Origin of the sequence: Trichococcus flocculiformis, from assembly GCF_900113645.1 — a bacterium.
In the GTDB taxonomy this organism is placed as follows: Bacteria; Bacillota; Bacilli; order Lactobacillales; family Aerococcaceae; genus Trichococcus; species Trichococcus flocculiformis.
The window spans coordinates 1-47,030 of the sequence record NZ_FOQC01000016.1 but is presented as its reverse complement, the minus strand read 5'-3'; the positions used below and the strand labels follow the sequence as shown (position 1 = coordinate 47,030).

53 protein-coding genes, 1 pseudogene and 3 other annotated features are annotated in these 47,030 nt (G+C 45.0%); of the genes and pseudogenes, 49 read left to right on the top strand and 5 right to left on the bottom strand.

The window, feature by feature from the left end; genetic code table 11:
* Window positions 1–201: 201 nt before the first annotated feature.
* A pseudogene (locus tag BMZ71_RS07595) lies at window positions 202–480 on the top strand (transposase); the annotation flags it as partial.
* A 55-nt stretch (window positions 481–535) separates the two neighbouring features.
* Here the strand turns inward: BMZ71_RS07595 and BMZ71_RS07590 are convergent.
* Entirely contained in the window at window positions 536–1,759 is a 1,224-nt protein-coding gene (locus tag BMZ71_RS07590; protein WP_086988520.1) for a toxic anion resistance protein, read from the bottom strand.
* Between the two features lie 11 nt (window positions 1,760–1,770).
* Entirely contained in the window at window positions 1,771–2,490 is a 720-nt protein-coding gene (locus tag BMZ71_RS07585; RefSeq protein ID WP_086988521.1) for a 5-bromo-4-chloroindolyl phosphate hydrolysis family protein, read from the bottom strand.
* Window positions 2,491–2,700: 210 nt separating this feature from the next.
* On the opposite strand from BMZ71_RS07585, the gene BMZ71_RS07580 reads away from it, so the two are divergent.
* The 9 genes from BMZ71_RS07580 to BMZ71_RS07540 all read left to right on the top strand — a co-directional run bounded on the left by BMZ71_RS07580 (window position 2,701) and on the right by BMZ71_RS07540 (window position 10,639).
* A complete protein-coding gene (locus BMZ71_RS07580; RefSeq protein WP_086988522.1) occupies window positions 2,701–3,261 on the top strand; it encodes an NUDIX domain-containing protein in 561 nt (186 codons plus the stop codon).
* Window position 3,262: 1 nt separating this feature from the next.
* Window positions 3,263–3,640 carry a hypothetical protein gene (locus tag BMZ71_RS07575; RefSeq protein ID WP_086988523.1) on the top strand — a complete coding sequence of 126 codons (378 nt, stop codon included), beginning with the start codon at window positions 3,263–3,265 and terminating at the stop codon, window positions 3,638–3,640.
* 33 nt (window positions 3,641–3,673) lie between these two features.
* The gene (locus tag BMZ71_RS07570; protein WP_086988524.1) at window positions 3,674–4,366 is read left to right on the top strand and encodes a 5'-methylthioadenosine/adenosylhomocysteine nucleosidase; all 693 of its coding nucleotides are present in this window, start codon (window positions 3,674–3,676) and stop codon (window positions 4,364–4,366) included.
* 160 nt (window positions 4,367–4,526) lie between these two features.
* A complete protein-coding gene (locus BMZ71_RS07565; RefSeq protein ID WP_086988525.1) occupies window positions 4,527–6,041 on the top strand; it encodes a helicase HerA-like domain-containing protein in 1,515 nt (504 codons plus the stop codon).
* A gap of 226 nt (window positions 6,042–6,267) precedes the next feature.
* Window positions 6,268–7,239 (top strand): ABC transporter permease, encoded by a 972-nt coding sequence (locus tag BMZ71_RS07560; RefSeq protein ID WP_086988526.1) that lies wholly within the window; start codon window positions 6,268–6,270, stop codon window positions 7,237–7,239.
* Complete coding sequence (locus tag BMZ71_RS07555; protein WP_086988527.1) at window positions 7,236–8,198, top strand: iron chelate uptake ABC transporter family permease subunit; 963 nt, start codon at window positions 7,236–7,238, stop codon at window positions 8,196–8,198. The genes BMZ71_RS07560 and BMZ71_RS07555 overlap by 4 nt, the downstream gene beginning before the upstream one ends.
* The gene (locus tag BMZ71_RS07550; RefSeq protein WP_086988528.1) at window positions 8,195–8,956 is read left to right on the top strand and encodes an iron ABC transporter ATP-binding protein; all 762 of its coding nucleotides are present in this window, start codon (window positions 8,195–8,197) and stop codon (window positions 8,954–8,956) included. Before BMZ71_RS07555 ends, BMZ71_RS07550 begins: the two co-directional genes overlap by 4 nt.
* An 18-nt stretch (window positions 8,957–8,974) precedes the next feature.
* Window positions 8,975–9,943 (top strand): siderophore ABC transporter substrate-binding protein, encoded by a 969-nt coding sequence (locus BMZ71_RS07545; RefSeq protein WP_086988529.1) that lies wholly within the window; start codon window positions 8,975–8,977, stop codon window positions 9,941–9,943.
* A gap of 69 nt (window positions 9,944–10,012) precedes the next feature.
* Window positions 10,013–10,639, top strand: a complete 627-nt coding sequence (locus BMZ71_RS07540) for a DUF1054 family protein (RefSeq protein WP_177187538.1) — start codon at window positions 10,013–10,015, stop codon at window positions 10,637–10,639.
* A gap of 762 nt (window positions 10,640–11,401) precedes the next feature.
* Here the strand turns inward: BMZ71_RS07540 and BMZ71_RS07535 are convergent.
* Together BMZ71_RS07535 and BMZ71_RS07530 are read right to left on the bottom strand one after the other, a co-directional pair.
* Complete coding sequence (locus tag BMZ71_RS07535) at window positions 11,402–12,559, bottom strand: site-specific integrase (RefSeq protein ID WP_086988531.1); 1,158 nt, start codon at window positions 12,557–12,559, stop codon at window positions 11,402–11,404.
* Window positions 12,560–12,618: 59 nt separating this feature from the next.
* Entirely contained in the window at window positions 12,619–13,251 is a 633-nt protein-coding gene (locus BMZ71_RS07530) for a helix-turn-helix domain-containing protein (protein ID WP_086988532.1), read from the bottom strand.
* Window positions 13,252–13,382: 131 nt separating this feature from the next.
* On the opposite strand from BMZ71_RS07530, the gene BMZ71_RS07525 reads away from it, so the two are divergent.
* The 18 genes from BMZ71_RS07525 to BMZ71_RS07445 all read left to right on the top strand — a co-directional run bounded on the left by BMZ71_RS07525 (window position 13,383) and on the right by BMZ71_RS07445 (window position 23,694).
* Window positions 13,383–13,601, top strand: coding sequence for a helix-turn-helix transcriptional regulator (locus BMZ71_RS07525; protein ID WP_143071405.1), 219 nt, complete (start codon window positions 13,383–13,385; stop codon window positions 13,599–13,601).
* Between the two features lie 21 nt (window positions 13,602–13,622).
* Window positions 13,623–13,904: a helix-turn-helix domain-containing protein gene (locus BMZ71_RS07520; RefSeq protein ID WP_086988533.1), complete on the top strand. Its 282-nt coding sequence runs from the start codon at window positions 13,623–13,625 to the stop codon at window positions 13,902–13,904.
* 203 nt (window positions 13,905–14,107) lie between these two features.
* Window positions 14,108–14,248 (top strand): hypothetical protein, encoded by a 141-nt coding sequence (locus tag BMZ71_RS14845; protein WP_177187537.1) that lies wholly within the window; start codon window positions 14,108–14,110, stop codon window positions 14,246–14,248.
* 338 nt (window positions 14,249–14,586) lie between these two features.
* Entirely contained in the window at window positions 14,587–14,787 is a 201-nt protein-coding gene (locus BMZ71_RS07510) for a hypothetical protein (RefSeq protein ID WP_086988535.1), read from the top strand.
* Between the two features lie 108 nt (window positions 14,788–14,895).
* The gene (locus tag BMZ71_RS07505) at window positions 14,896–15,636 is read left to right on the top strand and encodes a conserved phage C-terminal domain-containing protein (RefSeq protein ID WP_245734402.1); all 741 of its coding nucleotides are present in this window, start codon (window positions 14,896–14,898) and stop codon (window positions 15,634–15,636) included.
* Window positions 15,637–15,653: 17 nt separating this feature from the next.
* Complete coding sequence (locus BMZ71_RS07500) at window positions 15,654–16,523, top strand: ATP-binding protein (protein ID WP_086988537.1); 870 nt, start codon at window positions 15,654–15,656, stop codon at window positions 16,521–16,523.
* Window positions 16,520–16,786: a hypothetical protein gene (locus tag BMZ71_RS07495; protein ID WP_086988538.1), complete on the top strand. Its 267-nt coding sequence runs from the start codon at window positions 16,520–16,522 to the stop codon at window positions 16,784–16,786. Before BMZ71_RS07500 ends, BMZ71_RS07495 begins: the two co-directional genes overlap by 4 nt.
* 25 nt (window positions 16,787–16,811) lie before the next feature.
* Window positions 16,812–17,942: a tyrosine-type recombinase/integrase gene (locus BMZ71_RS07490; RefSeq protein WP_086988539.1), complete on the top strand. Its 1,131-nt coding sequence runs from the start codon at window positions 16,812–16,814 to the stop codon at window positions 17,940–17,942.
* A gap of 86 nt (window positions 17,943–18,028) precedes the next feature.
* Window positions 18,029–18,268, top strand: coding sequence for a hypothetical protein (locus BMZ71_RS07485; RefSeq protein WP_143071404.1), 240 nt, complete (start codon window positions 18,029–18,031; stop codon window positions 18,266–18,268).
* Window positions 18,265–18,591: a hypothetical protein gene (locus BMZ71_RS07480; protein WP_086988541.1), complete on the top strand. Its 327-nt coding sequence runs from the start codon at window positions 18,265–18,267 to the stop codon at window positions 18,589–18,591. The genes BMZ71_RS07485 and BMZ71_RS07480 overlap by 4 nt, the downstream gene beginning before the upstream one ends.
* 199 nt (window positions 18,592–18,790) lie before the next feature.
* The gene (locus tag BMZ71_RS07475) at window positions 18,791–19,330 is read left to right on the top strand and encodes a hypothetical protein (protein ID WP_086988542.1); all 540 of its coding nucleotides are present in this window, start codon (window positions 18,791–18,793) and stop codon (window positions 19,328–19,330) included.
* 38 nt (window positions 19,331–19,368) lie between these two features.
* Window positions 19,369–19,827 (top strand): hypothetical protein, encoded by a 459-nt coding sequence (locus BMZ71_RS07470; protein ID WP_086988543.1) that lies wholly within the window; start codon window positions 19,369–19,371, stop codon window positions 19,825–19,827.
* A 20-nt stretch (window positions 19,828–19,847) separates the two neighbouring features.
* On the top strand, window positions 19,848–20,111 hold the full coding sequence (locus tag BMZ71_RS07465; RefSeq protein WP_086988544.1) for a hypothetical protein: 264 nt from the start codon (window positions 19,848–19,850) through the stop codon (window positions 20,109–20,111).
* Window positions 20,112–20,157: 46 nt separating this feature from the next.
* Entirely contained in the window at window positions 20,158–20,445 is a 288-nt protein-coding gene (locus BMZ71_RS07460; RefSeq protein WP_177187536.1) for a hypothetical protein, read from the top strand.
* Between the two features lie 125 nt (window positions 20,446–20,570).
* Window positions 20,571–21,575, top strand: coding sequence for a phage major capsid protein (locus tag BMZ71_RS07455; protein WP_086988546.1), 1,005 nt, complete (start codon window positions 20,571–20,573; stop codon window positions 21,573–21,575).
* Between the two features lie 14 nt (window positions 21,576–21,589).
* The gene (locus BMZ71_RS07450; protein WP_086988547.1) at window positions 21,590–22,219 is read left to right on the top strand and encodes a hypothetical protein; all 630 of its coding nucleotides are present in this window, start codon (window positions 21,590–21,592) and stop codon (window positions 22,217–22,219) included.
* A 266-nt stretch (window positions 22,220–22,485) separates the two neighbouring features.
* Window positions 22,486–22,659 (top strand): hypothetical protein, encoded by a 174-nt coding sequence (locus BMZ71_RS14840; protein WP_177187534.1) that lies wholly within the window; start codon window positions 22,486–22,488, stop codon window positions 22,657–22,659.
* Between the two features lie 480 nt (window positions 22,660–23,139).
* Window positions 23,140–23,694, top strand: coding sequence for a hypothetical protein (locus BMZ71_RS07445; RefSeq protein WP_086988548.1), 555 nt, complete (start codon window positions 23,140–23,142; stop codon window positions 23,692–23,694).
* A 953-nt stretch (window positions 23,695–24,647) separates the two neighbouring features.
* On the opposite strand, the gene rpsD is transcribed toward BMZ71_RS07445, so the two are convergent.
* Window positions 24,648–25,259 (bottom strand): 30S ribosomal protein S4, encoded by a 612-nt coding sequence (gene rpsD, locus BMZ71_RS07435; RefSeq protein ID WP_068560083.1) that lies wholly within the window; start codon window positions 25,257–25,259, stop codon window positions 24,648–24,650.
* 414 nt (window positions 25,260–25,673) lie between these two features.
* Between rpsD and BMZ71_RS07430 the strand changes: the two genes are divergently transcribed.
* The 21 genes from BMZ71_RS07430 to BMZ71_RS07330 all read left to right on the top strand — a co-directional run bounded on the left by BMZ71_RS07430 (window position 25,674) and on the right by BMZ71_RS07330 (window position 46,775).
* Window positions 25,674–27,392, top strand: coding sequence for a septation ring formation regulator EzrA (locus BMZ71_RS07430; protein WP_086988550.1), 1,719 nt, complete (start codon window positions 25,674–25,676; stop codon window positions 27,390–27,392).
* Window positions 27,393–27,566: 174 nt separating this feature from the next.
* Window positions 27,567–28,703 carry a cysteine desulfurase family protein gene (locus BMZ71_RS07425; RefSeq protein ID WP_086988551.1) on the top strand — a complete coding sequence of 379 codons (1,137 nt, stop codon included), beginning with the start codon at window positions 27,567–27,569 and terminating at the stop codon, window positions 28,701–28,703.
* Window positions 28,704–28,735: 32 nt separating this feature from the next.
* Window positions 28,736–29,950 carry a tRNA uracil 4-sulfurtransferase ThiI gene (gene thiI, locus BMZ71_RS07420; RefSeq protein WP_086988552.1) on the top strand — a complete coding sequence of 405 codons (1,215 nt, stop codon included), beginning with the start codon at window positions 28,736–28,738 and terminating at the stop codon, window positions 29,948–29,950.
* 84 nt (window positions 29,951–30,034) lie between these two features.
* Window positions 30,035–30,529, top strand: coding sequence for a thiol peroxidase (gene tpx / locus BMZ71_RS07415; protein WP_068560092.1), 495 nt, complete (start codon window positions 30,035–30,037; stop codon window positions 30,527–30,529).
* Between the two features lie 45 nt (window positions 30,530–30,574).
* Window positions 30,575–30,799, top strand: a binding site (T-box leader).
* A gap of 61 nt (window positions 30,800–30,860) precedes the next feature.
* On the top strand, window positions 30,861–33,509 hold the full coding sequence (locus BMZ71_RS07410; RefSeq protein WP_086988553.1) for a valine--tRNA ligase: 2,649 nt from the start codon (window positions 30,861–30,863) through the stop codon (window positions 33,507–33,509).
* A gap of 90 nt (window positions 33,510–33,599) precedes the next feature.
* The gene (locus BMZ71_RS07405) at window positions 33,600–34,919 is read left to right on the top strand and encodes a bifunctional folylpolyglutamate synthase/dihydrofolate synthase (RefSeq protein ID WP_068560097.1); all 1,320 of its coding nucleotides are present in this window, start codon (window positions 33,600–33,602) and stop codon (window positions 34,917–34,919) included.
* Window positions 34,912–35,571 (top strand): HAD family hydrolase, encoded by a 660-nt coding sequence (locus BMZ71_RS07400; protein ID WP_068560100.1) that lies wholly within the window; start codon window positions 34,912–34,914, stop codon window positions 35,569–35,571. The genes BMZ71_RS07405 and BMZ71_RS07400 overlap by 8 nt, the downstream gene beginning before the upstream one ends.
* Before the next feature lie 59 nt (window positions 35,572–35,630).
* Window positions 35,631–36,320, top strand: coding sequence for a RadC family protein (gene radC / locus BMZ71_RS07395; protein WP_068560104.1), 690 nt, complete (start codon window positions 35,631–35,633; stop codon window positions 36,318–36,320).
* 190 nt (window positions 36,321–36,510) lie between these two features.
* Window positions 36,511–36,711: a cold-shock protein gene (locus BMZ71_RS07390; RefSeq protein ID WP_068560106.1), complete on the top strand. Its 201-nt coding sequence runs from the start codon at window positions 36,511–36,513 to the stop codon at window positions 36,709–36,711.
* Between the two features lie 537 nt (window positions 36,712–37,248).
* Window positions 37,249–38,262, top strand: a complete 1,014-nt coding sequence (locus tag BMZ71_RS07385; RefSeq protein WP_086988599.1) for a rod shape-determining protein — start codon at window positions 37,249–37,251, stop codon at window positions 38,260–38,262.
* A 46-nt stretch (window positions 38,263–38,308) separates the two neighbouring features.
* Window positions 38,309–39,163, top strand: coding sequence for a rod shape-determining protein MreC (gene mreC / locus BMZ71_RS07380; protein ID WP_086988554.1), 855 nt, complete (start codon window positions 38,309–38,311; stop codon window positions 39,161–39,163).
* Window positions 39,163–39,687: a rod shape-determining protein MreD gene (gene mreD, locus BMZ71_RS07375; protein ID WP_068560111.1), complete on the top strand. Its 525-nt coding sequence runs from the start codon at window positions 39,163–39,165 to the stop codon at window positions 39,685–39,687. The genes mreC and mreD overlap by 1 nt, the downstream gene beginning before the upstream one ends.
* A 79-nt stretch (window positions 39,688–39,766) precedes the next feature.
* Window positions 39,767–40,016 (top strand) — a binding site (T-box leader).
* Between the two features lie 103 nt (window positions 40,017–40,119).
* Entirely contained in the window at window positions 40,120–40,917 is a 798-nt protein-coding gene (locus BMZ71_RS07370) for an amino acid ABC transporter substrate-binding protein (protein ID WP_177187533.1), read from the top strand.
* Between the two features lie 29 nt (window positions 40,918–40,946).
* Window positions 40,947–41,747, top strand: coding sequence for an amino acid ABC transporter substrate-binding protein (locus tag BMZ71_RS07365; protein WP_086988556.1), 801 nt, complete (start codon window positions 40,947–40,949; stop codon window positions 41,745–41,747).
* A gap of 32 nt (window positions 41,748–41,779) precedes the next feature.
* The gene (locus BMZ71_RS07360; RefSeq protein WP_086988557.1) at window positions 41,780–42,415 is read left to right on the top strand and encodes an amino acid ABC transporter permease; all 636 of its coding nucleotides are present in this window, start codon (window positions 41,780–41,782) and stop codon (window positions 42,413–42,415) included.
* 15 nt (window positions 42,416–42,430) lie between these two features.
* Window positions 42,431–43,117, top strand: coding sequence for an amino acid ABC transporter ATP-binding protein (locus BMZ71_RS07355; RefSeq protein ID WP_086988558.1), 687 nt, complete (start codon window positions 42,431–42,433; stop codon window positions 43,115–43,117).
* Between the two features lie 199 nt (window positions 43,118–43,316).
* Window positions 43,317–43,390, top strand: a sequence feature (ribosomal protein L21 leader region).
* 16 nt (window positions 43,391–43,406) lie between these two features.
* The gene (rplU, locus tag BMZ71_RS07350) at window positions 43,407–43,715 is read left to right on the top strand and encodes a 50S ribosomal protein L21 (RefSeq protein ID WP_086941781.1); all 309 of its coding nucleotides are present in this window, start codon (window positions 43,407–43,409) and stop codon (window positions 43,713–43,715) included.
* 14 nt (window positions 43,716–43,729) lie between these two features.
* A complete protein-coding gene (locus BMZ71_RS07345) occupies window positions 43,730–44,065 on the top strand; it encodes a ribosomal-processing cysteine protease Prp (RefSeq protein WP_086988559.1) in 336 nt (111 codons plus the stop codon).
* A 34-nt stretch (window positions 44,066–44,099) separates the two neighbouring features.
* Complete coding sequence (rpmA, locus tag BMZ71_RS07340; RefSeq protein WP_068560128.1) at window positions 44,100–44,384, top strand: 50S ribosomal protein L27; 285 nt, start codon at window positions 44,100–44,102, stop codon at window positions 44,382–44,384.
* Window positions 44,385–44,514: 130 nt separating this feature from the next.
* Complete coding sequence (locus BMZ71_RS07335) at window positions 44,515–45,528, top strand: class I SAM-dependent methyltransferase (RefSeq protein ID WP_143071402.1); 1,014 nt, start codon at window positions 44,515–44,517, stop codon at window positions 45,526–45,528.
* Between the two features lie 50 nt (window positions 45,529–45,578).
* A complete protein-coding gene (locus BMZ71_RS07330; protein WP_086988561.1) occupies window positions 45,579–46,775 on the top strand; it encodes an acetate/propionate family kinase in 1,197 nt (398 codons plus the stop codon).
* Window positions 46,776–47,030 lie beyond the last annotated feature (255 nt).

The window sequence follows — 47,030 nt, the reverse complement described above, 5'->3', positions numbered from 1 at the left end:
ATGAGTAACGGTTTATTTGGTATGACTATACAAAGTGCATCGACCGTATTTATCGCAAATATGAGAAAAATAATCAGAGAAATAGAGAAAAAAGGGGCCTAAAGGCTCCCTTTTTTGCGGAAATATAGCAAGCGAGAAATGGTGAAATGATTTTTGTTGATGCTTTTTACATTCTCTAAGCGACTTTTTCAGCAGCCTCGAAAAATCATGATGGTATTGGATAATGCCCGTATCCACCACGCCAAGCTGATCCAGCCTTTTCTTAAAGAAAACGCTGGGCGCCTGGCACTCATCTTCCTCCCTCCCTACAGCCCTCAGTTGAACCTAATGGAAGGCGTATGGAAGTGGCTCAAGGAATCGGTCATCAACAATGTTTTTTTTGACCACGTCCAGAAAATCAAACAGGCGGTCCGCGGTTTCTTAGCCGATGTGAACGGGCGTCCCCTTGAGGTGATTGACCGACTGTGCGTGCGGATGTAAAGTATTTAATTCAACCTATATAGAAAAGCATCGAGGAAATTCGATGCTTAAATTTTCAGTGGAGTTGTTGTTCCTGTTGGTGGATATTCAACAGTTTAACTTTCAAATCGTCCTCCATCATAGAGAGTTCTTTTTCAGCCTCTTTGCGTTTGATCCGACCTTCTTGCTGGATTTTCAGCGTCTCTTCCAAAGTTTCGATCAGATCCTGCTGTGTCTGTTTGAGCGTTTCGATATCGATCACACCCCGTTCATTTTCTTTGGCAGTTTCGATGGCTGATATTTTCAGCATTTCGGAATTCTTGCGCATCAGATCATTCGTGGTCTGCGATACTTGCCTTTGCGCCGTTACGGCATCCTTTTGGCGCAGCAGCGTAAGGGCGATGGCCACTTGGTTTTTCCATAACGGGATGGCAGTGTGGATCGAGGACTGGATTTTCTCAGCCAACGCTTGATTGGTGTTTTGGATCAAACGGATCTGTGGCGCTTGCTGGATCGTCATTTGTCTGGTCAAACGCAAGTCATGGGTACGTTTTTCAAGTCGGTCAAGGAACTGTTTCAGGTCGTTGACGATCTGCACATCCATTTGGCTTTGGGAAGCCTCAGCAGTCTGGATCGCTTTCGGGATTGCGTTTTTCTGAAGATCCTCCATTTTCACCTCACCGGCCGCGATATAGATATTCAAGGCTTCAAAATAATCCTTATTTTTTTGATATAGCTGCTCCAACGTGATGTTGTCATTGAGCAAGCTATTTTTTTCTTTATCCAGTTTGATCGCGATCTTATCGATTTGGGCACCGATCTTTTGGTATTTTGCGGTCATTTCGTAAGCGGATTGTTTTACCTTGCCGAAGATCTTGCGGAAGACATTGTTGTCTTCTGCCCGGAGGTCTTCCGGTTTGGCCTCATTCAAACGATACATCAGATCGTTCAAGGAGTCGCCGATTTCGCCGGTGTCCTGGTTCTGAACATGGTCCAGCATCGAATGGGAAAATTCACCCAATTGTTTTTGGGCTGCAGCGCCATAACTGATGATGGCTTGCATGTTGTTCTCATCGATTTGGCCGGCTAACGCCAACGCCTGTTTTTGCCGTTCTTCCGGTAAGCGATCGATCAGGCGATCCGGATTGATCACCTCGGCTGTGGCTTCGATTGCATCAGCAACAACTGCTGGTTGCGCAAATGGATCCGAAAAAGGATTGGCCAGCAAATCTTCCAATTCTTGATTGACATTTTTGCTGTCAGTTTGTTTATTTTGTCCGGTAGCATCAAATTGGTCCATCAGTATTCCCCCTATATTTCTTCGTCCAAAGCATTTGCATTGCTTTTTCCTTCATTATCCCTTTTCAAAACTTGCTTTGCAAGTTCCAACTCGATATCCATATCTTCGATATCGTTGGACATGAAGTGAACGTAATCTTCGCCGATAAGCCGGCTCATATCATCGATTGTTCTGGCGCAGTTGTCCAAGGCTGTATAGGTTTCTTTTGTCTTGGAAACGTGGCCATCGATTGCGATGTATTTTTCTGTCAGCTCTTTCAGGCTGGGAAGATGTGTATACAGGAATTTATCAACCTCATGAAGACGATTCGGTTGATTGACGATATTTTTGAAGAAATCCTTCAGTATGTCCATCGTATCGTTGCGTGCCGCGATAGCTTTTAATTTTGAGCGCTGCTGCAGGTTGAATTCGATTTCTTGAATTGTTGTTTTGGCTTGATCCATCGTGCTGCGGAAATAGGCAATCTGTTCCTTGGTCATCCCTTTGGATTGGTAGAAGGCTTCTTTGTCGGCGCTCACTTTTCCGAGTGTGCCTCGTTGTTTTTTTGCCTTAGGCGACCATTGCATCCTTCCGCCGTTTTGGACGTAATACAAGCAAACGCCCAAGCCGATGGTCATCGCGATCGACGTCCAGAAATCGAATCCGAAGATGAAAAAGAAAATCACTAATGCAATCAGGCAGACTACGCTGGAAAACGTATATTTCAGTATATCTTTGATGTTGCTCCACATAAATTTTTCCTCCTTTGATAACGTGCTGTTCACTTTGTCTGTGCTTATGCTATTATTCTAGCATAAAAGTCTATTGAGCACCTATCGGGCGAAAGGATGATTTTCGTATCCGCTGCCCATTTAGCCTGAATTTCTCGCGGCTCTTGTAAATGGCGGAAAAGATAGGTTATGATATTAGATGATGAGGAAAGTGGATTGGGAGGTACAGAAATGGAATTTGAAGAAAAAACATTGAAAAGCGAAAAAATATTCGACGGTGTCTTGTTGCATTTAGTTAGGGAAGAAGTGCTGCTGCCGAACGGAAAAACTTCAGTCAGAGAGATGATCAGACATCCGGGTGCGGTAGCGATGATACCATTTACTTCCGACGGGAAAATGGTCATGGTCAGACAGTTCCGGAAACCGTTGGATCGGACCGTTGTCGAAATACCGGCAGGCAAATTGGAGACTTCCGATGCGGAACCTTTGCTGGCAGCGATCCGTGAGCTGGAGGAAGAGACCGATTATCGCGCAGAAAAATGGTCTGAATTGACGGTTTTTTACCCGACACCGGCTTATTTGGATGAAAAAATCACAATCTATTTGGCGGAAGGCTTGACGAAAGTCGAAAATTCTTTGCCTATGGACGAAGATGAATTCATCGAAATATTGGAATTGACCTACGATGAAGCGAAAGCTTTGCAGGAATCCGGAGAAATCTGCGATTCGAAAACAATCTATGCCATGCTGTTTTGGGAAATGCGTCTTTTGCGGGAAAGAATAGAGGAATAGCATGCCAGAACCAAAGAAACCGCTGATCACCAGGGAACGCTATCGTCAGTATAAAAGGGACCAGACTAAACCGCTGGTGACCGACGAAAAGAAACACACTCCGGCAACGGAAAAAAACAACAAGCAATCAACTGCTTCTGCGGGCGAGAAAAGCAGTATTCCGGCTGAAAAGAAACGTTCGGAAAACGGCAATAAAGCCAAAACCGCCAAGCCAAAAGCGAAGCTGTTCCGGAAGGCCGACAAACCGGCAGCCTCAACAAAGGTGGAGCGTTTGTCGGACAAAGAAAGAGGCCGAAAGCTGGACGGCTATCTGAACAAAGCCATCCTGATCGTCATCTTGTTGATCATTTTGGTTTTTGCGATAGCCTTTGTCCTATAACATAACAATGCAGATACAAGGAAGGAAACACTCATGATCGGAATTATTGGAGCAATGGAAGAAGAAAACCGTATTTTGTTGGAAAATATGGCAGAAAAAACAGAGGAAACGCATTTCCACCTTGTTTTTACAAGAGGGAAAATCGAAAACCAGGAAGTGGTGCTGGTGCAATCCGGTATCGGTAAAGTCAATTCGGCTATAGCTACCGCTTTTATCATCGATCGCTACCGTCCCGACTTCGTCATCAATACCGGTTCCGCCGGTGGGTTGAACACAGCTTTGCATGTAGGCGATGTCGTCGTAGCGGATAAGGTTGCTTATCATGATGTGGACGCTACCGCCTTCGGTTATTCGGTTGGACAAGTACCACAGATGCCGCATTATTATACGGCTGATAAAAAAGTCGTTGAAAAGATTACGCGGGCAGCTGAAAAAGTCGGCTTGCACGCTGTCCAAGGAACGATTGTCTCAAGTGATTCCTTCATTGCGTCTGAAAGCGGCACAAACCGCATCAAGGAACATTTCCCTGATGCCTATGCGACCGAAATGGAGGGCGCATCGATAGCACAGACTTGCTACGTTCTGGGGACCCCCTTCGCCATCATTCGTGCCATTTCGGACGGCGCAAGCGATGGTGCAGCCCTGAGTTTCGACGAATTCATCGTTGAAGCCGGAAAGAAATCAGCGGAAATGGTCATCGAATTACTGAAAAATAACGGAGCATAGTCCGAAATTGAACCGCTCATCCGATAATGGCTGAGTGGTTTTTGCTTTCTGCAGAATTTTGGAGCGCTGTTACTTCAGAAAAGGAAGGGCTTACTGTTGTAAGGGTTTTTCAAAATACTGTACAATAAGGATGAAATGTCAGGCTAAGGAGGGATTTTGGATGCGCCAAGAACTGGTTATCGGACAAGGGGAAAAACCGGCCATCATCCATTTGGATAAGTTGAATCGACACGGCTTGATAGCCGGAGCGACCGGAACAGGGAAGACGGTGACTTTGAAAGTGATAGCGGAAAAATTGAGCAAAGCTGGTATTCCGGTATTCCTCGCGGACGTCAAAGGGGACCTGGCGAGCATTGCGGAACCGGGTGAGTTGAGCGAAAAGATACTAGAGCGAGCAGCGAAACTGCAACCGGAGGATTTTGAGCCGCGCGCATATCCTGTTGAACTCTTGGATATATTCGGAGCGAACGGTGTACCGGTGCGGACAACCATTTCCGATATGGGGCCGATTTTGTTGTCGCGTCTGCTGGGACTCAATGAAACACAAGAAGGTATCCTGAACATTGCGTTCAAAGTAGCCGATGAAAAACAACTCTTGCTCATCGACATCAAAGATTTGCGGGCGATGTTGAATTTTGTCGGAGACAACGCCACAGAATTGCGTCGTGAATACGGGAATATTTCCAAGCAATCGATCGGTGCGATCTTAAGAGGTCTATTAGTTATTGAGGAACAGGGAGGCGACCTTTTCTTCGGGGAGCCGATGTTCGATATCCAGGATTTATTGAAAACAGATGCAGCTGGGCGCGGCTATGTGAACATTCTCATGGCGAACCGCCTGTTCATGTCTCCTAAACTCTACTCGACTTTCCTGCTATGGTTTCTTTCGGAGCTGTATGAGCAATTGCCGGAAGTCGGTGACCTTGAAAAACCAAAGATTGTCTTCTTTTTTGATGAAGCGCATGTCCTTTTCCAGGATGTTCCGGATGTGTTGGAAGAAAAAATCGAACTCATAGTCCGGCTGATCCGTTCCAAGGGAGTCGGTGTTTATTTCGTGACGCAAAATCCCACCGACCTGCCGAATGCCATTTTGAGCCAATTGGGCAACAAAATTCAGCATGCTTTGCGAGCCTTTACGCCGAAGGAACAAAAGACCGTCAAAGCTGTTGCCGAAACTTTCCGCCAACAGGAAGGAGAGGAATTGGAAAAGAAATTGACGGAACTGAAAGTCGGTGAAGCGCTGGTCTCCTTTCTTGATCCGGAAGGAATTCCCGGCTATGTTCAGCAGGTCATGATTTATCCTCCGGAGAGCAAAATGGGCATCCTGGATCCGCTCGTAAAGGAAGAAAAAATCAACCGTTCCTTGCTGTATTATAAATACAGCGAGGCAATCGACAGGGAATCCTCCTACGAACAACTGCAACGATTGTCGGAAATCAAGGCGATTGAGTTGGAGGAAAATGAAGAGCTTGCCGCGAGAGACAGGGAAAAAGCCGAACAGTTGAAGCAACTCGAAATAGAGCACCAAAAACAAAAAGAACAAACCCGACAAAAACGAACGAGCAGTTCCCGCGATTCCACGATGGACAGATTCACAAAAAATTTGATGTCCCAAGTAGGCAGGGAAGTCGGGCGCGTCATTTCGCGTGGCATTTTGGGCATCTTGAAAAAATGAAGACAGACCGAAAAAGTAAAAGCCAGTCATTGATGACGCGCCCTTACTTTTTCGGTCTTTACAATTTTTCTGGATATTGGTGACGCTTTCCTTAAAATAACTTACTTTTTTTCATGAAAATCTCATATTTGGTATTGTGTTTTATTTCCTCATCCATTAGAATAACATCTATACCATTAATTGAGAATGATTCTCAATTAGAATCGTTCTCATTAAGGAGTTGTTTTTGGAAGATGGTGAAGAGATGTTGAAGAAATTACTGCTTACTCTCGCATTGGCGGGAGTAATCGTGCTTTCCCTGAGTGTGGGAACGGCTGCGTTTTCGGTTGAACAGTTTCTGGTCGGGAGTAACACGGATCGTCTGATCCTATTGTCGTCAAGGCTGCCGAGGACGGTTACGGTTCTCTTGGCAGGTGCGGGATTGTCTTTATCCGGGTTGATCATGCAATCCTTGACACAGAACCGTTTTGCTGCCCCTGATACAGTCGGAACGGTGGATGCAGCGAGAGTTGGGATGCTCTGCGGCATGATTCTCTTTCCGGGTTTATCGGTTGTGGGAAAGATGGCCCTCTCTTTCTTCTTTGCGGCAGCGGGAACCTTCCTTTTTTTGGTGGTGGTGAATCGCTTACCTTTCAAGAGCCAGATGACAATCCCTTTATTAGGGTTGATGTACGGAAATATTTTGGGAGGGGTCGCCAATTTTTTTGCCTTCCGCTTCAACGTCACGCAAAATCTTTCGGCCTGGATGCAAGGAGATTTCTCATTGGTCATCAAAGGACAATACGAGGGGATGTATCTCATTTTCCTGTTATTTTTGGCACTTTATTTTTTTGCCGACCATTTTACGATTGCGCGTTTTGGGAAAGACGCGGCCAAAAATCTTGGTTTGCCTTTTGAAGCGGTCCTGTTCATCGGGACACTATTCGTATCCTTGACGGTTGCTGTCATCTTGAGTACGGTCGGAAATCTGCCGTTTTTGGGAGTCATCATCCCGAATCTTGTATCATTGCGCTTCGGCGACAACATCCGCAATACCCACGGCAAGGTTGCGCTTTTTGGAGCGGTTTTCCTGTTGCTGTGCGATATCTTTTCGCGCGCGGTTATCCCTCCATACGAAATACCGGTAGAAACGGTACTGGGTGTTTTCGGCGGTGGCCTGTTCTTGTGGCTGTTGCTGAAAGGAGGGCGGACTGCATGAAAAACGTGTTGAAAAATCGCATCATTATGAAGCGGCTGGCGGTGATGGCAGTGGCTGTGGCTTTGGTTTATTTTTTTTGGAACCAGGGTATCGGTAATTTGTTCATTATGAAGTTGCGGAGCGCGAAACTTTTGACATTTGCGGTCATCAGTATCAGCACTGCTTTTGCGACAGTCAGCTTTCAGACGATTGTGCACAGTAACTTTTTGACCCCTAGCATTCTAGGGGTCGAATCCTTCTACCGCCTTCTGCAGACAGTGTTGATGTTCTTCAGCTTCTCGTTGCTGGGCAGCCAATTGAATGCGGAATGGCAGTTCGTTTTCCTGGTATTCTTGATGTTGGGCAGTTATTTCTTGCTGTACCGGCTTTCGTGGAACCGTAAAAATTACGATATGCAAATCATTTTGATGATCGGGCTTGTCATGGGGACTTTTTTCAACAGTATCAGTTCCTTCATGCAGGTGCTGATGGATCCGAATGAGTACGACAAACTGCAGACGAAGCTGTATGCCAGTTTTCAGAACATCAATGATTCTGTACTTGTTTTGGCTGTTCCGATCGCCATGTTTTCGATCATCAGTCTGTGGCGCAAGCGGAAGGTGTTGGAAGTTATGGGACTGGGTACACAAACGGCCAAAAATTTAGGGATCTCCGTCGAAAAGGAGACCAAGCTCACCTTCATGCATGTCATCCTGTTGATGACTGTCTCTGCAGCGCTCGTCGGGCCGATGATGTTTCTCGGTTTTGTGGCGGCGAATATCGCTTATCGTCTGTTCAGGACGTATTGCCTGAACTATCTGCTGCCTGGTGCGAGTCTACTCAGTTTTGTGATGGTCGTGGCCGGACAATTTCTGGCAGAAGAAGTTTTCAAGTTGCAGACGAATTTAAGCATTCTGGTCGAACTGTTCGTGGGAATCTATTTCTTTTGGTTATTATGGAAGGAAAGGAGTAAGTTATGAAAATCAGTCATGTTAGCAAAGCCTATGAGAATGAAAAAGTATTGGATGATATCTCTTTGGCTATCGAGAGAGGTAAAATAACGGCTTTCATCGGTCCAAACGGGGCAGGCAAAAGTACGCTCCTTTCAGTCATCAGCCGTCTGTTGACAAAGGACGAAGGCATATTGACGATACACGGGAAAGAAATTGAGGCCTGGCAATCCGATGAACTGGCGAGGGAGCTTTCGATCCTGAAACAACAGAATGCTTATCAAGTGCGTATGACGGTCCGTGAACTAGTCTCGTTCGGCAGGTTCCCCTATACGAAGGGCAGGCTGAATGAAGAAGATCATGCTATAATCGACAAGGTTTTGGGTTATCTGAACCTGGTGGAATTCTCCAACCGCTATTTGGATACGTTGTCTGGGGGGCAACTCCAGCGGGCGGCCATCGCGATGATCTTGGTGCAGGATACCGAGTATATCTTATTGGATGAACCGCTGAACAATCTCGATTTGAAGCAGAGCATTGTGACGATGCAGACCATCCGGAATTTGGCGGATGAATTGGGTAAAACCATTCTGGTCGTCATCCACGACGTCAATTTCGCCTCCGTTTTTTCGGACAACATCATCGCCATGAAAAATGGGAAAGTCTTCCGGAGCGGCACGGTCGAGGAAGTGATCCGGACTCAAGTTCTGCAGGAATTATATGAAGTGCCATTGGAAGTCATCACGACTGCAGATGGAAAAAAACATTGCACGTATCAAGCAATTTAACATAGAGGAGAATGGAAAATGAAAAAATGGCAAAAGACAATCATCAGTTTGGCTTCAATCTTTACCTTGGCGGCTTGCGGCGCCCGAGAAGGGGCTGCCGATGCGGCAGACTCAACAACAGTGACTTCGAATGCGGAAACTGAAACGACAGTGACCATCGAGGATGCGCGTGGCTCCGTAGAAGTACCGAAAGATCCTGAAAATGTAGCTGTTTTGGATTTTGGCCATTTGGACACATTGATCGCCTTGGGCAAGCAAGATGCAGTCACAGGAACTGCGACAGGCAACATGCCGGCTTATTTGGCGGATAAGGCAGATCAATTCGAGAATGTAGGGACACTTAAGGAACCGAATGTGGAAGCATTGGCGAATTTGGCGCCGGAGCTCATCATCATTTCCAACCGCTTGTTGGACTTCGCGGAACAGTTGGAGGAAATCGCCCCTGTAGTCGTGCTCAGCGTCGATTACACGGACTATTGGGGATCTGTGCAAAAAAACATCACAACTTTAGGAGTCATCTTTGACGAAGAGGAAGCCGCTGAAGAAGCCATTGTAACTTTGAATGAGGAGATTGAGTCCGTCAAAGCGAAGACAGCAGGAATCAGCGAGAAAACATTGACGTTACTCCTGAATGACGGCAGCATGTCCGCTTTCAGCACAGGCTCGCGTTTCGGCTTCATCTATGAGACACTGGGCTTCACTCCTGTCGATGCAGCGATTGAGGATTCCACACATGGGCAGTCCGTCGGGTACGAAGGGTTGTTGGAAATCAATCCGCAGATTTTGTTTGTCATCGACCGTACGGCAGCTCTTGGGACAGCCTCTGATGAAAATGCGGCGTTGTTGGAGAATGATTTCGTTTATCAAACGGATGCTTACAAAAACAATAAAATTATCAACCTGTCTTCCGACTTGTGGTATCTTTCAGGTGGTGGGATAGAATCAATCCATTTGATGATCGAAGAGATCGCAGTGGGCTACCAGTAAGCAAAAAATTGTCCAGCTTCTGATTTTTTCTCTATAATGATGGAAGCAAATCAGAAAGAGGTGCACAATTTGGCAGGTTATCATTTCGATAAGGCAGACTTCAACGTTTTTGATATTCAGGGACTCGATGAAAGGATGGCAGGCATCCGCGACCGGATCCAGCCCAAGTTCAGGCATTTTGCGGAAGCGGGTGCCCACCTCATCGTTTCGGAAGCGGGTCCCGAGTCGGTGCCTGTACATGTCGCCAAGCATCTGCGCCGCACAAAACATGCGCCCGAGAATACCTGGTGCGCCATCGGTGGGGATGCGAGGGGCTACAAGAAATATCCGCACTTCCAGATCGGTATTGCGAAGGAAGGGGTCAGCTTCTACCTTTGTCTGATCGACCAACCCGTCAAAGAGAAAGAAATGGCGGCCGCTTTATTGGAACGGATTCCGGAACTGGAAAGATTGCCGCATGATTACGTCGTTTCGGTCGATCATACCGTGCCGGATGTGCTTCCGATTGAGGCAGTCAATTGGGAGTCTATCCTGATCCGGTTGCGGGATGTGAAGAAAGCTGAGCTGTTGATCGGCCGCAAGTTGGCGCCAACCGATCCGCGCTTAGCGACGGAAGCAGGTACGCTGGCAGTGTTGGAGGATACTTTCCGTGAACTGCTGCCGATCTACCAGGCCTGCATGGAACACTACCGCTAAACGTGTAACCCAATACAAACTAAAAAGGACTGAACAGCGAGATTGATTGCTGTTCAGTCCTTTTTGGCTTGAAAAATATTTTGAGCATCCAAAACGTTGGCTAGCTTCACGGGTTAGCCCTTCGGAAAAAAGAATAAGGAACCTCTTGTCTCTGCGAGCCAAGACATACTGTTCGACTTGTCATGGTTCTTGCCATCTTTGATGGCTTAGAAACATGATACAACTGACCGGTACGGTCACGTTGATTCCTTTGTTTCGGAAGTCTCTCAGCAATTGCGCTCTGCGATGCTCATTTGCATGGAACTCTTGGGGATTCATCCCTTAGAGTCCCAGTACAAGGTGACTGTAGGGAACGTTGCGAGGCCAGATTTCCTAAATTGTCATGACTCTTGCGATTTCAATCGCTTAGTCCTGTCATCAGGCCATCCAACTGGTCTCGTAGTGAGGCCCTCTGATGTCGCACTGTGACATCAGAGTACTTGACCGATTAGGTCACAGTGTTTCCTTAAAGAAGGGCTGAACGAACCCGTTCCGCTTTTCCTGTACAAAAAAAACGGCAAATTGCTTTGCCGTTTCCTTGATGCCGCTCTCCGGGGAGATTAGCCTAATTTGTTGTTGTATTCAAATGGTGAAGGGTAATGCTTGTAATGCTTGTTACTACAGCCTTTTGGATGCGGTGCTGATCACAGGATATTTTTTTGACTACCAATTTGACTACCAAATGATTTATATCCTATGAAATCCATTCAAAAATAGGCTTTTTCACATGTTCATGAATTTAGCGAACCGGTCAGCCGTTTCCTCTTCTTGCTTTTTGGTGACGTGCGCGTAAATATTCATGGTAATCTCGATATTGGCATGGCCGAGCCGTTCCTTCACTTCCAGGACAGTTGCACCGGATTCAAACAATAAGCTGCAGTGCGTGTGCCGGAACTCATGTATTTTGATTTCTCTCACCTGGTACTTCTTGGCAATGGACCGCATCCAGTAAATAACGGAACTTGGCCGGATATGCCGATTGTACTGATTGGTGAATACCGGTTGTGTCTTATGGCTGGTGTTGAAGCCGAAAGCGAAGTAGACCTTTCTTTGTTCTTTGCGCCATGCCTTCAGGATATCGAGCGTGCGCTCATCCAGACTGATAATCCGCTTGGATGTTTTGGTTTTCGGAGTATTCACAATAACCCCTTTTTCCCCGATAGCAAGCGTTTTGTAAATGTTCAGCCGCTTGGATGAAAAGTCCACATCTTCCCAATTCAGGGCGAGAATTTCGCTCTTCCTGGCACCGGTAAAGGCAAGCAGCCGAAAGAAGGCGAGCTTCTTTAGTTCCGCTTCCTTTTCCACGCAATACAGGAAGTGAGCAAGCTCTTCCCGCGAATAGAAATCAATCTTCTTGTCCGCTGCATTACTTACAATTTTCTTTTTTACAGGAATTTGGATCTTGGCCATAGGGTTATCGCTGCAGATCCCGAGTGATATTGCATATTTGAAGATGGTGGATGCATAATTTTTGATCAGCTTAAACATGCCGATCTGGCCGGCCCAGGTATTCACGGCCTTTTGGCATCTGGGCACCGTTATTTTATCTATACGGTACCCGCCTAGTTGCGGTAAAATATAATCACGGAAAGCATATTTGGTTTGTCGGAAGGTGTTCTCCTTCACGCTATCCTTGTATTGATCTAACCACAACAAATACACGTCCTCAAATAAGGTTGTGTCATGCCTGGTAATTATGGAGCCGTTCTTTTCTATCTCAAGCTGCAAACGCGAGAGGGAAAGGGCGGCTTCTTTTTTTGTGCTGAAACCTCTCCGGGTGGTCCTTTTGGGTTTTCCGGTGAGCGGATCCGTGCCGACGTATAGGCTATACATGTAGGCCTTGGAACCGTCTTTTTTTGAATATTGTTTGATTGCTGGCATAATATCCTCTTTCTACCCTGGCAACGGCTTTAGAGGTGCCGGACGGATCCGGCGTAATATTATTTTTTGAGTCGATCCCTATACTTCGCGTATAGAGCGTTCAAACTATCGTTAGCAATTTCAATGATATTTTCTATGTCACTGTAGATATCGGTGTCCACACCGTTGTTCTGATATTCTTCTAATTCTCTCATCAATTCGGAAATACCCATTGAGATATTATTTAAAGCACCCTTATTCGTGAATTCCGTGCCCATTATTTTTCTCATACCTGTATCGGAAAATTCACTAATTATTTTGTTGCGAGCCGCATCTATTTCTCCGATAGCATAAAAATATTTCGCATGCCCCTTTTTTTTAACTTGGTTCATGGTTTTGTCGATTATCATTTTTCTGTTTTCATCGGAAAGACCATACATAAATTCATACTCCGGATCATATGTTAAACGTTCGATAAAGTTCCGAGCATAATCATCGAATGGACCATAAAGAAGTTCAGTAAGCGAAATATCGCCTAACCTCGCAATTATAGTCAAGCGCAAGACGTTCGGAAGATTAACGCCTCTTTCCCATCTAGATACTAGACTATCACTGGCACCATCAACTAAACTACCAAATTCTTTTGTGGTTTTTCCGAGTTTTTGACGTATAGATTTTATCCGAAAACCAACTTTCTTATTATCTACATCCAATTAATTCACCTCCTATGGTATACATTATACATTACGAAAGACGAAAAAAGAAGAAAATAACTTGACTAATGTATTTTAAACGTTTATTCTATAAATAGAAAGACGATTTAAGACGAAACGGAGGTGCTGTCATGTACAGCCGATTAAAAGGATTGCGCGTAATGCTTGGTAAAAAGCAAGATGATTTTGCGGAGTTACTTGGGATCACAAAACAGGCCTATTCTGCTAAGGAAAGGGGAAAGACTTCTTTTAAGGATACTGAAAAAATTATCCTTGCTGATTATATTATTTCCTATTTCCCTCAAGAGACAATTACGACTCTTTTTTTTGAAGAAGTTAAGACGAAATAAGAAGAAAGAGAGGCTGGTGAGATGGCTAGCAGCAATTTATCATTTGAATTTTCAGAAGGGGCGAAAGCCGAAATTAAAAACATGATTAAAGATCTGGCAAAAGAAGCCGTTGATGAAGTGCGTAACAACCCTATTGAGCGCAAACAGTATTTGAATAAATCCGAATCTCAAAAATATCTTGGATGCTCTTACGCGACCTTGCAGAAACTCATTGCTCAAGGCCTTCCTGTGATTCACATCGACGGCAAAATGTTGCTTTCGAAGTCCAGTATTGACAACTTTATGAAATCCATCGAGAAATAAGCAAAATCCCTGGCAACGGAATTTTAAATAATTGATGGATGCAGAAGGAGATTAACGTTTGATTATCACAAGTAAAGGTGGTGAGATTATGGATCCAGTAACTCAGGCTTACATAGCTGGCTGGTTAGTCGGATTTTTAACGTACGTGACTATGCGGACAGTGTGGAAATGCTTCACAGAGGATGAGAAAGGGGGATTAGACCATGAATAAACAGGAGCAAGAAGCTATTATGCGCATCAAGGAAAGCTTAAATGAGTTCCCTGATAATCGCATGGCTCAGCAGGTAACGAGTGAAGATCTTAGAATTTTGATTCGTTTGCTAGAAAAAAACGCAAAAAAATAGCCCCACAACATACCAAGAGCGACCAACTCAATGTTGTAGGGTGAAGGTTATACAGGCTTAGGCGCCTTTATTAGCCTTATTCTATCATAAATTCGAATAGAAAAGGGGAAATAGCATGGAAAATTTAAGTATTAACGAGCCAAGCGGATGGAACAACCGGGCTGATATCGGTAACCGGAAATCTTTTATACACGTTTTCGGCAGAGAGCCCAGGGATGTGCAAGAAGTCGATTCCTGGATTAATGATCTATTGGATGGATGCATAGGTAAGACAATTCGAGATGAAGATGAGTATACGCTGATCAATGGAGCGGTGCACTGCACAAGGTGGTTTCACTATGAATGATAATATGCCAAAAAATATAAGGGCGCGAACATACAAGAGTATTACGACGTTCGAACTTTTGGAGAAGTCTGCGGAAGAATGGAACAAATTAGCCGTGTCGCAGCGTCAAAAGATTTTCTTTCAACTCTTCGGCAAGATTCCCGAGAATGATCAGGAAGCTAGAAGAAAACTGGATAAATATTTCAAAAAGTGAGTTGGTGATTAAATGGCCGGGTGGATAAAACTATATCGAGAACTAGGGGATAAGCCTATATGGCTAGAATCTACGTCTGACCAGCGTTCTGTGTTGATGGCCTTGCTTATGATGGTTAATTACGAGCCGAACAAATGGGAATGGCAAGGTAAACAATATGAATGCATGCCCGGCCAGGTGATTACATCCTTACCAAAAATTGCAGAACGATCGGGCAAAGGTGTATCAATTCAGAATGTCAGAACAGCCTTAAAGCGATTCGAAAAACTAGGATTTTTAACAGACGAATCAACAAACAAAAATAGGCTTATAACCATTGTTAACTGGGCGATTTATCAGGGTTCAGATGATGAACCTAACAGGCAAACTAACAAGCAACTAACAGGCAACCAACAGGCAACTAACAGGCAACTAACAGCTATAAAGAATATAAGAACTAAAGAAGAGAAGAATAAAGAAGTAAAAGATATTGTCGAGCAGAAGCCCGACGACCCCATCCCATACCGGGAAATAATCGACTACCTGAATCAACAGACCGGAAAAAGCTTCAGGCATTCGGCAGCTGCCAATAAGAAGCTTATCAAGGCCCGATGGAACGAGGGGTACACTACGGATCAATTCAAGCGCGTAATTGATAACAAATGCCAGGACTGGATACATGATAGCAAAATGAATCAATATCTTCAGCCATCGACATTGTTCGCTGGGAAGTTTGATCGGTATCTCAATCAACGAAATCGAACGATTAACACAAAGAGCGTATCAGCCGAAGAAGAAAGAATCTTAGAACTTTCAAGGCAGCGCATGGATGCAATGGAAATGATAACCGATGATAGTGAGTTCTTCTAAGCGAGGGGGAAACAACAATGATGATCAACACAGCAAAAATAATGAGCAACAGAAAGGAATTCGAACGCGTGGCCATCGAGAAAGCCGGATTGCTGCCGACAGGCGAATATTCCAGCTGTGAATGGCATGGCAAGTTTGAACTATTCCAGATCCTGGCCACGGATGAAGTGGTATGCCCGAAGTGTTACCTGGAAAATAAAAATAAGCGCTTCGAGGTGGAAGAAACCACCGGCAGCCTTCAGTACCAAGACAAAGAGAAAAAACGCTATATGAAACGCTATTCCATATATGGCGGGAAGTCCTTTATCGACAAAGGTTTTAAAGGATTCGATGCCAAGACAAAGCAGGAACTTGAGACAAAAGACCAGGTAATGGCATTAAGCAAGGACATTGCAGGCGGTAAAGTAATGAATGTGATTCTGACAGGTCCGGCCGGAACCGGGAAAAGTCATATTAGTTATGCCATGGCCTTCAATATCAACGAAATGTCAGCCGAGCACCATAAGCAGCTATCTTGCTTGTTCGTCGATTTTACTACCCTGCTGGAACTGATAACAGCATCATACAGTAACACGGCCACGGACAAAAAAACAGCTGAATACTACTTGAATTTGCTGAAGATGCCAGATGTGTTGGTAATTGACGATCTAGGAACCGACACGGCCCGCGTGGATGCGAATAAGCAGGCATCAGATCACACCTACAAAACATTGTTTAAGGTCCTGAATGCTAGGGAAGGCACGAAAACGACGATTATCACAACGAACTTGACCTATACGCAGCTGAAGGCGACTTATGACGAGCGTATCACGTCAAGACTCTCAATGAATCTAAGGATAGTGGATTTCTCCATGATCCAAGACAAGCGGCCCGGATTCAGCCTATGAACACGAAAGTTTGGGTCATACACGAAAGCTTAGTAGTCGCAGAAATTTTATTCCAGCCGAATCTGAACGCTTTCGAGGTGAATACGCTAGACGGCAACCTGTTAGGGATCCTCTTTCCGCATGACAAAGAACATGAAAGTCGGATCCGTGAAGAACTAGCATCAGGCAGCATGAATTTTGATCAGCTGGCGATGGAGTGGCTATCAAAGGAAACAAGGGCGGTATTCGATAAAATGAAATTGAGGTGGATGCATCCTCACTAAATTAATTTCGAAAGGGTTGGTAAGTATGGCGAGTTACAACAAATTATCGACAGGTTGGCAGTTCCGTGTATCGTTCAAAGACGGTAGCAAGTACAAAACTAAATCAGGCAATGGCTATCCGACAAAAAAGGATGCACAGGCGGCCGCCGCGGAGGTTGAGCAAAGACTTCATAAGGGGCTGGACATAAAAGCCGGAGACGTGCCTTTTCCGGAATATTACAAGCAATGGGCTGAGGTGTACAAGCTAGGGAAGTTCAGCTTCGAGACGGACCGGAATTATCAAACGGCTATGCGCCTGGTAGATAAACATTTTGCCGGCTATCGCCTGAAGGACATTTCTAAGCGTGTATACCAAACGTTCATAAATACCTATGCAGAAACCCACTCAAAAGCGACTGTCAGGAAGATCCACAACAAAGTGGCCCCTTGCCTTCGTGAAGCTTTCCGGAGCGGAGACATTGCGCGGGATGTGGCCTATGGGATTCTGATTACCGGATCAGAGGGGAAGAAAGAGGCCGACAAATACTTGAACCAGGATCAAACTGAAAGATTGCTGGATGCGCTTATGGATGGTATTCAGCCGACGGACACCGCAAAACACGTATGCATCCTACAGCTGGCAACCGGCGCGCGAATCGGTGAAATCATGGCCTTAACCTTCGATTCCCTGGATTTCAAGCAAAACATGATGATCATTAACAAGTCTTGGGATTATAAGGACTCATTCGGTTTCAAATCTACCAAAAACAAGGAGAACCGGACCATTTCCGTTAATGACAATACAATGGCCCTCATGAAGACATTCGTTGACCAGGTGAAGCGGAACACCCTTAAGAACGGTGTTAAGAACCGGCATCACTTGATATTCGTTGGGGAAGGCGTGAACCCGCTCACGGTGGAGACGGTGAACAAGTGTTTGAAAGGGGCATGCATCAAAGCCGGCGTTCCTGCAATCACAAGCCATGGTCTGCGGCATACGCATGCATCGGTACTTTTGCATAACAACTTGGATATGCACTATGTTTCAGAGCGGTTGGGCCATAAGTCGCAGTTCACCACCGCATCCATCTATGCACACGTCATCAAGGAAGCGAGGGAGAAGGGCGACCAGCAAGCGGCGGCCATTACAAACGCGCTATTTGCCAGGGCGAAATGATCCGCTGGATGCATCCAAAAATACAAGACAAAAATATAGGATGGATGCGCGGACAGATTTCGCGCACTATCGAAAGGACAACCAACATGAAAATGAACATTGAATTTATAGACCCATCAAACGCAGCTGTCGAGATCCCCAAAACGGATGCTTATCTAAAATCAGCACAGATTATAGGCGAGAAATTGAACGCTTTAAACCTACCGAACCAACAGCATAATAGTTTTGTCAAGGACTTAGTAGAGCACACAGAGATAACGCGGCAAGAAGCATTCATGAGTGGCTTTTCAATGGCGTTAGATTTAGCAAAGGGGGCAAAAAAATGAGTAATCCAAACAAGGATAGCGTAACAAAAATAGATAAGTGGGGTTGCTGCTATAACAAGCACGGCAAACATGAGGGAAGCTTTGAATCAATACCAATGAGCAATGATGAAATAGTCCAATTATTTACCGAGTACGTAGCGGAGAAATTGCCCGCTTTGGTAGACCAGGAGCAGGATGGAACAACCTACACAATTACCACTATCATATTTAGGGACGTTGCAGGGCGCCTACAGGATAAAGGGCTGCGGTTAGTTGAGATCAGCAACAGCATCCATGAAAATTTTGAACTAAGAACCGAAATAACAGGCCTGATCTATTGTTGAAATTCTGGGTGTGTGCCAATTGACACGCACCTAGATTTATCGTGAAGCGCGACACCCTTCAGGAAACTCAATAACGAATAGTTATCGAGCAGAGAATAAAACAGTGCATGGATGCAAGTAATTCCGTTCGGCAATCGAAGGGATGTGATGATTATCAGATGAGAATAAAGAAACGTTGCTTTAGATCGGGGTGCTGTAAGTGATTAATAGCAAGTCAATAGCGCATTATTTTAAGTTGGCCAGAATCGTTAACAAGTGTGACCAGCGCATACGTGAATTACGTAAAGCATTCTTCAGTCAGACAATGAGTTCCTACATTACTTCTAACGGCTTAGAAATATTCTCTAAAGGATTTAATGTTGAATATCATGTTAGCAGCCTGGTTGATTATCAAAGAAGAATGGAGAAATATACAGAAATCTGCAAATTCAAATCTAAGCATTTTAATGAATATTTGAACACTTTGCAGCCAGATGAGCGGAAATACTTGAAAAAACGATATATGTACGATCCTTGGCCAGAGGATGGATGCGAGGAGCTGCACCCCAATGAAGAAAATGAATGGGTTGATAAGCACTGCTTAGAAATGATTTCAGAAATCGAGGAAGCCGTGTCCTATCGTTTCCTTGGGAAAAAGCCTTATATAGACGATGACTCGGACATAGACCAGGTATCAGAGGAAGAATTTGAGGAAGTTTTTGACAACGCGTTTTTAAAAATGATAAGCAGGTTGGGTTGATAAAGGAAAACCAACTAGGAAAAGGGAGCGGCGTATAAATGAGGTTTGACCAACAAGTGAAGAACCATACAGCAAGGTTGCTATTGAATAATTGGGTACATTACGAAAAAAACATTGAGGAATTACGGCCGCATGATTTGGAAAATGCGAAGATTTTCTTTGCAGGGCTGCAGAAGCTCACGCAAGAGGAACAAATATTTCTTGCCAGCAAGTACCGTCCGGCGAGGGGTAAGCGTATATCTGATAAATATATGGCATTCAGCAAACGCATGCCGCTTGAAGCGTATAAGCAGCGCAAGGTGGAGTGTGAAACAGCCTTACAGAATGCCATTATGAAATATTGCGAAGAGAACGAAAACATAGCGGATGAAGTGATAGCCGCCATGAGGTACTCTCACGAGATGTTGGCCAAAGATCGATTGTTACGCAAGGCCGTTAAAAGATATTGCACAGAGAACAACAATCGGCCGGATAAGTTTAAGTATCTATGGAAGTGATGAAAAAGAGGAGCGAGCCAATGAAAGAATTGACGATAAATCTTACAGGGAATTTTGTAGGCACAGCAGGAGTGACGAGTGATCGGATCCTATTCAAATTTAACGATGCAACGAGCGGACCGCAGCTTGTCGGCATCCATACAAAGAAAGCCTTCCTCCGGGATATTGATCTAAGACAGCAGTATGACGCGAAAGCGGAAATGAAGGTAATTACCCTGGGATTAACGGAAAATGGGCCAAAAGTAGCTAATATCCTGGATATATTGGAAATCGAAGCGCGATGAATCAATAGTGGATGCACTCAAAACTAAACTAAGGGAGCAAAAAAACATGAGAAGAAGATCAATGGATTTTATCGGGACATTCGAAGAAGAACTTTATGCCGGAGAATTGACACACTTGTATCAGTTCCGAGATTTATCTTTCGGCGACTTTCCGATTGGTGTAAGAACAAAGCGGGATTTTATCGACCAAATTGAAATCGGCCAACTTTGCCACATCAAGGTTGAGGTAAAGGGTCACAAAAAACCGCGTGAAGACGGATCACTTAGTTTGAGAGTGATATTAGATGCATTCTCTTTGGAGAATCTCAGAACGTTGCCAGAAGAAGAAAATTAGGCGCCTGGATGCAACGGAAACCGAAACGGATAAGAGCCGAACCAGGATAGATAAATGGGTGTGGATGCAGAAAATAGCTGATGCACTGAATCGATGCATCAGACCAAACAAAAGGAGATGGACGAATGAGTACAAATGATATTCAGAGAAATAGAATGAGAAATAAATTAATCAATATGAGATATGGAGATGCCGAACCTATGAATGAATACAATAAACGGAATCAAATTCACAACTTATTGCGAATCGAAGAAGTGCGTAACTTCTACAGTGACCTGCAAGTTAGATTGAGAAACGGCAGCCTTTCGAGAGCTGCGGAAATTGTTATTCCAGAAGAAGCCGAGGACAGCTTAACAGAATTAATCAAAGAGTATTCAGCCTTGTACAGTGAGGTACGTATGATCCCGATCGGCATCGATGGCCGGGCGGTTGTCAGCGTGGACGATGTGAAAGCCGTCTGGAGTTTTTCTGCCGACGTATTAACCGAAATGGATTCGAGCTTAGCAGCAGTCGAACTAGAAGATAATAAACTCGGATGCTTTACCAGCGTTCCTAACTCAACGCTTGAAAATACCTTGATTGATATGGCTTTGTATATCGAAGACTTGTTAGCGCAGGCAATGGCTTATGGCTTTGATGATGCAGTAATCAATGGAGTAGGTAACAATACATCTGTATTCGAGCCGCGCGGTATCATGATGAACCTACCAATCGCCAACCAGGTAACGCTGGCGATGGATGCCATGGATCAATCATCAGTCTCTCCGGGGCATATCCTGAATGAAATTTCTCTTATCACACCTGGCACGAAAGATGATATCGGGGAAGTTATCGCGGTCATGAAGCGCAAAACCTATTACAACTATGCAGCTGCCGGCGCCAACAGTTCGTTGCCTTATCCGAATCTGAACGGCGTCAGAGTGAAGTTTACTCCGGCTGTAGGTGATAAAAAGATTATCTTGGGCGACTTCAAGCAGTATGTGATGGGCAAACGCAGAGGGGTAAAGATTGCGAGTTCTGATCAAGTGAAATTCACCGATGATCAAACACTATTCAAAGTGTCTGGCCGCTTCGATGGCCAACCGCTTAACAATGCGGCATTCGTAGAAATCACAGATACAACAATTTAAGGGGGAATATGAGCATGAAAATCATTGACAAACGCGGAACAAAACAGGAAGAAACAGAATACAACGAACCTATTAAGAAGGTTGAGAAGAAGGATGAAACAATCATTGAGGTTTGGCCTGATTGGAGAATCTCGGGAGAATTGCGGATTATGAAAGAAGATCACGAGCGTTGGGGCAACGGAACACCAGTAGGAAGGACGGCATTTCTGCAGGCGGTCATCGAGAATAGAGACACCTTGGATGCAATCGAACTCCTGGACTATGACAGCACTAACGCTAAGCATCTGGCAGGACAAGATAAGTTAGTGCACCAAGTGGATCAGAAGACCCTTGACACGTTGAAGGCGGAGGCGCGGGCCTTGTCTATTAACCTAGATACATACATGAGAGCCTTGACATACTCATACGCCAAGAAGCTTCGGGATGCGAAAGCCGAGCGAGACCGGAAGGCTGAGGAGACCAGGGTTGCCAACACGCCATTGCATATCAACTTGCCATTGCCTAAGCGTCTGCAGTCTGCACTCTTTGCCAAGTATCCCTTGACAGAGGAGCAAGAGCAATCATTGGCTGAACATTCATTCATGATACAAGCTTATATCAAAGAGCGATTGCTTCAGCTGATTGAGGATGCAGCTGCAGAATAGTTTAACCCCCCCTCTAAAAAATAATTTTTTTAAAACCTTAACTCCCGGCGGTCAAAAATTTTTCCCTCCACAGGACCATTTCAGAGATAAAGGGGTGTCGAGCAAATGGACAGGGCGATGAGGTGGAATAAATTAGCGGTACAGCGCTTTTTCAAGGAAACGAGACAGATCCGGGCGCCTTGCTAAAATTGGCCAAAAACCCCAGAAAAATGGCAGGAATATTTGAGTTTTTGATAGCATACAGATCCGGAAAGGGGGTGATGATAATGTTATCCAGATCCAATGAACCAACTAACTTGAACTTGCGCTATGCAGATAGGGATCATCTTCAAGAACGTTACAAAGAATATCGAGAGTTGAAGCGCAAAAGAGAGATGCCGCTCAGTGAACGAAAAGCGGAGCTATTGAATAAGCTTCACAACGGCAATAAAAAGAAATGATATGGATGCATTACGTACGCGATAGCCAAACTTCAAACAAGAGATAGCGCCCCAGCATCCACACTCAAATCAAATAGCACAAACTGAACGAACGTAGCGTGATCTTCAAACCACGCAACAACATGCATATACCTGCAGTCGCTAACCACGATACCAGGTATATGTATTTTTTATTTGGTCCGGAGATGCACACAGGCATATTGATCAGAGTAGAGCCGAATTTTCGGCTGAAGTCCGGCAAACGGACCGCGAATCATATTCTGCGTACCTAATTTGAGTACGCAGGTATTAGGCCAATAATTGCACTCTAAGCGATTTTATAAATGGATAACACAAACACTCGAAAACAAAAAGAAACGACGAGATATATCAAGCGTTTCGCCTAGCTATTAAAATATGGGATATTTATAGCTTATTTACTGAACTGATTAGGGTTGCTGAAAATTCAGCAGACCTAATAATATATTAAAGAGGTGAATTATGAAACAAACGATAAGAACAGATGAAATAATACACGTTACGCACCCGATCAGTGTCCCATCTATATTGCAAAACGGGCTTATCCCAAACTATAGAGAGGGTCTGACTATAAACGAGGAAACAGACTTTTTGAATGAGATTCTGAACAAGCACAGACCAGGTAACATAAAATTAGATAGGACAGAATGCGTTTTTCTGTTATTTAAAAGAGATTATCTGCAGCATAAGCACACGGAAAAATTCTTAAGCGTTGATATGAGAGGCATTGACACAACAAAAACATCTGTATTCTCCAACTCAGTATTGACCGGGATAAGAAAAGCTATCCAATTTAATAGCGATGAACAAATAATTAAGGATATTTGTACCCTATATTGGAATTCGATTGTACCTTTCCCAATATTTTTTGATAAACATGATGAAATTGTTAGATTATGGGATAGGCAGATAGCCAATCAAAATATACAGCCATTCCCGTATGGACCGGAAATATTATACTTTGGAAAGATTAAACCAGAATTTATATCGTACGAAAGTAGTTCTAGAAAGGGGTGAACGATTCGTTCTATCCATGGATGCGAGAGGTTTCCTTAAAATTTAGGAGATCTGGGAAATTTTTCCAACGAGTACCGTCGTGAAATGCGACGGTATCGCAGCGGTTCCCATTGCAAAGCTATGTTCCCAAAACGGGAATGCAGGTATGCTCAAAAATGAGCCGACCCAAGAAGACGTGTCCAGAATTGGACAGATCTATCCACGACCTAGCAAACTGCTACCCCGGCCGATTGAATGAGCCCCCTAAAAATTGGTGAGATCTAAAAGTCGCATTTCGCGATGATAGGCCGAAAACTCGACCGATCTAATGGAGTCGCAAAGCGTGACTGCATCCAGCAACCTTGCTACACGAGTAACGGACAATTTTGTCCATAACCTAATGAACCCTCTCGATTTTGAGAAAGTTCCCGAAAGCAAAAGTACGTTGGGGGTTGTCCATAATTGGACAGACCTATTTACTTCAGCTCAAAAACGAGCTAATGCATCCAGACCCGAGCTGATCTTTCAGCTGGGGCCAAAGTTGGATTGAGCAATGAGCGGAATTTTCCGCCGATTACCCGACAGAACGAATCGTTCGCCCAAATATCTATGAGTCCCTGAAATAGGGATGCATCCACAAGCCGGGTAGGCGTTTCACCTTGTCAGGTTGCGTAATTTTCCGCAGCCCCTGCCGTCATTTAAAATGACATCATCTTTTGGCCATAACTAACGAACCCTGTCAAATTTGGCGGAGTTCAGATTTCACTGCGCAATTTTCCGCAGTGATATAAATTTACCTGGATGCAACAAAAAAGCCGCTCTCAATTAAGAAAGCGGCTCAGCCGTTGCCGTGGTTTTTGACTACCATTTGACTACCAAAGCACTCAATAATTTGAATGATCAATGTAAGAGGCAACAGGTAAAAGGTTGATATATCAGCAGTTTTAAACGCTATAAAACTGTATGAAATGCTATTAACCTAATTTGTTGTAGTATTCTACTACGAATGACTCATCGATTTCAGCTGGCAATTCTTCGCGAACTGGCAGACGGTTCAATGAACCTTCCAATTTTTCTTCGTCGAAAGTAATAAAGTCAGGACGTCCGAACAAAGCTTCAGCAGCTGCTTTAACAACTACCAAGTTTTTGGATTTTTCACGCAAGCCGATTACTTGGCCAACAGCCACTTCGTATGAAGGGATATCGACACGTTTGCCATCGACAGTTACGTGACCGTGGTTAACTAATTGACGTGCTTGACGACGAGTAGAAGCCAAACCTAAACGGTAAACTACGTTATCCAAACGTTGTTCCAATAAGATCATGAAGTTAACACCTTGTTTACCTTCTTTGATTTTACCAGCTTTTTTGAATAAAGTTGCGAATTGACGTTCGTTCATGCCGTACATGTGACGCAATTTTTGTTTTTCTTGCAATTGCATAGCATATTCAGATAATTTTTTACGGTTGTTAGGGCCGTGTTGACCTGGAACGTATGGACGACGCTCCAATTCTTTACCTGTTCCCAAAAGGGAGATGCCTAGACGACGAGCTTGTTTCCAACTTGGTCCTGTATAACGTGACATAATAAAATTCCTCCAATAAATGTTTGATTTTTGGAGTAAAATAAGAATGATAAGTCAGCAATGCGTGCAGGTCATCCTTCAATCTTCACCTTATGCAGCCGCAAGGGTACGCAATTGAACCATCTACAGATGGCGATGAACTGTTGACGCGGGTGCTTCTTTCTCGCTGCATTATTTTACACAAAGGTTATTGTACCAAACAAAATCATTAAATGCAATGAAAAAGTGATGATATTCATCGTTTGCACAGCGGTGGACCACTTGGGGTATTCCAAACGAAGGAATTAAGTTTCCAGATTATTTTCTGGTTTATGATTGGTTCTTTCTATGTTATACTAAAAAATGAGATATATTGGGCGTTTTCAATTTTAAATCAAATAAACGAAATTGTCGGAATAGGTGGAGGATTTATTGATGGAGTTTATATATTGGTTAGTAGCGATAATATTGTTAGTATTGGTCGGGTATGGTGCGATCATGTATTTGACAAGACAACAAGCGAATCGGATCAAAGCAATCGATGAGAAGAAACAAAAAGCGATGGCCATACCGGTGGCCGACAATCTGTTCACGTTGAAAAACATGAATTTGACAGGGCAAACGAAGCGCACCTATGAGAGTTGGCAAGCCACGTGGCAGACCATTACGCGTTTTCAGTATCCTGAAATTGAGGCGGCGCTGGTCAGTGCCGAACAATACATTCAACGCATGAATTTCATTAAGGCGAAGGAAGCCATCTCGCAAGCGGATCAATTGATCGACGAAACGAAGAACAGCGTCGAAAAAGTGAACAAGGCTCTCGAAAAGCTATTGGAAAGTGCGCAAGAAAACCGCAAAGAGTTGGAAGAAATCCAGGAACGATACAATAAAATCCGCAAGCAATTACTGGCGCACAGCTTTACATTCGGTCCGGCAATCGAAACGTTAGAGAAGAACCTGAATTACATGGAGTTGGATTTCACGAAATTCAATTCATTGACGAACGAGGGCGACCATATGGAAGCCAAAGAGATCTTGTCGCGTATCGAGCAAGATTTGTTGGTGATGGAAGAAGTTGTCGAAAAGATCCCTGAATTGAACGAAAAAATCAAGACCGAGTACGAAGAACAAGTGAGTGATCTGAAAGACGGCTACCAACGCCTGTTGGATGAAAAATACATTTTCGAAGGTGTAGATGTCTCAGCTGAGATAGCTGCGGTTGAAAAAGAAATCCAAGAAGCGAAAGATTCCATCGGCCTTGCCGATATCAATGAAGCAGGCAAGAAGATGGACAAGGTAGAACGCGACATCGAAGCAGTCTATGCTATCATGGAAAAAGAAATGGAAGCCAAAGAATTTGTAGGTCGTCACACTGCGAACCTGCAAAAGAAAATGGATCATGTCCTGCAGAGCAACCGTTATGTGTTGCTTGAAATCGATCGCGTCTCACAGAATTATTTCTTGAACAAAAATGAGCTAGGCCGAGCGCAAGAGTTTGAAGAGCAGTTACTGAAAGAAAATGAAGCCTTGCGTTATTACGACAAGATGATGAAGGAACACGAAATTTCTTACTCGGTTGTCCGCGAGTATTATGAAAAAATCAGTCAACGTCTTTCCGAAATCGACAAAGAACAATCTGAGTTGGTCAGCAACCTCAGTGATTTGCGCAATCGCGAAAAGGAAATCAAGGACAGCATCGATCTCTACGAATTGGATATGCGCAATATGAAGCGCACAATCGAAAAATACCATCTGCCCGGTTTACCGAAAATTTATTTGGATCTTTTCTTCTCAGTCACGGATCGCATCGAAGATTTGGCTTCCAAGTTGAACCGCGTGAAGATTGACATGGACGAAATCGATGCGATTTCGAAGATGTGCGAAGAGGATATTGAAATGTTGGATAACCAAACCCAAGCAATTGTGGACAATGCGATGCTGACTGAATATATGATCCAGTACGCAAACCGTTTCCGTCATTCACATGTGGAAATTGAAAATGCCATCAACAAAGCTTTAGTGCTTTTCCACCGCGAATATGACTATGAAGGTGCGTTGGAAGCCATACGAATTCCTTTGAACCGTATAGAAGCAGGGGCTGCCCGCAAGGTCGAAGAATCCTATCAGGAAGAAAAAAATCGCCGTTACTATTAAATACAGAATCAATAAGACGCAGGGGTCGGGACATTGTCTCGGCTCCTTTTCCGATGTTGTCGGATGCGAACGGAAGAAATTTAAGCCGTAAGCTTTTAATGGCCAGGCATTTTCTATATAATGGATAGGATGTCCCAACGACAGTGCAAAGTTATTAAGGAAGTGTAGATAAAAATGATTTATTTTGACAACAGTGCAACAACCAAAATGTATCCGGAGGTTCTGGATACTTACCGCAAGGTGAATGAACAATTTTTCGGCAATCCTTCCAGTCTGCACAGATTAGGCAATGAAGCAGATGCTTTGCTGCAGCAATCGCGCAAACAGATCGCCCAATTACTGGGTGCCCAGCCGGATGAAATTTTCTTCACGAGCGGCGGCACAGAGAGCGACAACTGGGCAATCAAAGGCACTGCGATGGAGAAGTTCGCTGCCGGGAAGCACATGATCGCTTCCTCTGTCGAACATCCCGCTGTCTCAAAATCGCTGGAACAGTTGGAAAAGTTAGGGTTTGAGATCACCTATCTGCCTGTCGATACTGACGGAATCATATCCGTTGAGGAGCTTGGGAAAGCGATAAGAAAAGATACGATCCTGGTGAGTGTCATGGCAATCAATAATGAGGTCGGCAGCATCCAACCAATCGAGGCTATCGGAGAACTGTTGGAAAATTATCCTTGGGTTCATTTCCACGTAGATGCCGTGCAGGCTGTGGGTGAATGCGTGCCGCTGATCCAACATCCTCGTGTGGATCTCTTATCGCTTTCAGCACACAAATTCCATGGCCCTAAAGGTGTCGGTATCCTTTATAAGAAACATGGTAAACGGATTGCACCGTTGTTGACTGGAGGCGGGCAAGAAGCTGGTATGCGCAGCACGACAGAGAATGTCGGCGGCGTTGCGGCAATGGCGAAAGCTTTGCGCATGACGCTTGAAAATGGTGCTTCAAGCCGCGAGCAGGAACAGTTGGTCCGGGGTAAGTTGTTTGCTGCCCTTTCGGAATATGAAGATGTCCGAATCTTTTCGCCCGAAGATGGCGCCGGGCATATCCTCTGCTTTGCCATGAAAGGCGTCAGGGGAGAAGTGATGGTCCATGCTTTTGAAAGCCAGGACATCTTCATTTCAACGACAAGCGCCTGCTCAAGCAGAAAGAAAGGCACACCCTATACGCTGGGGTCGATGGGCGTACCGCTTTCCTGGAGCCAGTGCGCAGTCCGGATAAGCCTTTCCGGCGAGAATACGCAAGCGGAAGCAGATGCCTTCATCGAACATTTTCGGACGCTGCATCAACAGTTCCAAAAGATACAATAGAATAATAACTGACAGATTGGAAGAGAATATAAATGGAAACGCACATTCAAATACGCTTTGGTGAATTATCGACCAAAGGGAAAAACAAAAAACGTTTTGTCCAGCAGTTGGCGCAAAATGTCAGGATGGTCACAAAGGATTATCCGCAGATCAGAATCAAACCCGAGCACGATTTTATGTTATTGGAACTGAATGGAGCTGCAGAGGCTAACATTCTCGAGCGCTTGCAGCATGTGTTCGGTATTCAAAACTTTTCGCCCGTTTATCTTGTTTCGCACGATCTGAATGAAGTGAAACGGGTTTTGGTGGAGTTGCTTGGTAAAATGGAGACGGCGGGAAAAACGTTCAAAATAGCTACGCGCCGTTCCGACCATTCCTACGAGCATGACACTACTTTTATGAATGCCGAGCTGGGCGCTACTGTGTTGGCTGCTTTTCCGGCCATTTCTGTCAAGATGAAACAACCGGATATTCTTGTACGTGTAGACATCAAAACTAGCGGCATCATGCTCAGCACGCAGACATACCAAGGGGCTGGCGGGTTGCCTGTCGGTTCCAGCGGCAAAGGCATGCTGATGCTTTCCGGAGGCATCGACTCACCGGTTGCCGGTTATCTTACTATGAAGCGCGGTGTGAAGATCGAGGCTATTCATTTTCATAGTCCGCCGTACACAAGTCCACAAGCATTACAAAAAGCAAAAGATCTGGCTGCCAAATTGACTAAATTCGGTGGTGAAATCCAGTTCATCGAAGTGCCGTTCACTGAAATCCAGGAAGAAATCAAAGAGAAGGTGCCGGCGGATTATTTGATGACGATCACACGCCGGATGATGCTGCGGATCACCGATGCCATCAGAGCCGAACGCAAAGGATTGGCCATCTTTAATGGAGAATCTTTGGCTCAAGTCGCTTCTCAGACGCTGGAAAGTATGGTTGCCATAAATGATGTCACAACGACGCCGATCATTCGTCCTGTCGCTACGATGGACAAATTGGAAATCATCGCATTAGCGCAAAGAATCGATACCTTTGATTTGTCTGTGCAACCGTTCGAAGACTGCTGCACTATTTTTGCACCACCAGCGCCAAAAACGAAACCACACTTGGATAAAGCCAGACGTTTTGAAGCGTTGCTTGATGTGGAACCACTCGTTATGCGCGCGGTTGAAGGGATTGTAGTATCTAGCATAACGGGTCGGGAAGACACTTCCAGCCAAGATGAGGCGCTCTTTTCGGATTTGCTTTAATCTATTTTGCAAGTGCGTATCCTTACCATAAATCGCCACTTATCTGTATAATGAAGATATTATCGATCAAGGGGGAATGTTTTCATGCAAGTAACATTAAAGGGTGAAATTGTTGAAGTTTTAGGAACACAGCCAGTTGTTGGGGAGAAGGCGCCGGCTTTTTCGTTGTACAATACGGAAGACGAAAAGGTAGCTTTGGATGATCTGCGCGGATCGGTAGTCTTGATCAGCGTATTCCCGGATATCAACACGAGCGTTTGCGATAAACAAACACGTAAGTTCAACGAGACGGCAGCGGACATCGAAGGTTTGACTTTGTTGTCGGTTTCCAGAAATACAAAAGAAGAATTGGTCAACTGGTGTTCAGCAAACGGCATCGATATGCAGATGCTGCATGATGATGCAGGCGAATTCGGCGAGTCCTATGGCCTTAAAATTCCAAAAATGGGCAACAAGTTGGCCCGCAGCGTATTCGTCATCGACAAGGAAGGCGTCCTTTCCTATATGGAGATCGTCCCTGAAATCGCGACGGAGCCGGATGAGGAAGCAGCATTGGCAGCTGCCAAAAAATTACTTTAATCGCATTGAGATTTCAATGAAAAGGTGCTAAACTAGTGAAGTATAAACAAAGCGTCGATCAAGAAGAGTAGCTTGCCCGGAACCACACAAGAGAGAAAAGCGATTGGTGAAAGCTTTTTTGGGGAAGGAAAGTGAAGTAGCTTGTGAGCAAGTTGTGTGAAGGTCCGTGGACTGGGTAGCGCAGCTCGGAGTATTCTCCGTTATCAAAAAGAGAGACAGGGATCCGTTTCCTGTAATTTAGGTGGTACCGCGATTCATATCGTCCTGCATATTCGTATGCAGGACGTTTTTTTTCGCAATAAATCAATGTAAAGAGAGAGGAAGTGGCTGAATGTCTAAAGCAGACGCAATGCCGACAAAGTATCAACCCCAGCAAGTAGAATCTGGGAAATATCAACAATGGGTGGAAGCGGGGCTGTTCAAGCCTAGCGGAGACAAGAGCAAAAAACCTTATTCGATCGTGATTCCGCCTCCCAACGTAACCGGCAGACTGCACTTGGGCCATGCCTGGGATGTGACGCTGCAGGATATGCTGATCCGCCAAAAACGCATGCAAGGGTTCGATACGTTATGGTTGCCGGGTATGGACCACGCCGGCATAGCCACCCAAGCCAAAGTGGAAGCGAAACTGGCCGAGGACGGGCTTACCCGTTATGACCTTGGTCGTGAAGCCTTTGTCGACAAGGTTTGGGAATGGAAAGAGGATTATGCAAGCGTCATCCGCGAGCAATGGGGAAAAATGGGGATCTCCGTTGATTATGACCGGGAGCGTTTCACGTTGGATGATGGTTTGTCCGATGCAGTCCGTAAAGTCTTCGTCGGCTTGTACGAAAAAGGTTTGATCTACCGCGGCGCATACATCATCAACTGGGATCCAAAGGCAAAAACGGCCTTATCAGATATTGAAGTTATCCATAAGGACGTCCAAGGTGCCTTCTATCACTTCCGCTATCCGATGACGGATGGTTCGGGATACTTGGAGCTGGCTACTACCCGTCCGGAAACGATGCTTGGAGATACTGCCGTAGCGGTTCATCCGGAAGATGAAAGATATCAGCAGTTCATCGGCAAGACCGTGACTTTGCCGCTCGTGAATCGGGAAATCCCTGTCATTGCGGATGATTATGTCGAAATGGACTTCGGGACCGGTGTCGTAAAAATAACACCGGCTCATGACCCGAACGACTTTGAAGTCGGTTTGCGTCATGACTTGCCGCAAGTGAATGTCATGAACGATGACGCGACGATGAACGAAGCAGCCGGAAAATATGCAGGTATGGACCGTTTCGCAGCGCGCAAAGCGATCGTAAAAGATATGGAAGAACTGGGCTATTTGGTCAAAATTGAAGAAATGACCCACAGTGTCGGACATTCTGAACGCACAAACGTTGTTGTGGAACCGCGCATCTCGACGCAATGGTTCGTCAAAATGCAACCATTGGCTGAGCGTGCGGTCGAAAATCAATCCGCAGAAGAAAAAGTTTCCTTCTATCCGGAACGATTTGAGAATACTTTCCTGACGTGGATGGGCAACGTCCATGACTGGGTCATCTCCCGTCAATTATGGTGGGGACATCAAATCCCAGCTTGGTATCATAAAGAAACCGGCGAAATGTACGTAGGCATGGAAGCCCCGAGCGACAGCGAAAACTGGACGCAGGATGAGGATGTTCTGGATACATGGTTCAGTTCAGCACTTTGGCCGTTCTCGACGATGGGCTGGCCGGATGAAGATGCGGAAGATTTCAAACGTTATTTCCCTACCAGTACGTTGGTTACCGGCTATGACATCATCTTCTTCTGGGTAAGCCGGATGATCTTCCAGAGTCTGGAGTTCACCGAAAAACGTCCGTTTGAGAATGTACTGATCCATGGTCTGATCCGTGACGAGCAAGGACGCAAAATGAGTAAATCGCTCGGAAACGGGATCGACCCGATGGATGTGGTCGAAAAATATGGGGCGGATGCTTTGCGTTGGTTCTTGGCGAACGGTTCCGCACCTGGTCAGGATGTCCGCTTCAGCTATGAGAAGATGGATGCATCCTGGAACTTCATCAACAAAATCTGGAATGCCAGCCGTTACGTGCTGCTTAACTTGGAAGACCTGACATTCGACGCTATCGACATTTCAGGGAAAAAGACGATAGCCGATAAATGGATCCTTTCCAGCCTGAACAAGACCATCACTAAAGTGACGGACCTGTTCGAGAAATTTGAGTTCGGTGAAGCCGGTCGCTTGTTGTACCGTTTCATCTGGGACGATTACTGCGACTGGTATATAGAAATGTCCAAAGAAGTCCTGCAAGGGGAAAATGAAGCTGCTAAAAAGACAACCCGCAGCATCTTAGCTTATGTTTTGGATAACGTCTTGCGCTTGTTGCATCCGGTTATGCCTTTCGTCACCGAAGAAATCTGGCAGAACGTACCGCATCAAGGTGATTCCATCGTGACGGCAGCCTATCCGGTAGCGGATGCAAGTCATATCGATGAAGCGGCTGAAGAAGCGATGGAGAAACTGATCGAATTGATCCGTGGCGTCCGCAATGTCCGCGCTGAAATGAACACACCGTTGTCCAAAAAAGTTCCGATGCAGTTGAAAGTGAATGACGAGGCGACCGAAGCGATTTTCCGCGCCAATGAATCGTACATCTTCCGCTTCTGCAATCCGGATACACTGGAAATCGGCCAGCACATCCAAGCGGCCAGCGACGCTGTCACCGCAGTTTTCTCAGGCGGAGAGGTATACATGCCGCTTGCCGGTCTTATCAAATTGGAAGATGAGATTTCCCGTCTCGAAAAGGAAGCGGAGAAATTGACCAAAGAAGTCGACCGTGTGGAAAGCAAATTGAATAACGAAAAATTTGTCAGCAAAGCCCCTCAGGCTGTAATCGACGGGGAAAAACAAAAAGGGACCGAATACCGCGAAAAACTGGCGGCCGTTGAAGAACGCATCGCTGCCCTAAAAGAACAGCTAGCTTAATAAGAGAATCGAATTGAACAGGAAGAACCCTATTAGCAAGTTCCTTTGTAGATAGGGTTCTTCTTAAACAGAAATGGAGTGAAGAGGTAGATGTTTGCAACTTATGAAGAAGCGATGGAATGGATCCATACCCGCAAAGGCATGGGGCCTAAGCCCGGAATAGTCCGGATGAAATGGTTGATGGAAAAACTGGATCACCCGGAACGTAAATTCAGATCCATCCATATTGCCGGAACAAACGGAAAAGGATCGAATGTTGCTTACTTAAGAAGCCTGTTTATGGCGGCCGGCTATACGGTGGGCACCTTCACCTCGCCGCATATCGTCAGTTTCAATGAAAGGATCAGCGTGAATGGGGCGAATATCCCGGATGAAGACGTATTGGAGCAAGCGAACATCCTTTACGCACTCTATGAGGAAATCGGCCGCACGGATATGGGTCCACTGACGGAATTCGAAGTAGTGACAGCCATGATGTTTTCCTATTTTGGGACACATCCTTGTGATGTCGTATTGTTGGAAGTCGGTCTGGGCGGTTTGTACGACAGCACGAATGTTGCCGAGCCGGATTTTTCGCTCATCACGACGATAGGCAAAGACCACAGCAATATCCTCGGGGATACCATTGCGGAGATCGCCTACCAGAAAGCCGGAATAATCAAGCAAGGGACACCTGTCGTCATCGGAAGATTGCCTGAAGAGGCTTTTGCGGTGATGCGTGACACTGCGGAAAAAAAAGCTGCGCCCTTGCATGCATTCGGCCCGGATTTCAGTGTTTCCAATTGGCATGAGGGTTCCGATTATCATGAGGTCTTTGACTTTGCCTCTCAGTTGGGCGCTTTTGAAAAACTGGAAATAACCTTGATGGGTGGCCATCAAGTCGATAATGCAGCCACTGCGCTACAAACTTTCTTACTGTTCTGCAAAAAATACGCTTTGAGTTACTCGGAGACGACGATCAAATCCGGTTTGCTGGGGACAGCTTGGCCGGTCCGGATGGAGATCATTTCGCAAAAACCGTTCATCATGCTGGATGGTGCCCACAATATCCCGGCTATGGCAGTGCTGACTGAAGCGATCAAAAAGAAGTTTTCGGATAAAAATATCACCATCCTCTTGGCGGCTTTGGCGGATAAGGATCTGGAGGAAATGGGCCAGTTGATCAAATCAATTCCCGCGAGTAAGCTGCACGTGACCACTTTTGATTTCCCGAGGGCTGCATCAGTCAAAGAACTGTGCGAGCGGGTAGGTGTACCGGAAGCTGGAGCCTACGAAGATTGGCGATTTGCGATTGATGATCTGAAGGCGAAGCAAGCTGAAGCAGGTATGCTATTGATTACCGGTTCGCTGTATTTTCTTTCCGAAGTAAGACATTATTTATTAAAGGATAAGGAGTTTGGAGATGCGTAAAAAAGCAGTCATTTTTGATATGGATGGATTGATGTTCGATACGGAAACGTTGGGTTATCAGGCACAAGGCGAACTGGCTGAAGAGATGGCTTTGCCGATAGCGTTCGACTTCGATTATTATCTGAAACAAGTAGGGCGATCCGATAAAGATGTGATGCCTGAATTGGCTTCCGACTTTGGTGATGCGGAACTGGCGGAACGATTTTTGAAGAGAATGAAGGAGAGGCAGACGGGCATCGCCTCTGAAAAGGGGCTTCCGATCAAAAAAGGCCTTTACGATCTGTTGGCCTTTCTGAAGGAGGAAGGCGTAATATGCGTCGTTGCTTCCAGCAGCCGGAGGAAAGAAGTCAGTTTCTACCTCGAATTGGCTGATATTTCACAGTATTTCCGCTACCAAGTGTGCGGGGATGAAGTATCCTTCGCCAAACCGAATCCGGAAATTTTCCTGAGCGCCTGGAAACCCCTTGGCATTCCGAAAGAGGACTGTCTGATCCTGGAAGATTCGCTTAATGGCATCCGTGCTGCCTACGATGCGGGCATTGAAGTGATCATGGTTCCGGATCTGATCGTTCCCGATGACGAAGCCAAAGCAAAAACAATTGCCATTTTGCCCGACCTGCATGCGGTCATGGATTGGCTGAAAGAGAAATAACCTGTTAGGCTCCTTCCTGCGTACCTATTGAGTAGACGGAAGGAAAGGGGTAAAACAGGATGGTGCAAGAAACAAATCTGCTGATGGAGGTTCCAAAAGCCTCGCGACCGCGCGAAAGATTGGATCAATTCGGAGAAAAAGCCTTGGCGACGCATGAATTATTGGCTATCGTTCTGCGGACAGGGCCCAGGGACAGCAACGTCATGCAGCTGGCGTTGCGGGTGCTGAATGAGTTCGAGGATCTGCATTCCTTGAAGATGGCCTCGCTTGAAGAATTGACTGCTATTCATGGAATCGGCCGAACCAAAGCGATCGAAATCAAGGCCTGTGTTGAATTGGGGGTGCGTGTAGCCAATGCCACGCAACTGAAGAGCGGAACGATCACATCGACGCAAAGCGCCGGGACGCTGCTGCAGAAAGAGATGCGCGATCTCCAGCAGGAGCACGTGGTGGCTGTCTATCTGAACACAAAGAACGAAATCATCAAGAAAAAGACGATCTTCATCGGCAGCCTGAACAGTTCGGTTGCGCATCCCCGCGAGATATTCCGGGAGGCGGTAAGGTTTGCGGCGGCGCGGATCATTCTTGCGCATAATCATCCTTCCGGTAATCCCGATCCCTCGGAAGCCGACCTGGTGTTTACCCGCAGGATGGTGGAGTGCGGAGAAATGATGGGGATCGAGATCCTTGATCATTTCATCATCGGGGTCGATGATTATCTCAGCCTGCGAGAATACGGTATCATATAGTAAAGGTTCCTAAACGATTTACGCAAGCTGAAATGAAAATTTGATGGCAAAAAACTTGCAATATCGGAAAACCTGATATATCATTATGTTAGTGTTTTTGTTTGGTAAAGAATAGATTGTCATGAGCATTCCTATCGTACCAAAAGCAAGAATAACAATTTAAAGTGCTTTGCACGAGGAGGAATTTTTCATGGAAAAAGGAACAGTAAAATGGTTTAACGCAGAAAAAGGCTTCGGATTTATCGAACGCGAAAGCGGAGATGACGTATTCGTACATTTCTCAGCTATCTTAGGTGACGGATTCAAGTCATTGGAAGAAGGACAAGCCGTTTCATTCGAAATCGTTGAGGGAAATCGTGGAGCGCAAGCTGCCAACGTTGAAAAAATCTAATTAATCTTAACTTAATCGATCAAAAGGCCCGGGACACTGTCTCGGGCCTTTTTAAGACATATAGGAATTTATAAAATTTTTTCAACTCAAAAGTGCATCACCATAGGTGTTTCACAAGTTTGCAACATGTTTCATGCATCTAAAATGATGTCCAGCTTCACGGGTTAGCCCTTCGGAAATTAGATAAATCTGTCCTATTGCGCTCTTCGATGCTCAGTCGGACAGATTTCCTAAATTTCTTTCAGGGCTGAACGAACCCGTTCAGCTTTTCTTAATGCCGGATGCCTGATGTTCGTCCGGGAACTCCGATCCACCGTGATATTCCCTGTGAATGGTCCAAACGTATTGTGTCAATCTGGAGGGATAATCGGCAGCAGTATTACCGATCAACGTCATTCCTGTCAAATTGATTAATTCTTTCTTTTGTTTGTTACATTGATGTTTTTCTTGTTCCGGTTTGTGGTAAAATAGAAAAGAATTTGTTTGTGGGAGAGTTTGTAGTCAATCAGACGGAAGGATGAGAAGTACTTGGTAAGTTTGAATTTTAAAGGCAAAAACATCGGCATTGATTTAGGTACGGCCAATACGATCGTCTTCGTAGCCGGCAAGGGCATCGTATTCAGAGAACCTTCTGTCGTCGCAAAAAATATCCATACGGGGGAGATTCTCTCCGTTGGAGAAGAAGCATTCCAGATGCTTGGAAGGACACCCGGCACCATTGTGGCATCCCGCCCAATGAAAGAAGGGGTCATTGCGGATTATGATACAACTGTCGCGATGATGAAATATTTCATCAAAAAAGCGACGGGTAATGCATTCATCAAACCATACGTGATGGTCTGCGTACCGAGTGGTGTTACAGAAGTGGAAAAACGGGCAGTTCTTGATGCTACCCGGACAGCCGGAGCGAAAGAAGCCTTCATCATAGAAGAGCCCTTCGCTGCTGCTGTGGGTGCTGGGCTTCCGGTGCATGCGCCTACAGGCAATATGGTGGTGGACATCGGAGGCGGTACGACGGATGTCGCGACGATTTCGCTTGGCGGAATTGTTACGAGCCGTTCCAGTACAGCCGGTGGCGATCGGATGGATGAGGCAATCATTCAGTTCATCCGCAAAAAGTACGGTCTGCTGATAGGCGAGCGGACTGCCGAAAACATCAAAATAACGATCGGTTGTGCCGATATTGAAAAGGCAGCTTCCTATGGCTCCATGGAAATAAGAGGCCGGGATATGGTCAACGGCCTGCCCAAGACTTTGGAAATCCACGCCGAGGATATTGCGGTTGCGATCCATGATGTGGTCGAGAACATCATCCTTTCCGTAAGAGAAGTGCTGGAAGAGACGCCTCCCGAAATATCTGCTGATGTCATTGACCATGGTATCGTTTTGACGGGTGGTGGCGCTTTGTTGAAAAGCATCGCTGAAGTCATTTCAGCAGAAGCGGAAGTTCCTGTATTTATCGCCAACGATCCATTGGACTGCGTCTCCATCGGGACCGGTGAAACCTTGAAGAACATTAACGTTTACAAGCGTAAAAATTTAAGGCAGTAAGTATAATGAATGTAATTGAAAGTGATGTACGAAATGAGGTGTCAATGTGAATCAGTTTTTTAACAATAAAAAATTGATTATCCTATTGATCAGTGTGATTACCTTTATCAGCTTGATAGCATACTCTCTTACCAACAACAGAGAAGATACATCGATACCGCAACAAGTAGGGAACGATGTAACAGGCTCCATTGCGAGAATATTTTCTAAGCCAGCGGAAGTAGTGGCGAATTTTGTTGATTCAGTCGATAACCTGATGAATACGTATGAAGAAAACCAATCTTTAAAAAGTAAAATTGATACCGTTTATGAGCTGCAAGTGAAAGTCTATAATTTGGAGCAAGAAAACGCAAGGATGCAGGAAGAACTTGAATTGAAAACTACTTTGTCAGAGTATGAACAGATCAATGCTTCTGTGGTATCCCGCAATCCCGACAGTTGGCTGAACCAAATCGTCATCGATAAAGGATCCCAGGACGGGGTGGAGGTCGATATGTCGGTGATGGCGGGGAACGGTCTGATCGGCCGTGTATCCGAAGTCAATTCGACCAGTGCGAAAGTCCTACTTTTGACCACATCCAACGATACAACCAACCGTGTATCAGCTGAAATCCAAACGGAATCTGGACCTGTACATGGTATTGTCAATGGTTATGATGAGAATACGAAGATGCTTTCCATGTCCCAGATTGCCCCTGATGCAGTGATCAATCCGGGCGATAGCGTGATTACATCAGGATTAGGCGGTGTTTCTCCAAGCGCTCTGTTGATCGGGAGCGTCAAAGAAGTATCGATGGACAGTTACGGTTTATTTAAGCAAGTCACAATCGAGCCCGCCGGTGAGGTTTACAATATTCGCTTCGTGACGGTCATCAAACGGCTGAGTGGAAGTGGTGAGTGATGGTGCAAAACAGATCTTTGCATCACACTTATTTCATCCCTGTGGTGCTCTACGTGCTTTTGATTTTGGATGGCTTTTTGATCAATGCCTTTCCGGGCCAGTTTGTCAGCGAAGAGTATATTCTCGTGCCGCATTTGGCGTTGTTCGGATTCGTGCTTTTTTCCTACTATTTCCCTAAGCAGCCGATGCAGTTGTACGCAGTTCTTTTCGGACTGTTGTTCGACAGTTATTATAGCGGCATTCTGGGTGTTTACGCAGTCGCTTTTGCCGTAATCGTTTACTTTGTGAAGAAGATGCAGAGATTTCTGGCGGAAAATGTTTTTGTACTGGCGTTGTTGTTTATTGTTGCGATCGTCATGGTGGATTCATTCGTTTTTGGCTTCTACAGTTTGATGGATATCACGCAACTTGACTTCAGTGCATTTGCTTCAGAGCGATTAGGGCCGACTATTGTGTTGAATATTGTATTGTTCATTGTGATTTATTACCCACTGTTCAAATTGGTGGGCTGGATGTACGATTGAACCTGATGAGAAAATAATGAGATATTTTTTAATGAAATGCTTGCATTTGACGAAAGCTGTGGTATTATTGTCTTAAATTCTAAATGCAATGAAGAGAAAAAGTAACTTTTGACTATTTCCAGAGAGTTTGCGGCCGGTGTAAGCAAACAATAGAAATAAGTGAAATCACATCTCTGAGCAAGGATACCGAAAAGACAGCTTCCGCTTTCTCAGTAGGTTGACTCGGTTGTGCCCGTTACAGCACTGACGTTTCAAACGGAACGTTATGAGGCGGTTTCTGTGAAGAGCCCGCAAAAAAAGGTGGAACCACGACTTCAATCGTCCTTTAACTTTCAACAGGAAGTTAAAGGGCTTTTTTTATTGGAAACGGCGTGATGGGGGACACCACAAAAATAAGGCAGTAAAAAGTACACATATATGGAGGAGAAGGATATGAAAAAATTAGCATTATTGTTGTTGGCATCTACAAGTTTATTGGCTGCATGCGGTGGAGGTGCCGCTGAGGATTCTTCTGCAACTGGATCGGAAGTTTCAGAAATCAAAGAAACACTGGTGATGGGACTGGACGATACATTTGCACCGATGGGCTTTAAAGATGAAAGTGGCGAAATCGTCGGTTTCGATGTCGAGTTGGCGAAAGAGGTTGCGGAACGCTTGGATGTGGAAATCACTTTCCAACCGATCGATTGGGCAATGAAGGAAACCGAATTGGCTTCTGGTAACATCGACATGATCTGGAATGGCTATACCATAACGGAAGAACGCAAAGAGAAAGTCTTGTTCTCAGAACCGTATTTGAGCAACAGCCAAATTATTGTCACAATGGCGGATAGTGATATCGAAACAAAAGCTGATTTGGCCGGAAAAGTCGTTGCGACACAACAAGGATCTGCGGCATTCGATGCTATCATTGCCGACGAAACGGGAATTGCTGCTGAGTTTGATGGGGGCACGCCGATTTTGTATCCTACCTTCAACGACGTGTTCAATGACCTGGAAAGCGGCCGCAGTGATGCAATCGTCGTTGACGAAGTGTTGGGCCGATACACTATGAAACTAAAAGGCGAGGAAAAGTTCGCTGTTCTTACCGATAATTTTGGCGATGAAGAATATGGTGTGGGTCTCCGCAAAGAAGATGTCGCGTTGAAAGAAGCAATCGATGCAACGATGAATGATATGCGTGAAGATGGAACCTACGATGAAATCTACGCAAAATGGTTCGCTGAATAATAAAAGTTCTTGTTGAGGGGGAAAGTCTTATGTTGAATAAGCTTAAAAAAGCCGCACTGGTCGGATCAGGGTTATTGGTGTTGGCTGGATGCAGCAGTGAGTCGGCTGATGACGCTTCTGTCAACTCTGAAGCCGTTGGTGCAGAAACGTTGGTTGTTGGTTTGGATGATACTTTTGCTCCGATGGGATTCCGTGATGAAAATAATGAAATCGTCGGCTTCGATGTCGACTTGGCGAAGGCGGTCGGTGAACGGATCGGAGCTGAAATTGTTTTTCAGCCGATCGATTGGGCAATGAAGGAAACCGAATTGGATTCCGGCAACATCGACATGATCTGGAATGGCTATGCCATCACACCGGAACGGGCTGAAAAAGTCCTCTTGAGCGAACCGTACATCGTGGATGCGCAATCCATCATCGTTTTGAAGGACAGCGCAATCGAAACAAAAGCGGACTTGGAAGGGAAGTTGGTTTCGACGCAGCAATCTTCCAGTTCAGTGGACAAGATTATGGAAGATGAGTCAGGGATATTTGGAAAGTTGGGCGGGGATCTGGTGCTCTATCCTTCCAATAATAATGCCTTCAGCGACTTGGAATCAGGACGTGTGGATGCCATCGTCGTCGGTGAAGTCTACGGGCGGTACTACATGAAGCAGTCCGGCAAAGACATCTATCGTGTCCTGGAGGATAACTTCGGGGAAGATGAGATGGCGGTCGCCTTCAAAAAGAACAACACAGAGCTGCAGGAGCGTGTCGATGCAGCCTTGGCCGACATGAAGGAAGACGGAACCTTCGATGAAATATACGACAAATGGTTTTATAGTGAATAAAGAAAATAAAGGGTAAGAAAGAGGTTTATGAAATGGACTTGATACAGACGATACTGCCATCATTGCTTGACGGCTTGAAGATGACACTTACGTTGTTCTTCATCATAGGGATCTCCAGCATTCCGTTAGGGTTTCTGATTGCCGTCATTCGGGTTTACGGACCGAAGTGGCTGGGTTTTCTGATCCAGATTTATGTCTTCATTATGAGAGGGACGCCTTTGCTGTTGCAATTGATGTTTGTCTTCTTCGGTTTGCCGCTGATAGGCATTACGCTGGATCGTTTTTCGGCAGCGATTTTGGCATATATGATCAACTACGCTGCCTATTATGCGGAAATATTCCGCGGAGGTATCACGGCCGTTCCGAAAGGACAGTTCGAGGCCATTTCGGTGTTGGGTATCGGTAAGGTCAGAGGGTTTTTCAAAATCATCATCCCCCAGGTCACCAAGATCGTATTGCCGTCTGTAGGGAATGAAGTGATTGCGCTAGTAAAAGATACATCTTTGGTTTATGTCATCGGCCTGGGGGAGCTGTTGCGCGCAGGGCAGATTGCTGCGAATACGTATGCTTCGTTAGTGCCGTTCCTGGCAGTGGGCGTCGTCTATTTATCTGTTACGGCTGTCATTACGGTGCTGCTGAATAAACTTGAATCCAAAGGGAATTTTTAGGGGGGATGGGCAATCATGTTACTAAATGCAATGAATTTAAAAAAGTCTTACCATGACACAACCGTAATCGATGATTTTTCATTCCACATCGATTCAAATGAAATCGTTGTGCTAGTGGGCCGTTCAGGAACAGGTAAAACGACATTGATGCGCCTGCTCAACAATCTGGAAAAAGCGGACCAAGGCACCATTTCGATCGAGGATGCGGTCTTATGCAAACAAGGATTGAAGGGCGCAGAATATGCTGACCGCAAAACAAGGCGTCTTTACCAAAACAAAATCGGCATGGTGTTTCAGGACTATGCTTTGTTCCCGAACCTTTCTGTGCTCGACAATCTGCTGGAGGCGCCGCTTGCCCAAAAGTTGGGCAGCCGTGAAGAACTGACTGCAAAAGCAGCCGAATTATTGAAGCAAATGGGGTTGGAAGACAAATTGGAGGCGATGCCGTCGACTTTGTCCGGGGGCCAGAAGCAAAGGGTCGCAATCGCTCGGGCGATGATGCTGAATCCGCGCGTGCTTTGTTTTGATGAACCGACATCCGCGCTCGATCGCGAATCTTCCGACAGCATCGGTAAGCTGATACAGGAAATTGCAGCAGGAGGAACCGGTATCCTGATCGTTACGCATGATACCGAGTTCGGGCAACAATACGGCACACGGATCGTATCCTCAAGCGAATTCGTCAAGAACCATTTGGGATAGTGCAATGACTAGGGACTGTCCGCAGAAATTTGCACAGGCCGGACAAAAAAACAGGGCAGCTGCCCTGTTTTTTTGTTTTGTATCTTTTGGTCATGAGCAAAGCGAAAGGTAAAAAGGCGCCTTATTTTCATTAATGTTTTCATTTAGGTTGACGGGAGCCTTTGTTTTTGGTAGACTATTAATGTTGTAAATGTGCGCACCACAGCTACAACCGCACGAATAGGAGTCATGAGACCTGCAAGGGCACTCCGTTTGGCGAGTCTAAGTAAAATAAGGAGGTGCAGAGAATATGTACGCAATTATCAAAACTGGTGGTAAACAATTAAAAGTTGAAGTTGGTCAAGCGATCTACATTGAAAAATTAGATGCTGAAGCTGGTGATAAAGTAACTTTTGATGAAATCGTATTTGTAGGCGGAGAAGAAACTAAAATTGGCGCTCCATTCGTAACAGGTGCTTCTGTAGAAGGCACTGTTGAAAAACAGGGCAAAGAAAAGAAAGTAACTACTTTCAAATACAAGAGAAGAAAAGATACACACCGCAAGCAAGGTCATCGTCAACCTTATACAAAAGTAATCATTGACGCAATCAACGCATAAGAGTGTGAATAACCATGATTGAAGTGAAATTTAAAGAAGATGACCATGGCAACCTGCTTTCTTTCGAGATTACAGGACACGCCGGGTATGGAGTAGAAGGTGAAGATATTATCTGTGCCGCTGTTTCCGTACTGGCCATCGAAACTGTGAATAGCGTTGAACGTTTAGCCGGTTATCAGATGCTTGTTGATGAAGCGGACGACGAAGGCGGGTATCTCTATGCGGAAATACTTTCCGAAAGGGAAGCGGAACAGCAATACATTACGCAGATTTTACTGAAGCATCTATTCTATTCGCTGGAAGATGTCGCTCAGACATATCCAGATTATGTGACCATAAAAATGCAATAAAAACTGTACTACTTAATAAGGAGGTGCAAACCACATGTTGAAATTGAATCTACAATTGTTCGCCCACAAAAAAGGGGGCGGATCTACTACCAACGGACGTGAGTCCCAATCTAAACGTTTAGGCGCTAAACGTGCAGACGGACAAACAGTAACTGGCGGATCAATTTTGTACCGTCAACGCGGAACAAAAATCCATCCAGGTACTAACGTCGGTATCGGTGGAGATGACACTCTATTTGCAAAAGTTGACGGTGTCGTTCGTTTCGAACGTTTAGGCCGTGACAAAAAACAAGTTTCTGTATACCCTACAGCTAAATAATACTTGTACTTTTGCCGATCAACCAATTACATACACACAAAAAACCTTGCGGGGGCAAATGATCAATCACTTCCTTCGCAGGTTTTTTTGTATTTTAGATAAAGACAAAAAGTAAGGGACGGTGAACGACTTGAAAGCAACAAATGTTGAGAGTCTTTTCGGATTAATGGATGAAGCCATCACATTGCTTCAAACGGAAGTGGAGCTTACATATATAGAAGCGTTATCCGAAACGTTGGAAAATCTTTCCTTTGAAGCAAAAGCACAACAAGTGGAAGGCTTGCCTTCAATCGAGGCAGTTGAACGCTTGAACAGCCTCTACAAAAAGATGAATTTGGATGCATTGGATAAGGAAATTATCCGCAAGAGCATCCAACTGACTTTCATCAAGGCAACAAAAGAAGACAAGCTCCAGATGAATCATCAAATGACACCAGACACGATCGCCTATCTGATCGCATATTTTATCGGAGAAATAAAAAAAGATAAAACAGAAAAACTGCATGTTTCTGATTTGGCTGCAGGAACAGGAAATCTTCTGAATATCGTCGTGGCGCATTTGACCAGCAGGGGAAATGAAGTGACTGCAGAAGCAGTTGACAATGATGATCTGTTGATCAGTGTTGCGGCCAACAGCGGAGCCTTGCTGGGATTTTCGGAAAAAATCCATTACACCCACTCGGACAGCCTGCAGGAACTGCTGATTGCGCCTTCTGATATCGTAGTATCCGATTTTCCGATCGGGTATTATCCGGTTAATGAGCGCGCAAAGAACTACCAAACAGCTTTTCCGGAAGGAAATTCTTTTGCACATTTCCTAATGTTTGAACAAAATGTGAACTATTTGAAAGAATCCGGTTGGGGGATATTTATCGTTCCATCCGACATTTTTGAAACAGATAAATCATCTGTGCTAATGGGATGGTTGAAAGAAAACGTTCATATACAGGCTTTCTTGAGTCTTCCGGTGGATCTGTTCCATAAAAATGGTATGAAAAAATCAATCATTATTGTTCAAAAAATTGGTGAAAAATCTCTTCAAGCTGAACAAGTGCTTTTGGGGGAAATTCCAGATCTTAAAAACGCACAAAAGATGCAATCTTTCCTGGATATTTTCCACAATTGGAGCGCAAAGATGATATAATATTTATTAGAGATATAAGAAAAATCAGACAATTTAAAGGAGAGAAAAAAATGTCAAAAATCATCGCTATCAATGCTGGTAGCTCAAGTTTGAAATTTACTTTATATGCAATGCCTGAAAAGGACGTTCTTGCAACCGGGATAATCGAAAGAATCGGTTTGAACGATTCCGTCTTCACCATCAAACACGGGGAAGGCCAAAAATTCCAGGTAATCGAAGACATCATGAACCACGAAATTGCAGTACAGAAATTACTTGACCAATTATTGGCATTAAACATCATTTCAAGCTACGACGAAATCACAGGAGTCGGCCACCGCGTCGTTGCCGGCGGAGAAATATTCAAAGACTCCGCGCTTGTGGATGAGCGTGTCCTGGAACAAATCGAAGAATTAGGAGAATTGGCACCGCTGCATAACCCAGCCAACGCTACCGGCATTCGTGCATTCAAAAAATTGTTGCCTGAAATCACAAGTGTTGCTGTATTCGATACTTCATTCCATACAACAATGCCGAAAGTAAACTACCTATACAGTATTCCGATGGAGTACTATGAAAAATATGCTGCCAGAAAATATGGCGCACACGGAACAAGCCACAAATACGTAGCCGAACGCGCTGCTGAAATGTTGGGAAGACCGATTGAAGAGTTGAAAATCATTACTTGCCACATCGGTAACGGCGGTTCCATCACTGCTGTCCAAGGCGGGAAATCAATCGATACATCCATGGGCTTTACGCCACTGGCAGGTATCACGATGGGAACTCGTTCAGGGGACATCGATGCATCATTGATTGCCTATTTAATGGGTAAACTAGGTATCACTGATATCAATGAATTCGTTGACATTCTGAACAAAAAATCTGGCCTTTTGGGACTTTCCGGCGTATCAAGTGATATGCGCGATGTTGAGACAGAAGCTGGAAAAGGCAACGAGCAAGCTCAAATTGCTTTGGATATCTTCCATAATCGTATCATTAAATACATTGGACAATATGTTGCAATCATGAATGGTGTTGATGCGATCGTCTTCACAGCCGGCGTCGGTGAAAATTCTGCTTCTACCCGCAAAATCATCATTGATGGTATTTCATGGTTCGGTTGTGAAATCGACGATGAAAAGAACAATGTCCGGGGTGTTGAAAGAATCATTTCTACTGATGATTCAAAAGTGAAAGCATTATTGATTCCTACAGATGAAGAATTAATGATTGCTCGCGATGTCGTTCGTTTCAGCGAAAAATAATCATTTGAAATAAAAAATCCGTTATGCCGATGTTTCGGCATAACGGATTTTTTCATGCCATCAAATTTGATGGCTAGCTTCACGGGTTAGCCCTTCGGAAAAAAGAATAAGGAACCTCTTGTCTCTGCGAGCCAAGACATACTGTTCGACTTGTCATGGTTCTTGCCATCTTTGATGGCTTAGAAACATGATACAACTGACCGGTACGGTCACGTTGATTCCTTTGTTTCGGAAGTCTCTCAGCAATTGCGCTCT

Excerpts from the sequence above, each read along its gene's own strand:
- BMZ71_RS07590 (WP_086988520.1), bottom strand. The coding sequence starts at position 1,759 with ATGGACCAATTTGATGCTACCGGACAAAATAAACAAACTGACAGCAAA.
- BMZ71_RS07585 (WP_086988521.1), bottom strand. The coding sequence starts at position 2,490 with ATGTGGAGCAACATCAAAGATATACTGAAATATACGTTTTCCAGCGTA.
- BMZ71_RS07580 (WP_086988522.1), top strand. The coding sequence starts at position 2,701 with ATGGAATTTGAAGAAAAAACATTGAAAAGCGAAAAAATATTCGACGGT.
- BMZ71_RS07575 (WP_086988523.1), top strand. The coding sequence starts at position 3,263 with ATGCCAGAACCAAAGAAACCGCTGATCACCAGGGAACGCTATCGTCAG.
- BMZ71_RS07570 (WP_086988524.1), top strand. The coding sequence starts at position 3,674 with ATGATCGGAATTATTGGAGCAATGGAAGAAGAAAACCGTATTTTGTTG.
- BMZ71_RS07565 (WP_086988525.1), top strand. The coding sequence starts at position 4,527 with ATGCGCCAAGAACTGGTTATCGGACAAGGGGAAAAACCGGCCATCATC.
- BMZ71_RS07555 (WP_086988527.1), top strand. The coding sequence starts at position 7,236 with ATGAAAAACGTGTTGAAAAATCGCATCATTATGAAGCGGCTGGCGGTG.
- BMZ71_RS07550 (WP_086988528.1), top strand. The coding sequence starts at position 8,195 with ATGAAAATCAGTCATGTTAGCAAAGCCTATGAGAATGAAAAAGTATTG.
- BMZ71_RS07545 (WP_086988529.1), top strand. The coding sequence starts at position 8,975 with ATGAAAAAATGGCAAAAGACAATCATCAGTTTGGCTTCAATCTTTACC.
- BMZ71_RS07535 (WP_086988531.1), bottom strand. The coding sequence starts at position 12,559 with ATGCCAGCAATCAAACAATATTCAAAAAAAGACGGTTCCAAGGCCTAC.
- BMZ71_RS07525 (WP_143071405.1), top strand. The coding sequence starts at position 13,383 with ATGTACAGCCGATTAAAAGGATTGCGCGTAATGCTTGGTAAAAAGCAA.
- BMZ71_RS07520 (WP_086988533.1), top strand. The coding sequence starts at position 13,623 with ATGGCTAGCAGCAATTTATCATTTGAATTTTCAGAAGGGGCGAAAGCC.
- BMZ71_RS14845 (WP_177187537.1), top strand. The coding sequence starts at position 14,108 with ATGAATAAACAGGAGCAAGAAGCTATTATGCGCATCAAGGAAAGCTTA.
- BMZ71_RS07510 (WP_086988535.1), top strand. The coding sequence starts at position 14,587 with ATGAATGATAATATGCCAAAAAATATAAGGGCGCGAACATACAAGAGT.
- BMZ71_RS07505 (WP_245734402.1), top strand. The coding sequence starts at position 14,896 with ATGATGGTTAATTACGAGCCGAACAAATGGGAATGGCAAGGTAAACAA.
- BMZ71_RS07500 (WP_086988537.1), top strand. The coding sequence starts at position 15,654 with ATGATGATCAACACAGCAAAAATAATGAGCAACAGAAAGGAATTCGAA.
- BMZ71_RS07495 (WP_086988538.1), top strand. The coding sequence starts at position 16,520 with ATGAACACGAAAGTTTGGGTCATACACGAAAGCTTAGTAGTCGCAGAA.
- BMZ71_RS07490 (WP_086988539.1), top strand. The coding sequence starts at position 16,812 with ATGGCGAGTTACAACAAATTATCGACAGGTTGGCAGTTCCGTGTATCG.
- BMZ71_RS07485 (WP_143071404.1), top strand. The coding sequence starts at position 18,029 with ATGAAAATGAACATTGAATTTATAGACCCATCAAACGCAGCTGTCGAG.
- BMZ71_RS07480 (WP_086988541.1), top strand. The coding sequence starts at position 18,265 with ATGAGTAATCCAAACAAGGATAGCGTAACAAAAATAGATAAGTGGGGT.
- BMZ71_RS07470 (WP_086988543.1), top strand. The coding sequence starts at position 19,369 with ATGAGGTTTGACCAACAAGTGAAGAACCATACAGCAAGGTTGCTATTG.
- BMZ71_RS07465 (WP_086988544.1), top strand. The coding sequence starts at position 19,848 with ATGAAAGAATTGACGATAAATCTTACAGGGAATTTTGTAGGCACAGCA.
- BMZ71_RS07460 (WP_177187536.1), top strand. The coding sequence starts at position 20,158 with ATGAGAAGAAGATCAATGGATTTTATCGGGACATTCGAAGAAGAACTT.
- BMZ71_RS07455 (WP_086988546.1), top strand. The coding sequence starts at position 20,571 with ATGAGTACAAATGATATTCAGAGAAATAGAATGAGAAATAAATTAATC.
- BMZ71_RS07450 (WP_086988547.1), top strand. The coding sequence starts at position 21,590 with ATGAAAATCATTGACAAACGCGGAACAAAACAGGAAGAAACAGAATAC.
- BMZ71_RS14840 (WP_177187534.1), top strand. The coding sequence starts at position 22,486 with ATGTTATCCAGATCCAATGAACCAACTAACTTGAACTTGCGCTATGCA.
- BMZ71_RS07445 (WP_086988548.1), top strand. The coding sequence starts at position 23,140 with ATGAAACAAACGATAAGAACAGATGAAATAATACACGTTACGCACCCG.
- rpsD (WP_068560083.1), bottom strand. The coding sequence starts at position 25,259 with ATGTCACGTTATACAGGACCAAGTTGGAAACAAGCTCGTCGTCTAGGC.
- BMZ71_RS07430 (WP_086988550.1), top strand. The coding sequence starts at position 25,674 with ATGGAGTTTATATATTGGTTAGTAGCGATAATATTGTTAGTATTGGTC.
- BMZ71_RS07425 (WP_086988551.1), top strand. The coding sequence starts at position 27,567 with ATGATTTATTTTGACAACAGTGCAACAACCAAAATGTATCCGGAGGTT.
- thiI (WP_086988552.1), top strand. The coding sequence starts at position 28,736 with ATGGAAACGCACATTCAAATACGCTTTGGTGAATTATCGACCAAAGGG.
- tpx (WP_068560092.1), top strand. The coding sequence starts at position 30,035 with ATGCAAGTAACATTAAAGGGTGAAATTGTTGAAGTTTTAGGAACACAG.
- BMZ71_RS07410 (WP_086988553.1), top strand. The coding sequence starts at position 30,861 with ATGTCTAAAGCAGACGCAATGCCGACAAAGTATCAACCCCAGCAAGTA.
- BMZ71_RS07405 (WP_068560097.1), top strand. The coding sequence starts at position 33,600 with ATGTTTGCAACTTATGAAGAAGCGATGGAATGGATCCATACCCGCAAA.
- BMZ71_RS07400 (WP_068560100.1), top strand. The coding sequence starts at position 34,912 with ATGCGTAAAAAAGCAGTCATTTTTGATATGGATGGATTGATGTTCGAT.
- radC (WP_068560104.1), top strand. The coding sequence starts at position 35,631 with ATGGTGCAAGAAACAAATCTGCTGATGGAGGTTCCAAAAGCCTCGCGA.
- BMZ71_RS07390 (WP_068560106.1), top strand. The coding sequence starts at position 36,511 with ATGGAAAAAGGAACAGTAAAATGGTTTAACGCAGAAAAAGGCTTCGGA.
- mreD (WP_068560111.1), top strand. The coding sequence starts at position 39,163 with ATGGTGCAAAACAGATCTTTGCATCACACTTATTTCATCCCTGTGGTG.
- BMZ71_RS07370 (WP_177187533.1), top strand. The coding sequence starts at position 40,120 with ATGAAAAAATTAGCATTATTGTTGTTGGCATCTACAAGTTTATTGGCT.
- BMZ71_RS07365 (WP_086988556.1), top strand. The coding sequence starts at position 40,947 with ATGTTGAATAAGCTTAAAAAAGCCGCACTGGTCGGATCAGGGTTATTG.
- BMZ71_RS07360 (WP_086988557.1), top strand. The coding sequence starts at position 41,780 with ATGGACTTGATACAGACGATACTGCCATCATTGCTTGACGGCTTGAAG.
- BMZ71_RS07355 (WP_086988558.1), top strand. The coding sequence starts at position 42,431 with ATGTTACTAAATGCAATGAATTTAAAAAAGTCTTACCATGACACAACC.
- rplU (WP_086941781.1), top strand. The coding sequence starts at position 43,407 with ATGTACGCAATTATCAAAACTGGTGGTAAACAATTAAAAGTTGAAGTT.
- BMZ71_RS07345 (WP_086988559.1), top strand. The coding sequence starts at position 43,730 with ATGATTGAAGTGAAATTTAAAGAAGATGACCATGGCAACCTGCTTTCT.
- rpmA (WP_068560128.1), top strand. The coding sequence starts at position 44,100 with ATGTTGAAATTGAATCTACAATTGTTCGCCCACAAAAAAGGGGGCGGA.
- BMZ71_RS07330 (WP_086988561.1), top strand. The coding sequence starts at position 45,579 with ATGTCAAAAATCATCGCTATCAATGCTGGTAGCTCAAGTTTGAAATTT.